The sequence below is a fragment of the Leeuwenhoekiella aestuarii genome (genome assembly GCF_004104055.1).
In the GTDB taxonomy this organism is placed as follows: Bacteria; Bacteroidota; Bacteroidia; order Flavobacteriales; family Flavobacteriaceae; genus Leeuwenhoekiella; species Leeuwenhoekiella aestuarii.
In genome coordinates this window covers 57672-115342 of sequence record NZ_QOVJ01000002.1, presented here as the reverse complement: position 1 = coordinate 115342, position 57671 = coordinate 57672, and the positions used below count along the sequence as shown (strand labels likewise).

Here is a 57671-nt window from a genome sequence, read left to right as displayed (position 1 = left end):
CACTTAAAAACCGACTGCCTAAAATTCCAATCAGCAAGCCACTCATCACGATCCCTATAGCTTTACCTCGTTTTTCTTCTGTAGCTAATTGAGCAGCCATAGGCACAAATAACTGTGGAACAACAGAGGCAAATCCCACACAAAAACTTGAAATCGTCAAAACCAATAAACTGGGAGCCAAAGCAGTAACAATCAACGCTGAAATAATTGCTAAAAAATCTACAAGAATGATTTTACGCCTTGAAAATTTATCTCCTAAAGGAATGATAAATAACAACCCAAAAGCATAACCCAACTGTGTCGCAAGTGGAATATTACTCACCTGCGCCTCGGTTACGTTAAAAGTATTTGCAATTAAGTTGAGTAACGGCTGGTTATAATAGTTATTTGCAACAACAAGACCTGCTCCTACTGCCATAAGATATAGCAAGGGTTTATTGAGTTGGGTAGCTTTCATTAAGGTTATTGAAAGGTTTTAATAAGCCGCCTTAAACAAGTTTACAAGGCGTTAAAAGAAAACAGCTTTATACTTTGAGTAAAGCTTCGAAGTTTTAAATCTCGATTATTGAGTTAATCAACATCTACCAAATATACGGTCTTTTGCTAACTGAAGAAGTATATGGAATTGATCTTCGATATTCGTATGCGTATTATCTAGGAGTATCGCATCTTCTGCCTGAACAAGGGGTGAATCTTTGCGGCTGGTATCTAGTTGATCTCGTTTTTGAACGTTTTCTAAAACAGCATCGTAGCTTACATCATCTCCCTTAGCTTTCAATTCTTCAAAACGTCTTCGGGCACGCTCGTCTGCAGTCGCAGTCATAAAAACCTTTAATTCTGCATCAGGAAAAACAACTGTACCTATATCGCGACCGTCCATCACAATACCTTTTTCTTTTCCCATTTCATGTTGCTTTTTTACCATAAGCTTACGCACTTCAGGAATCGCAGCAACCTGGCTTACAAAATTAGATACTTCCAGAGTTCTGATTTCTTTCTCTACATTCTCACCATTCAAATACATATCTGCAATCCCGGTTTTAGTATTCATTTGAAACTTAACGGAAACCATAAATAAATGTCTTACGAGTGCCTCCTTATCAAAATGACCTTCTCTTATAAAAAGTTTACGCATAGCATAAAGCGTAACTGCACGGTACATTGCTCCAGTGTCTACATAGACATAACCTAATTCTTTAGCTAACATTTTAGCTACTGTACTTTTTCCGGTAGAAGAATAACCGTCTATAGCAATGGTGATTTTTTTCAAAAGTTAAGAGTTGAATATTAAAACTAATCGGCTTGAATCTCATCTATCTTAAATCAATATTCAAACCGAAGAAACCTGAGCTTGCAGCACTGTTGTATCTGGCATAGCTATAACTCAGGCGCAATTTATTAAACTTAATAGAGAAACCGGCACTGAGGCCGGCAAAACTACGCTGATCTACAATACGTAGTTCTTCAGCTCTTCTTACGTTATAACCCAACCTTATATTGAAGCCTTTATCAGGAAATAACTCTGCTGCAAAAATCATATGTCGTAAAGCTTCATCAAAAAAATTTATGTTTTCTGAAGTTGTATCGCCACTTAAATCTGAAGTTTCCCGTGCCGGATTGGCAAAAGCTACATTCCAGCTTTGTAAATTTTCCAGAGTAAAATGCCACCGAATCGGAACGTGTTCTAACTTTTGAGATATCCCAAAATCAACTTCTAGCGGAAGCCTTTCATAGGTCACATCATATGCGGTAAACTGCGTTCCTATATTACGCACCACACCGCCAATATTGAGATCTAAACCTTCATTGACATATAAAACTCCGAGATCAACAGCTCCTCCCAGTGAGGTGTATTCTTCAAGCTTAGACGAAATCAATTTTGCATTTGCACCTATAAAAAAATCAGTTCGTGGAATATTATAAGCATACCCTACAGAAAAAGCCACTTCTCCTCCACTAAAGTCTGAGGTTGCATTACCCCGCTCATCAAAACCTTGAAAGGTACCATAATTAACATATGTTACTCCTGCATGAATCACTTGCGTACGGCGGTCGTATTCATACGCATAACTTACCGTACCATAATTTACATCTGCTAAATAATTGACATAATTTAAAGAGAGTTGGTTATCCATTTCCGTATTTATTGAAGCCGGATTAAACAAGCCTGAAGTGGGATCATAACTTTGATCGGTAAGCAATTTTCCTCCTAAGGCAGCTTGCTTAGGCGAAGAAACCAAATTTAAAAACTGGTACGTTGCACGACCACCTAACTGCCCAACAGCAGTAAGTCCCATATGTAAAGTAAGAAGCAGTAATAGCTTTTTTAACATAAGTTCGTTTGCAACAATACCCTTCTAAAGACTAACAAAGTTACACTATAGTCGAAATTAAAAAGGTATCCCAAGTACGCTCAAAGATAATTTACTTTATTTCGTCTCCACAAAAAAACCCGCTTGTATTAGAAAGCGGGCTTTGAATTATAGATCTTAAATACTAGAGTTCTTTAGCTCGTTTAACCTTCTGATTGGTCAAAGCCAGCTCTAGAACTTCACTCATATCATTTACATAGTGAAAAGTTAGCCCCTTTAAGTATTCATCATTGATCTCTTTGATATCACGCTCATTCTCAGCACACATAATAATCTCTTTAATATGGGCGCGTTTTGCAGCAAGAATTTTTTCTTTAATTCCTCCCACAGGAAGTACTTTTCCTCGAAGCGTGATCTCACCAGTCATTGCTATATTTTTCTTCACTTTACGTTGGGTGAACAACGAAACTAATGAAGTTAACATGGTGATACCCGCACTAGGACCATCTTTTGGAGTTGCTCCTTCTGGCACGTGAATATGCACATTGTATTTCTCAAATACCGATGGATCTAATTTCAGTTCTTCGGCATTAGATTTAATGTATTCCATGGCAAGTGTTGCACTCTCTTTCATCACTTTCCCTAAGTTCCCGGTAACCGTAAGGTTTCCTTTACCTTTAGAAAGTATCGATTCTATAAAAAGAATATCACCACCTACCTGCGTCCAGGCCAAACCGGTAACCACTCCGGCAACTTCGTTATTCTCATATTTGTTGCGCTGTAGTTTAGGAGAACCCAGCACATCAATAACCGTTGCATTATCAATCTTTACATTATACTCCTCTTCCATCGCAATATTTTTAGCTGCATAGCGCACCATTTTCGCGATTTGTTTTTCTAGTCCTCGCACACCAGACTCACGGGTATACCCCTCAACTATTTTCTCTAATTGTGGTTTAGCGATTTTAAGTTGGTCTGCAGTAACACCATGTTCTTTCAATTGCTTTGGAAGCAAGTGACGTTTACCTATCTCTACTTTTTCTTCTATAGTATACCCCGTTACATTAATGATCTCCATACGGTCACGCAATGCCGGCTGAATAGTACCTAAATTGTTTGCTGTAGCAATAAACATCACTTTAGAAAGATCAAAACCTAACTCTAAGAAGTTATCGTGAAACTCCGCATTTTGCTCAGGATCTAAAACCTCTAGCAAAGCCGAAGAAGGATCTCCCTGATTGCTATTGCTCAACTTGTCAATCTCATCCAACACAAAAACAGGATTACTAGTACCTGCTTTTTTTAAACTTTGAAGTATTCTACCCGGCATCGCACCTATATAGGTTTTACGGTGACCGCGTATCTCAGCTTCGTCACGTAAACCACCTAAACTCATACGTACATATTCGCGTCCTAAAGCTTCAGCTACAGACTTTCCTAAAGAAGTTTTACCTACTCCCGGAGGCCCATAAAGGCAGAGAATAGGCGACTTCATATCATTACGTAATTTAAGAACCGCTAGGTATTCTATAATACGTTTTTTAACATCGTCAAGACCATAATGGTCTCGATCTAGTATTTTCTTAGCGCGTTTCAGGTCAAATTTATCTTTACTGAATTTATTCCAAGGAAGGTCTAAAAACAGATCTAAGTAATTACGCTGAATGCTGTATTCTGCAACCTGTGGGTTCATACGCTGCATTTTGGCAAGCTCTTTTTTAAACTGCTTACCAACTTTCTCGTCCCACTTCTTCTTCTTTGCACGCTGGCGCATTTCTTCGATCTCATCTTCCTGAGAAACACCACCCAGTTCTTCCTGAATAGTTTTCATCTGCTGATGTAGGAAATACTCGCGCTGCTGCTGACTCATATCATTATGCACCCGGCTCTGAATATCATTTTTCAGCTCCAGTTTTTGCATTTCGGTATTCATGTGTCGCAAAGTTTGCAAAGCACGCTCCTGCAAATCATTGATTTCTAAAAGTCCTTGTTTTTCAGAAACCGTGAGATTCATATTAGAACTCACAAAATTGATCAAAAACGATTCGCTTTCTATGTTTTTTATAGCAAAACCAGCCTCACTTGGGATGTTAGGCGACTGTTTTATGATTTGTAAAGCCTGTTCTTTTATAGACTCTATGATCGCTTTAAATTCAGCAGAATTCTTCTCGGGGCGTGTTTCAGGAACTTCACGTACTGTTGCAACCAGATACGGTTTTTCAGTAATAACCTCAGCTACATTAAAACGTTTCTTTCCTTGAATGATAACGGTAACATTTCCGTCAGGCATTTTTAAAACTCGTAAAATACGAGCCACTACACCTGTAGTATTGATATCGTCTGCAGAAGGATTTTCTACAGTCTCATCTTTTTGAGAAACAACACCTATAATTTTTGAACCCTTATTTGCTTCGTTGATCAAGTCTATAGACATATCACGTCCTGCAGTAATTGGGATTACCACACCCGGAAATAAAACTGTATTCCTAAGCGGTAAAATAGGTAAGGTCTCTGGTAATTCTTCACGATTTATCTCATCTTCATCTTCAGGGGTCATCAACGGGATTAATTCAGCATCTCCTTCAAAGTCCTGCAATGACAGATTGTCAAGATTTGTAAATTTTGTTCTAGCCATATTATTTAACGCCACATTGTCATAATTTTTAAATATTCAGAACAATGCGATCTTTTTTATTTGGTTTAACCTCTTTATTAACGGGCTATTGAGCCTCTAGAGGTATTTTGTTTTAAATATAATTCAATTGTTATGCCACCTTAATTTTTTTAAAGGTTTGAAAAAAAATTCTAACAACTGTAACAAAACCTAACGAACTGTATCTTTATACTGAAGCATTAACCTATTGAATACTACTAACCATCATATTGACTTGCTCATCGAGCAATGTAGAAACGGAAATCAGCAAGCGCAACTTGCGGTTTATAAGCGCTATTACAAAGCCATGTACAATACTTCGCTACGTATTGTAAAGGATAACGCTGAAGCCGAAGATGTTATGCAAGAATCCTTTTTAAGTGCCTTTACGAAGCTTGAAAGTTATAGCGGTGAAGCTACATTTGGCAGTTGGCTTAAGCGTATTGTGGTAAACAATAGTATAAGCAGCTACAATAAACGTGTACGTCGCAAAGAAGATGATCTTGAAGACACAATGTACAGACTTGAAGATGAAAACCAAGGCATCACAGAGTGCGATACAGACAATCTTGAAATACAGCGTGTAATGCAAACTATGAATCATCTCAAAGAGAATTACAGAGTAGCTCTAACCTTAAACCTAATAGAAGGTTATGATTATGAAGAAATGAGTGAAATACTGGGAATAAGTTATGCCAATTGCAGAACGACTGTTTCCCGAGCGAAAGAAAGTTTAAGAAAAAAATTAAGTGATTTAATCACAGAATAAAAGAATTATGAAAACGAATTTAGAAAACTGGTTTGAAGAACAGCGAGACTGTTTTGACATTGCCGAGCCCGGAGATGGTCATGAACTGCGCTTTTTAGACAAACTCAAAGAACGTAAAAAAGAAGAAAAAGTTGTTACCACCCGTACTTTAGACTGGTGGAAACCTCTGGCAGCAGCAGCCGCAATTGTACTCATTGTATTTGCAGGTTATGCAACCGTAAAACCCACAGTTTCAAATGTAGGTCTTGCAGCCGTTTCTCCAGAAATGGCTAAAACACAAGACTTCTTTACAAAAGCAATTGAAGAAGAGCTTTACAATATTAATGAAGCTCGCACTCCACAAACCCAAAAACTGGTTGAAGATGCGCTTGTACAACTCGAAATTCTTGAAAAAGATTATAATAAACTTACCAATGATCTGGCTACCAGCGGGGAGGATAAACGTGTGATCTATGCGATGATTGCCAATTTTCAGGCACGTATAGATTTACTCAACACTGTTTTAAAAGAAATAGAATCAATCAAAAAAATTAAAACAAACGATTATGAAGATCAATTACTATAAAACCCTATTACTTTTCTTGGTAACCAGCGCGGTGACCTTTGCTAACGGAAACGATCCTGATCGTTTTAAAGGTCGCTATACTAAAGAAAAGAAAATTACTAAAGAATACAACGTTAATTCAGATGCGTTGCTTAAAATCAATAATAGCTACGGAAATGTAGACGTGATTTCTTGGGAACAGAACAAAGTCGTTATTGAGGTTATTGTAAAAACAAACGGTAATGACGAGGATAAAGTGATGGAAAAACTTAATGAAATCGAAGTGAAATTTGATGCCAGCGCTGATATGGTTTCTGCTCGTACAGAGATTGAAGAAGGCAGAAGCTCGTGGTGGAGCAGCTGGACTTCAAGCAACAATAACGTAAATATGGAAATTAACTATAAGATCAAAGTTCCGGTTACAAATAAGGTTGACTTGAGTAATGATTATGGTGGTATTTCGATAGATAAAATAAAAGGTGTTGCTAAAATATCTTGTGACTATGGACATCTGGATCTAGGCGAACTGTTAGCAGATAATAACGTATTGAGCTTTGATTATACCAATAACTCGAATATCACTTATATGAAAAGTGGTAAAATAAGCGCTGACTACAGTTCATTCACACTTGAAAAAGCAGAAAATGTAGTGCTTAATGCAGATTATACCAAGTCAAATTTTGGTACCGTCAAAAACCTCAAATTCAGTTGTGATTATGGTGGAGTATCATTAGACGCTGCAAATAATATAGAAGGAAGCTCTGATTATCTTAGCGTAAAACTGGGTAAAGTAAGCGGGAACCTTGATTTGAATATGGATTATGGTTCGCTACGTATTGATGAGCTTACCGCAAATGCTGGTAATGTACGTATCAATACAGAATATGCCGGAGTTAAAGTTGGTTACAACGCAGCCTATAAATTCAATTTTATAATCAAGCTTGATTACGCTAGTCTTAAGGGTGAGGAGGAGTTTGAGATCACAAAGCGTCAAATTGAATCATCAGATAAATACTATGAAGGCTATTACGGTAGTGCTTCTGCTAAAAATAACTTAAGCATCAATTCGGAATATGGTGGTGTGAGTTTCTATAAAGTCAATTAATCAAATATCAATCAAAAAATGAAAAAATTAGTACTAATAGTAGTTATCGCGTTAGTTTCAGGTTCTGTAAACGCACAATGGTGGGGAGGAAAAAAAATTGAAGGTAATGGTAATTTAACCACTAATGATCGTAACGTAGGAGATTATGATGAAATAGGTGTCGCCGGTTCTTTTACCGTTATTCTAGTTGCCGGAAATGAAGGTAAAATAAGTGTTGAAGCAGAAGAAAACCTTCAGGAATATATTATCACAGAAGTAAAAGGGAACAAGTTAAAGATTTATACTGAAGATGGCGTTAGCTTGAGAACCAGCAGAAATAAAGACATAACAGTTACTGTTCCTTTTAAAGATATTGAAAAAGTAAGCATGGCTGGTTCTGGTGATGTGATAGGGAAAGACCCTATTAATGCGCAGAAATTTTCTTGCGCTGTGGCAGGAAGCGGTGATATGGTTTTAGAGGTAAATGCTCAGGATGTTAGCGCATCAGTAGCAGGTTCTGGAGATCTTTCGATAAGCGGTAGTGCTCAAAAAACACATTTAAAAGTTGCCGGAAGCGGTGATCTTGAAGCTTCAAGATTGAGCAGTATTGATGTTGAAGCCAGTATTGCAGGTAGTGGCGACATCAGCCTTAATTGTGATACAGGGACACTTAAAGCTTCTGTAGCTGGTTCTGGTGATATAATTTACAGTGGCAAGCCTAATAAAGTAGATTCTAAAGTCGTAGGCTCTGGAAGCGTCAGAAATTAAAACTCGATTATAGAGTAAATTCATCAATCAAATCTGAAAAAGGCTGTCTTAATAGACAGCCTCTTTTTATTCTGTCTGTTTAGTTATACGCTTACGAGGAACAAATAATAACAAAATTACTCCGGCAATAAAAAATACGATGAAGAACAGAATAGCATATCTAATACTTCCAGTTAATTGAGCCACATAGCCATAACTCAACATCCCGATTACAATACCTATTTTTTCTGAAACATCATAGAAGCTAAAATAAGAAGCAGTGTCCTTCTCTCCTTCAGGAATTAATTTGGAATACGTTGAGCGTGATAATGACTGTATTCCTCCCATAACTAGCCCCACAAATGCAGCAGTAAAATAAAACTGAAATGGTGACGTAATCGTATACGCATAAACACAGATCGCGATCCAAATACAGTTGAGCACAATTAACGTCTGAATATTTCCATATTTCGCCGAAGCTTTTGAGGTTAACCAAGCTCCTAAAACAGCAACCAGTTGAATAAGCAAAATACTAACGATAAGTCCGGTTGTACTATCTGTAGTACCCCAATCTAATTCTTCAATACCAAAATAGGTTGCGACAAGCATTATGGTTTGCACTGCCATACTATACACAAAAAAAGCAGTGAGATACGTACGCATTGGTTTATCTTCTTTCAGCTTTTTCCAGATTTTACGCAGCTCTTTAAAACCATTAAACAGCACATTTTTAGTAAGCTTTTCTTTCTTATTTCCTTTTGGGAGATAGTAATAGGTATACTGGCTGAAGCCTATCCACCATAAACCAGTTAATACAAAAGATAATCGTGTAGGCAGACCTTCATCTTCAAAACCAAAGGTTTCATACATCAAGATCATTGCCAGACAAACAAGGAGTAAAATCACACTTCCCACATAACCTAAAGAATAGCCTTTGGCACTTATTTTATCTTGTTGGTCAGGAAAAGCGATATCCGGCAAATAGGAGTTGTAAAAAACCAGACTAGCCCAAAAACCGATCAATGCCAGAAAATAGCATAAGAGTCCGAACCAGAGATACTCCATATTAAACCAAAACAATCCTATGCAGGAAACTGCTCCCAAATAACAGAAAAACTTCATAAAGGTTTTCTTATTCCCTACATAATCAGCAATCCCGCTTAAAAAAGGGCTTAAAAAGGAAACTACTAAAAAAGCTGCAGCGGTCACATAACTTATGAGTGTATCATTATTGAAGTCAAAACCAAAAAAGTTCACGGTATCATCTAAGATCTTTCCGTTCTCATCTTTAACTAGCGTTAGCGCTCCATAAAAGATAGGAAATACTGCTGACGCAATAACCAGACTATAAACCGAATTAGCCCAGTCATAAAAGGCCCAGGCATTTAAAAGTTTCTTACTCCCTTTTGGTAAAGCTTCCATAAAAAAATAACTAGTTGAATCGGCTAAAATAAGAAAGCCGCTCCAATAGAGCGGCTTTTACTTTTTATTTTTGCGTTATCCTATTTAAAAGATGTAACTCCGAATTTTTTAGCTTCTGCAACTGCACGCGGTGCGATTTGATTTAATGCCTGTATACGTGTATCTGGAGATGGATGTGTACTTAAAATCTCTGGAGTACCTGAACTTCCCTGAGCTTTCATACGTTCCCAAAGTTTAGGAGCTTCATAAGGATCATACCCGGCAATTGCTGCTATGATAGTTCCTATCTCATCAGCCTGACTTTCGTGGCTTCTACTAAACGGTAAAATACCCCCTACAGTACTTGCTGTCCCATAATATTGATTGAACAATTGCCCTGCTCTAGAATCGCCAAGCGCAATACCGCCCGCTGCTCCTACAATAGCCTGACCTTGTTGTGCAGTCATACGCTGGGCTCCGTGATTCGCTAATGCGTGAGCCAACTCGTGACCTAAAATCATCGCCAGACCGGTCTCATCCTGTGCAATAGGTAATATCCCTGTATATACTACAATTTTACCTCCCGGCATACAAAAAGCGTTTACTGCGTCATCTTTTACTAAGCTATACTCCCATCGGTAATCATCAAGATAGTTGGGATACCCAAGAGCAGTCATATAACGTTCTGCTGCTTTTGCTATATTATTTCCTACGCGCTGGACCATAGCGGCTTCAGCTGTTCCTTTTACAACAGTATTTTCAGATAAAAACTGATTATATTGCTGAAAAGCCATTGGAAATATTTTATCATTACTATAGGCGTTGAGCGTTTGCTTACCAGTAAACGGACTGGTTTTACAGCTTACAACGAGCACTATAGTCATAAATGCGACCAGTATTTGTTTTAATTTCATTTTAGTTTATTAAAGATTAGCGAGTTGAAATTACAAATTATAACCTCTTGCATTTTAACATTTAGCTAAATTTTAGTACAACTTGTGAAAATTATCCTATCAAATGAACAACTGAAAAGCCCTTAGGTAATTTGAGATACTTATCTTTTTTATCCAGATTGTTTAAATCATAGGTGACATTATCTACTTTAATACTCGTGATAACAAAAGGTAAACCTATTAGGTTAAGTTTTATAATGTCGTATTCAGTCTCATAGGTGCCAGACTTGTGTTGTTGTATCGTCAAGTCATTTCTCTTCCCGGTCAATTTAAAACTCCGTAAACTATAACGCCCTTTCTTATAATCATAACCATCGTTCGCATCTTCATAAACCTGAGACTTTATAGTTTCTTCGGCGAAATAAACATCGAGTTTTAACTCTTCAATAACCTTCTCCCCTACAAATTGTTGCACTGGGTATCGTGGTATAATTGAACCTGCTTTTACAAACATCGGGATGGTATCAAAATCTGCATCTACCCATAGTTCACGACCACCCTCAAGAACTTCATTAGTCCAGTAATCATACCAGTTCCCACGTGCCAAATACATCCTGCGCCCTTTAGAATTAGGTTCTAGGATAGGACAAACTAATATATTGTTTCCAAAAATGAATTCGTCTGTACGGTAATGGGTATGCACATCTGCCTGATCGTAATACACTAAAGGTTTTAGCATAGGGACACCATCTGTGGCGTACTCGTAAAACATCGTGTATAAATATGGTAAAAGCGTGTAACGCATTTCGATGAACTTACGCGTGATATTTGTCACCTCATCATCAAAAGACCAAGGCTCCTGATCCCCGTGATGCCCGCTGGAATGCACTCTGCAAAACGGATGAAAAACTCCAAGCTGAATCCATCTCACAAACAACTCACCAGTAGGTTGTTCTGCAAAACCACCAATGTCTGTACCGGTAAAAGACATACCAGACAAACACATACGCTGCACTTGGTTATTAGCAATCCATAAATGCTCCCAGGTTGCAACATTATCACCAGTCCAAGATGAAGTATAGCGCTGCGCACCACTATATGCTGAACGTGTAATAACCAAAGGTCGTTTTGGGTAAACAAACTTTTTTACCCCTTCGTAAGTAGCTCGTGCCATCTGTGTACCATAGACATTGTGGGCTTTACGATGACTACACGGATGACCATCATAATCGTGTCGCACATCATCAGGAAATGTTTTTCCGGGAACCTCCATTACTGCAGGCTCGTTCATGTCATTCCAAACACCACGCACCCCTATTTCACCTACTAATTCTTTAAATAAGCCGGCCCACCATTCTCGAACTTCAGGATTAGTATAATCTGGAAAGGCGCATTCACCCGGCCAAACTTTACCTATCATATAAGGACCGTCTGCACGTTTACAGAAATAATCTTTTTCTAAAGCCTCTTTATAAACCCAATAATCCGGATCGATTTTAATTCCCGGATCTATAATAACTATGGTTTTAAAACCATCATCAAGTAACTCCTGCACCATGCGCTTTGGGTCTGGAAAATATTCTTTGTTCCAGGTAAAACACCTGAAACCTTCCATATAATCTATATCCAGATAGATGCCATCGCAAGGAATTTTAAGATCTCTAAATTTTCGAGCAATTCCTTTTACAGTACTTTCAGGATAATAACTCCATTTACACTGCTGAAAGCCGAGAGTCCACAGCGGAGGTAATTCTGGCTTACCGGTAAGATGTGTATAATTTTCTACTACTTCATTCATCCCAGGACCGTAGAGAAAATAATAATTCATTTCACCTCCAGGCGCCCAAAAACTGGTTACATCTAATCGCTCATGACAAAAATCAAAATTAGACTTGAAAGTATTGTCAAAGAAAATTCCGTAAGCGCGTTTATCTTTTAAACCGATATAAAAAGGAACCGTTTTATAAATCGGATCTGTGTCTTTACCAAATGCATACGAATCTGTAGCCCAATTAGAAACCTTTTTCCCTCTTAAATTGAGATGAACCGGCTTATCACCCAGACCGTAGAAAGCTTCTCCCGGATGTGAGCGTTTACTCATTTTGACTATGTTTCCACCTAAAGGAAAACTTTCTTCATAATGAAAACCTATCTCATCTTCATTGATCAGATTTCCTTCAATATCAAGAATTTTAGTCTGCAGACTTATCTTTTCTATTTTAATGATAAGTTTAGCTGTGGTGATTATGTAGAAATTTTTATTCTCCGTAAGCTCCAGATAGTTGTAACCTATGTGATTTTCAGGATCTATTGCATACGAAAAATCATCTTCTAGTATACCACGCGTACCATATCTAAACCGAATCACACTGTCGCGTAAAACCGTTAATTCTAGTATGATATTATTTTCTGTGGTAAAATATAGTGTATCTACTTCTTGCCGGACGTTTACAACGGCATTGGGAAACTGATTACCCTTTTGTTCTAACTCCGTATTAATAATCATAAGTAGTCTTTATAACGTGTTGGGATTACTAAATTAAGGGTTTCTAGGGGGAATCTAGTTCACTAAAGTAAAAGATATTAACTACAACGTTGCAATCAGCTCAATATATTTAAAGTGCAAAAACCATTACTGCAAGTGGTGCTAAATCTATTTTTATAGAGTTTTCTCTATTATTCCATGGTACAGCTTCTACTGCAACACTTTCTAAAATAAAATCACCGCTACCACCATATTTTTTAGCGTTACTGTTAAAAACTTCTCGGAGTTTGCCTCCTGCTTTATATAATTCTGCTGGCGCACCTATTCTGTAGTTTTCCCGGGGAACCGGAGTATAATTACAAACTACTAATACAGATTCTTTAGACTTGTACCCTTTTCTAATATATGTAAGCACACTGTTCTCGCCATCTGCCCACTCGATCCACTCAAAACCTTCATGACTGAATTGTTTTTCAAATAAAGCAGGATGTGTTTTGTATAATTTATTAAGATCGATAACACATTGCTGTAAGCCAATGTGAAAATCATATTCGAGCAAATGCCAATCTAAACTTTGCTGAAAATTCCATTCTGAACTTTGTGCAAATTCACCTCCTTGAAAAATCAATTTAGTCCCGGGATGGGTAAACATATAGCCAAACATCAAGCGTAGGTTAGCAAAACGCTGCCATTCAGTTCCCGGCATACGATCAAATAAAGATTTCTTACCATATACTACCTCATCGTGCGATAAGGGCAACATAAAGTTTTCTGAAAACGCATAAGTTAAGCTGAAGGTAATATCGTTCTGATGAAACTTTCTATAAACAGGTTCTTTTTTAAAATACTCAAGCGTATCATGCATCCACCCCATCATCCATTTCATACCAAAACCTAAACCTCCTAAAAATACTGGTTTTGAAACCCCTGCATAACTTGTAGATTCTTCTGCGATGGTTTGAACATCAGGAAAGTTTTTATAAACCGTCATATTCAGCTCTTCTAAGAACGAAATCGCGTCTAGATTTTCTCTTCCGCCAAATTCATTAGGCTCCCATTCCCCGTCTTCACGAGAATAATCAAGATACAACATAGATGCTACTGCGTCTACACGTAAACCATCAATATGATATTGATCTAACCAGAACAATGCATTACTGATTAAAAATGCCCGTACTTCATTACGACCATAATTAAAGATCAAAGATTTCCAATCTGGATGCCACCCTTTTCGCGGATCTGGATGCTCATATAAGTGTGAGCCATCAAAATTACCTAAACCATGAGCATCTTCAGGAAAATGCGAAGGAACCCAGTCGAGAATCACCCCAATACCTGCTTGATGAAATTTATCTACTAATAACATGAATTCTTCGGGATAACCAAATCTAGAAGTAGGTGCAAAATATCCTGTTAACTGATATCCCCAACTTGGATCGTAAGGGTATTCCATTATTGGCATAAATTCCACATGCGTGAACTCCATTTTCTTTACATAAGCCACCAGTTCATCAGCCATCTCGGTATAGCTCAGACTCCGATTCTCTTCACCTGTCTTGCGCCAAGAGCTCAAATGTACTTCATATACTGAAAATGGGGTGTCTAGCGAATTATATTTTGCCCGGGTAGTCATCCATTTTTTATCCTTCCATTTATAATTTGCATCATAAACTACTGAAGCTGTTTTAGGTGGATGCTCTGCGCGTCTTGCAAACGGATCGGCTTTTTCGGTCTTAATATCATTATTATTAGACTGAATCTTGTACTTATAGATTGTGCCTGGCTCAACACCCGGAATAAAACCTTCCCAAATACCGCTGCCATCCCAACGTACATTCAACTTATGGTCTCCTTCTATCCAAAAATTAAAGTCTCCCACAACAGAAACAGATTTTGCACTGGGCGCCCAGACCGCAAAATAAGTTCCCTTTTCACCGTTAACGGTCATAGGGTGTGAACCCAGTTTTTCATAGAGTCTGAAATGCTTACCGGCCTTAAATAGCGAGATGTCAAATTCTGAAAATAAACTGTAAACGTGTACGTTACTCATAGTGTTGTTGGTTAAGAATATTAGAGATTCCTTTTAATGGAATTATAGCCCATCGTGGTCGAGCGTTTAACTCATAACCCAACTCATATACAGCTTTCTCTAACAGGCAATATTGCAATAAAAATTCGATTTCTTTAATGTAGCCAATATTTAAATTGGCTGTTTGTACTTCATTGATGTAGGTTTTTAAAAACACTCCTACTATATGACTGTAAAGCACTTCTGCAACTTCAAAAAGCTCTTCTAACGCATAGCTATATTGTTCAAAATTGTTGAAAATTGTCGCGTAGATTGCATAATTGAAAGATCTGAAAATCCCTGCTATATCTTTTATAGGAGGTTGTTTTACCTTTCGGTCTCTGATGGTGCTTTCAGGCTCGCCCTCAAAATCTATAATATAAAAATCACGATCTTTTACCAGAACCTGACCTAAGTGGTAATCTCCGTGAATACGCAGACGTTCACTTTTAAGCAAAGCTTCATCAAAATCAAGCAGTTGCTTTCTGATTATTTTTTTTTTACTTAACAGTTCATTTGCCAAATCTAACTGCAATCCTTCTAACTTATGAAGGTTATTTTCTACTAGGTTGATGCGGTTTTCAAATTGATAAATCAATCTGTTTTTTAACCAAACCGAATAATCACTACTGAAAGCCTGTGGCGTAAATGCTGTATTCACCCGTTCTTGCCCTAATGCTATGTGCATCTGGGCTGTACGCAATGCCAACTGGGAGACATCTTCAAAAAATGCTACAGGACACCAGGCTAATAATGCGGGCGGAATATCTGTGATCGCAATTTGCTGTAGATATCTTGTAGGTCTTAAAGTTTCTAATTTGGGTTTTTGTCTAGAAAGTTCTTCAAAAGTAAGTTTAAGATTATGTACAAAATATTCCCAGGCATCTCCTTGATTAGGAACAAGCTCTTGCATCAACCCCAGTGTGATCACATTTTTATTACTGAATTTTAAGGTGATGCTTCCTAAGTATTTTGGAGTATTTTTAAAAATACCTTTCATCGTCAGGTACTTGCTTATCTCATAATCAGGATTCTCATCTACATATACTCTCCTGAAAATTTTCAGAATATAACTATCATTATAAACGATTGAAGTATTGCTTTGCTCTACTCCCATCAACTTACTGCTTTTGTACGATTGTGCGGTATTAGAACGACCACGACGATAAGCAACTTCTTTATATCTATACTTTTCGCCCTCTAATATTTTTTCAAAGATTTGCTTTCGGAAAGACTCTAACAGCAATGCATCTACCAGAAATCCTGATGTACCATTTAAGTTTAAATGTGCGATAAATTTATCGCCTATCAATGACTGATCTGTTACAAAAGCAATGGGTAAAAAATAGTTATGTACAAAAGCTTCTTTAAAATTAACTTCTAGAACAATACCATAAAAAAGATCGTGATCGTCTTCTATAGGAAAACAGTCTATGATCTCAATATACTTGAGCGCACTGGCTTTACCGCCATACCAACGCTGGTTAAGAATATAAGGCTCTAGAATATCATCACACAACTCTTTCCTAAACCGGTCTAACTCAGTTAGGGTATTCCAATCTGAGTCATATTTAAACGAAATGCGACCATCTATTTCTTGATCCTGAGCCATTTATTAGTTTCTTTAAAAGTTAGTTGTTCTTTTATATAGGTTTCTATTTAAAGATCTGAAAAATATGGAATGGCATAGCCGGGTGTAGTTCTACATAATTCCATTCATCATTCCAAGTATACGTACTGTCTGTAACCAGGTCTTTTAACATAAGCTCTGACCCAGGTGCAAGGTTCATAGATTCATAAGGCAATCTCAAGCTACCAGCTTGTTTATAATAAGGATCAAGGCTAACCACGATGAGCAGTTCACTGGTTCGGTCTTGATTCCATTTATAAAATGCCATCATACCGTCATTATGTAAATCACAGAATCTAATATTGTTAGTCTGTTGCAATGCGGCATGTTGTTTTCTGATCGCATTAATCTTAGTAATAAGGCGAATGAGCTTGTTATCTGTATTCCAGTCCCAGTGGCATATTTGATATTTTTCAGAATTCATATATTCCTCTTTCCCTGGAACTGGTTCACTTACCATAAATTCATACACAGGACCATAAAGCCCAATGTTTGAGCTCAACGTAGCGGCGAGCGCATAACGAATTATATGCTGTGCCTCATTAGCACCTTGTAAATGATACGGATTAATATCTGGCGTGTTTGGCCAAAAATTAGGTCTAAAATATTCCTTTTGATTGGTCTGGGTCAACTCGGTGATATACTCGGTCAATTCGTGCTTACTCGTACGCCACGTAAAATACGTATACGACTGACTGTAACCTTGTTTTGCGAGCTGCTGCATCACCTTAGGACGTGAGAATGCTTCTGCTAAAAACAGTACATCTGGATGTTTTTTCTTTATTTCGGAAATAAACCAGTTCCAGAAATAATAGGGTTTAGTATGTGGGTTATCAACTCTAAAAACTTTTACTCCAAAATCTATCCAGTGAAAGGCAATGCTCAATAACTCCTTCCATAGATCTTTAAAATCTTCAGACTCCCAATAGAAATTTACGATATCCTGATATTTCTTAGGTGGGTTTTCTGCATACTGCATTGTACCATCTGGACGCTTTTTAAACCAAGAAGGATGCTCCTTTAAATAGGGATGATCGGGCGCAGCCTGAAATGCTAAATCCATCGCCACTTCTATCCCTAAATTATTTGCATGACTTATAAGGTTTCTAAAATCTTCTTCAGAACCCAACTCTGGATGAATAGATTTATGCCCACCCAAATGTGAACCTATTCCCCACGGCACACCACTATCTCCTTCTTCTGCATTGGTAGCGTTGTTTCTTCCTTTACGATTTACCTCTCCAATAGGATGAATGGGCGGAAAATATAACGTATCAAACCCCATTGAGGCTACACGAGGCAACAAAGGCTCACAATCTTTAAAAGTACCGTGTTTACCCGGCTCCTGACTTGCAGAACGTGGAAAAAACTCATACCAAGTACTAAAACGTGCCTTTAAGCGGTCTACATATATTTTTAATGTAGCACTCTCGTTTGCAAATTTGCGAGTAGGATTATCTTTAAAAATGCGGTGTAAGTCTTCAGAAACTGCATAGCGACATGCCTCATCATAGCGTTGCTCATCAGCAAAAAGCTCTTTTACAATACGCACATAATTCTTTCCATCTTCATCTAGCTTTGCTTCTACTGCTTCAAGATATTGAATCCCATCAAGTAATTCACTTTTCACATATTGCGCATCTTTCAACTTTGCTTCAATACCGTGCTGCCAGTTTAAAGCATGATCAATCCAACCCCGAATTTTATATTCATAAAAACCTTGATTTTCAACTACAAAATTAGCTGAATACGCATCGTTAACTCTGTGCGCTAATCGTTCGGTTTTCCAGACTTTATCTTGTTCCCATTTATAGCAAACTTCAGCTTCTACAACATCATGCCCATCACCTAAAACATCTGCAGTAACGTGCACCAGTTCACCAATAACTCTCTTTATAAAAAAGTCCCCGCCTTGCAGTTGGGGCTCTACATTCTCAATTACTATACGTTCTCTAGTCAAGGTTAGTTAGTTTTATATTTTCAGTTGAATACCTTTAAAAATAGCAATAATTAATTAGAAGCCGATACATTATATGAATTTGACAAAGGCTTAACAAACATAACACGCGTTAGTCTTTTGTTAAATGTGCGACTAAAACAAACCAAAGGATAGCGCTTTGCGTAATTTTAAAAAAAACGATAATGAAAAAAATACTTCTACTAATCCTGTTAATAAGCTTTAACGCTTGTAAAGGAACAGCTCAAAATGACAAACAAGAAACTTTTCCGGTATCTAAAACAGATGCTGAATGGAAAGCAGAGTTAAGTCCTGAAGAATTTCAGGTTTTGCGTCGGGAAGCTACTGAAAGACCTTTTAGTAGTGCTCTTTTAGATAACAAACAAGAAGGTACTTATGTTTGTGCAGCTTGCCAAAACCCACTTTTTAAAAGCAATACCAAGTTTGACAGTGGTACAGGCTGGCCGTCTTTTTACGATTATATTGAAGGAAATGTTGCTTTTGGCTCAGATAACAAATTGGGCTACACCCGTAGTGAAGAACATTGCGCAAATTGTGGTGGTCATTTAGGTCATGTTTTTAACGATGGACCAAAACCTACTGGTAAGCGACATTGTATAAACGGTGTTGCGCTACGCTTTGTTCCTTCAAATTAGTAAGACTTAAACAATTAAATAGATTTTCTCAGAACACAGTACGGAAAGAGAATTTGAATTTACACTAGATTTCAGAAAAAGCTTATGCTGAGTCTAGCAAAAACCGGAAAAGAATCTTGAAACTCTGAAGATTTCCGCCTAAGCCTGTGCTGAGTGAGTCGAAGTGCGGAAATGATAAAAAATAATATGAAAGAATATCCAATACAAAAAACGGAAGCTCAATGGAAAGAAGAGTTGGGTCCAGAACGGTATCATATATTGCGTGGTAAAGGGACTGAAAGACCCCATACCGGTAAATACAATCTGCATTTTGAAACAGACGGCACCTATCATTGTGGTGCTTGTCATGCAAAACTCTTTGAAGCGAATAGCAAATTTGAAAGCGGTTGCGGATGGCCCAGTTTTGACGAATCTATAGACGGTGCTGTAGAATATGTGCGTGATACCACTTTTGGAATGATGCGAACTGAAATTTTATGTGCCAATTGCGGCAGTCACTTAGGTCACGTATTTGATGATGGACCTACAGAAACCGGCCAACGATATTGTGTGAACTCTGCCTCAATAGATTACGACAGTAATTAGATTGATTATCAGCACAAACCGAAAAAAGCAAATTCGTTAATAATTTATTAAAACTTATAGCTTTAGCATAGTTTTAAAAGTTTCGGAATGACTCTTGATTTACTTTTAGCAATAAACTCAAAAACAAAAAACGATGAAAAAATTATTTACAATACTTAGTATAGTTGCTTTAGGATTTACAGCTTGTGAAGGTGACCCGGGACCACAAGGTCCTCCTGGAGTTGATGGAGTTAACGTTGTAGGGCAAACTGTAGAATACAATGTGAATTTTGACTATGTTGCAGGTGATAATTTATGGACATCCCTACTTAATTATAGTGATCTTGAAGTTTTGGAAGGTGATGCAATTCTAGCATACTTGCAGGAAGAAGTTCCCGGAGATAGCGGAGACATTCTAGCCTGGAGTCAATTACCGCTAAATAAATTCACTGCTAATGGTACGTTACAATATAGTTTTAACCATACAATGACAGATGCTGAATTATTAATTGAAGGAAATTACAATTTAAGTAATATTTCAACCTTTTACACAGATAATCGCGTGGTAAGATTAGTGATTGTGCCATCTGATATCGTAGCAGAATTCAACGGTGACTTCTCTAACTATCATGAAGTTATTAGCGCATTAGAATTGAACGAGACTGATATTAAAACGCTTCAATAGGCTTTAAGAATTAAACTTATGAAAGGCTTACTCACGGAAATACGAAAATGCTCCGTTTGTAAGCCTTTTTTGCCTTTAGGAGCTAATCCTATTATTTCGGCTTCGCCTCAAAGTAAAATTGTTCTGGCCAGCCAGGCTCCGGGAAAAATCGCTCATAGAAAGTCAATCGCCTGGGATGACCCCAGTGGCAAACGTTTACGAGAGTGGCTTGATGTAGATGAAAAAACCTTTTACAATCCCGATAATTTTGCGATTCTGCCTTTAGGCTTTTGTTTCCCTGGTAAAAGCAAAACCGGCGACCTCCCTCCCAGACCAGAATGTGCACCGCTTTGGCATAAAAAAATTACAGATCGCTTTAAAAACGACCCACTCTATATATTAATCGGTAATCACTCACAAACCTATTATTTACGAGACAAACTCACGCTTACCAGTCGTATTCAGAATTTCACAGAATATCTGCCCCACTATTTTGTACTCCCCCACCCTTCACCGGTAAATCATTTTTGGATGAACAAAAACAAATGGTTTGAAACCGATGTGATTCCTGTTTTACAAAACGAGATTAAAAAGCGCTTAAAATAACCAACACTCTCAAAATCACAAGCGCAGCCGCGTTCGTTTTTTAGGGTTTTTATGCGTAAATTCGTGCCTTCAAATTTCACTGAAAACTATGAGTAAATACGATATTATTGTCTTAGGAAGTGGACCCGGTGGTTATGTAACAGCTATCAGAGCTTCACAATTAGGTTTTAAAACCGCTATTGTAGAAAAAGAAAGCCTTGGAGGCGTTTGTTTGAACTGGGGTTGTATTCCCACTAAAGCCCTTCTAAAAAGTGCACAGGTATTTGAATATCTTAAACATGCTGAAGATTACGGTCTTAAAGTTGATGGTGCAGATAAAGATTTTGATGCTGTTGTAAAGCGTAGTCGTGGTGTTGCAGAAGGAATGAGCAAAGGTGTTCAATTCTTAATGAAAAAGAATAAAATAGACGTTATTGAAGGCTTTGGTAAACTAAAACCTGGTAAAAAAATTGATGTTGACGGCACAGAATACAGTGCTGATAACATCATTATTGCAACCGGTGCGCGTTCTCGTGAGTTACCAAGCCTTAAGCAAGACGGAAAAAAAATAATAGGTTATCGGGAGGCGATGACTTTAAAAGAGCAACCTAAAAAGATGATTGTAGTAGGCTCTGGGGCGATAGGTTGTGAGTTTGGTAGTTTTTACAATTCAATGGGAACAGAAGTAACCATCGTTGAGTATTTGCCAAACATTGTTCCGGTTGAAGATGAAGAAGTTTCTAAACAATTTGAGCGTAGTCTTAAAAAGGCAGGGATCAAAGTTATGACCGGTTCTTCAGTAGAATCTGTTGACACATCTGGTGACGGCGTTGTTGCGACTGTTAAGACAAAAAAAGGAGAAGAAAAGCTAGAAGCTGATATCGTTCTTTCGGCAGTGGGTATTAAAACCAATATTGAAGGAATAGGTCTTGAAGATGTGGGTATCATTACTGATAAAGACAAAGTTATCGTAAATGACTGGTACCAAACCAACATGCCAGGATATTATGCCATTGGTGATATTACTCCTGGTCCGGCACTTGCCCACGTAGCATCAGCTGAAGGTATCATTTGTGTGGAGAAATTAGCAGGAATGCACGTCGAGAAACTAGACTACGGAAACATCCCGGGATGTACGTATGCTTCTCCTGAAATTGCTTCTGTAGGTATGACTGAAAAGCAAGCTAAAGAAGCTGGTTACGAATTGAAAATTGGTAAATTCCCTTTCTCTGCTTCTGGTAAAGCAAGTGCTTCTGGAAACAAAGACGGATTTGTAAAAGTTATTTTTGATGCAAAATACGGGGAATGGTTGGGTTGTCATATGATTGGTGCCGGCGTTACTGATATGATCGCTGAAGCGGTTTTAGGTCGTAAGCTTGAAACTACCGGTCACGAAGTATTAAAAGCTGTACACCCACACCCTACAATGAGTGAGGCTGTGATGGAAGCTGTAGCTGCTGCATATGATGAAGTAATTCACTTATAACATCGCTTGCATTTAAAATAAAAAAACCTGCAATTTATTGATTGCAGGTTTTTTTATTGCTAATATTTTTTTTGTCACACCGGGCGCAGTCGAAATGCTAAACCGGAATCAGATCACAGAAATAAAATTCGGTATCCCAAGCTTTTTCATCATCAGAAAAACAATTATCATCATTGCTTTCTGCCCGTTCATATCGACGATTAACTTTCTCTCCTATTTTAAACGCTATTGGCTTTGAGAAAAGAGGTCCATCAAAAACAAAAGTGTGAAATTCCCCATTTTCTCCACAAGGATCTACATTCTTGGGTAAATCTGCCACAAATTGATGATCTAGTATTCTACCCACAAAAGACTCGTCTAGGTATTTTCCGTTTACGCAAACCGTGATTGCTTTAAAACCCAGATCAATAAATTCAGTTATTAATTGTTTAGTGTCTTTTTTCCATAGCGGAAAAACTGCTTTAAGTCCTACGGGAGCTAGCTGCTCTTCACGATAAGCCTTAAGATCTTCCAAAAAAATATCACCAAAAATAGTATGGGTATTTCCGGCAGCTTTCAATTTTCGGGCAGCGTCTCCAAGAATTTTAGAAAATTCAGACATAGAAACATTTCCGTTCAATGCAATTTTTTCCAGTGGTAATCCTAAACGTTCCGCCTGAAAGTCTAAAAGTTCTTCCCTTAAACCATGCATAGAAACACGCGCAACATCAGTGTTAACAGTAGTAACTAGTTTTGTAATCTTGAATTCTCTTTCAGCCAGAACTTGATAAAGTGCTAATGCCGAATCTTTACCACTACTCCAATTAAAATAAGCTTGTTTCAAAAGATAATTTTAAAGAAATGATTTAATCGCTAGTTCGTAACTCTGCAGACCAAAACCTACGATGATTCCTTTAGCGTGTTTTGAAATGTAAGATTGATGACGAAATGATTCGCGAGCAAAGGTATTAGATATATGAACCTCAATGACCGGCACTGAAACCGCAGCGATAGCATCACCAATTCCTACTGAGGTATGCGTATAAGCTGCTGCGTTAAGTACAATCCCATCAAAAACACCGTCTGCATCCTGGATTTTGGTAATTAAATCCCCTTCGGAATTAGACTGAAAATAAGACAATTCAGTTTCCTTAAATTGAAACTGAAGCTTTGAAAAATAATCCCCAAAAGACTGACTACCATAAACGTCGGGTTCGCGTTTGCCGAGTAGGTTTAAATTGGGGCCGTTTATAATGAGTATTTTGAGTTCTTGTGCCATTTACATAAATTGAAATAGTTACTGATAATAAAGCAAAATAAATATCGTTTAAATCGGAATTATCAAGTAAAGGTAATTTAAAAAATTACTATAAAAAAAGCCCCGCGTTGCGAGGCTATTTCTAGAATTGGTTGGTAATTGAAGTAACTTTTAGAATACAAACCCTACACCTGCCTGAATTGCATAGTTGTAAGCACTTACATCGTCATAGATTTTTGTAAATCCTCTGGTATAACGTCCTTGAATGAATAAACCGTTATCAAACTGGTATTCTAAACCTGCAGCTGTACCGAATTCAAAATCGTTAGCACCATCTACAATATCAATATCTCCTGAAGCAGAAGTTGGACTATAATCAATTTCTTCACTTACTAGGAAGTTGAAAGATGGACCTGCTTGTAAGCTTAAACCATCTGCCAAGTAAATTTTAGCCATTAAAGGCACTTGGATGTAGTCTAACTGATACTCTATATTGTCATCAACATCTAGAAAGTTATCCTCATCAATTGCTGCGATAGTTGAACCTTGAGCAGAATAAATTACCTCTGGTTGAATAGAAAACATTTCAGAAATAGGAAGCTCCGCAACTAAACCTGCATAAAAACTGGTTCTTGAATCTTGATCTGCAGAATCATCTCCTGCGATATTAGCAAAATTCACCCCACCTTTAACTCCAAAATGAAACGTATCTTGAGCCTTAGCTGCTGTAGTACCCAATGCAATAAAACTTGCAATTAAAATTAGCTTTTTCATAAATAATTTGTTGTTTATAATTTTCGACAAAGCTATATTCTATAAGGCCTAAGAAGTATTAATAGAACTCTAAGATTTATTTAAAGAATTCACAATTGGCAAGGCATAACAACAAAAAGAGCAAACAATTTGACTGTCTGTGAATTAAGATTTTCGGGTATTTTTGAGAAACGATTTAAACTTCATTAATAACCTGAAAACTAAAATTTTGTGGTTTATTGTATAAAACATAAACTATTTTTTAAATGTTAAATTCTGTTAAAAAATAGTAAATACTTAAAAGCATGATTGCTATTTTCATCAACGTAAAGATGCTGATCACTAATTTTAAATGGTGAAGTGAAAAAAGAATTTCGGTTTAAAACAAAAAACACCTCTTTCAAGAGGTGTTTTTATATTGTAAGTTATACTTATCTCTTAATTGAAGATAAATCCTAATGAAGCGGCAAACACACCGTTTTTAGTTGCATTATCTCCTGTCTCACCATCATAAATATCTGTGAATCCCTGAGTATAACGCGCATTTAAATACATACCCCCGTTAAATTTGTAACCTACTCCTACTGCACCAGCAAAGTCAATATCATTAAAATTGTCTTCATTTAAACCTACAGTTGCATTAGGACCATCAATTTTACTATCAACTAGAAATCCCACTTGTGGACCTGCTTCTATATATAGACCTTGAACTAAATAGATCTTAGCCAAAACAGGAACATTAATATAATTCAGTTGAAATTCGGTATCCTGATCATTATCCCGCTGAATCAAATCAAAACCCTGACCTGAGTAAAAAACCTCCGGTTGGATTGCCAATTTTTCTGTTACCGGAATTTCAACAAGAGCACCTAAATTAAAAGAAGTTCTGGCACTATCATCATCAAATTCACCAAAACGATCTCCAGTTAAATTTGAAAAGTTAACACCACCTTTAATACCAAAAGCTAACTCGCTTTGGGCTTGCATGAGAGAAGTAGTTCCAAAAACAAGTATTGCTGCAAAAAATAATTTTTTCATGATTTTTATATTTAGATTTGAAACAAAACTACTTTTCAAGCAGATACACTCTTATTAATGCTTTTATAAATTATCTTTAAAGTATTCCCAAAAACAATGTATTCCATTTATGAATTGGCAAAAATCGTTAATAGATTATAAATTATTCTTAAAGCTTGAGCGCGGCCTTTCAGAAAATTCTGTAATCAATTATGGCCTTGATATTGCCAAACTCATCAATTGGATTGAAGAAAATTCGATAAAAGAAAGCCCAATTTCTATTCATAAAGAACGTCTTCAGGAATTTATTTATGCAAATGTCAAGACACTTAACGCAGCCTCACAAGCACGTTTAATTTCAGGATTGAAAGGATATTTTGACTATCTGGTATTTGAAGATTACCGCAAAGACAATCCAACCGATTTAATAGAATCTCCTAAAGTAGGAAGAAAACTTCCGGATACCTTATCTGAAAAAGAGATCGACCAAATCATAGAATCAATAGACCTCAGCTCACCCCAGGGAGAACGCAATCGTGCAATTATAGAAACACTATATGGGTGTGGCCTCCGCGTATCTGAGTTACTAAACTTAAAATTATCAGATCTGTTTTTTGATGAAGGTTACATTTTAGTTACGGGTAAAGGCGATAAACAGCGTTTTGTACCCATCGCTCCAATAACACAAAAGTTTATCACGATATATATAGAACAGGTACGAACTCACGAAGAACCAAAACCAGAATTTACCAATACCCTTTTTTTAAATAGGCGCGGCGCACAACTCACGAGAGCGATGATTTTTACTATCGTTCGTAACCATACTCAAAAAGCCGGTATAAAAAAGAAAATTAGTCCGCATACATTTAGACACTCTTTTGCCACACATTTATTACAAAATGGAGCTGACCTAAGAGCCATACAACAAATGCTGGGGCACGAAAGCATAACTACTACAGAAGTATACATGCATGTAGATCGCACTCATCTAGCCGAAGTAATGAACACCTTTCATCCCAGAAAATAAAAAGTAATTTATTTAAAATATAAATTAAAAAATCCCGAACTATTACAGTCCGGGATCCTTCAACTAACCAAAAAAAACTTACTTACTTAATTTTAGGAAACTTCGATTAAGCGTTTTGCCTGAACTTTAGCTTCCTCTTTCTTTGGGATTGAAATATTTAAAACCCCATTATCATAACTTGCATTAATCTTAGCGCTATTTACCGTTTCAGGTAAGCTAAATGCACGTTTAAACGTACTGTAACTAAATTCTCTACGGGTATACTTTCCTTTATCTTCAGATTTATCAGATTCTTTACGCTCTTGAGCAGAAATGGTTAAAACATCATTATCCAACTCTATATTGAAATCTGCCTTAGTCTTTCCTGGAGCTGCTACCGCAAGTTCAAAACTCTCATCATTCTCTATAATATTAACAGCTGGTATACTCACCCCTATGCTGTTAACATTTGTAGTTCCACCTAACCAGTCTGTTTTAAACATATCATCAAAAACTGATGGTAACCAATTGTCGTTTGTTCGCTTTACTAAACTCATATCTATAAATTTTATGTTATGTTTTCTGTTTACGGTTAGATATTAGCAAAACAGATACCAACACGTTTATCAAGCCATTATGTCATAAATTATTGTTTTTTAGGTGACTTTTTGTCAATTTTAAATAAAATAAAAAGCCCGACTGAAACAGCCGGGCTTTTAGGACTAACTAAAAATATTAAACTAAAACTATCTAGTACCTTCTATTTTTACCGGCACGTGATAGGTTTGACCAATTAAAGCTTGAGAATCAAGCTTTTTATAATTTAAGCGACCTTGTATAAACTTCTCTATAGAAGCATCCTTAGAGTCTACATTAAGTACAACTACCTCGTTGTTCTTATTAACCGTGAAAGAGACTTTTACTGAGATGGTTTCTTCAACTTCAAAGTTGGGATCAGATAAGAAATTACCCAATTCTCTGTTCATTGCCTTTTTAACAGCTTTGCTTGTAGTTTTTGCTGTTGGCTCGGTTGGTTCTGTTGTGTTTGCGTTTAACGCTGTACCGCAGATGATTGCAACTGCAAGTACCATTGTTTGAAAAGTTTTCATAATGTTTGATTTTTGAATGATGTACTAAAAAGACGCTCCAAAAAGCAAACAGTTACACCTCTAAAATAACTTTAACAGTATATTAACTGTTTTAAACCTTAAAAACCAAGCACTTACCCAACAAAACTAAATCAATTAAGCTAATGCTATCTTGCTATTTTTCAACTTATTACAAATGATAAAATCACATCAATAATTTTAGAAAATTAATTTTCTATTTTTTTTATCCAAATCGCAAACGATTGAAATAATTCCATTAAAAAAGCCTCAATCATAATGATTGAGGCTTTAAATTTCCGCTTTGCGGAAACACTATACTTTAAAATTAAGCAAGGACCTGCTGAACTTTATCTGCTGCTTCTTGAAACTGAATCGCACTTTGAACATCAAGACCACTATTATCTATTAATTCTTTTGCTATATCAGCATTTGTACCTTGAAGTCTTACAATGATAGGCACATTGATAGTACCCATATTTTTATAAGCATCTACGATACCTTGTGCAACGCGATCACAACGTACAATACCTCCAAATATATTTACTAAAATTGCTTTTACATTAGGATCTTTAAGAATAAGATTAAATGCCGTCTCTACACGCTCTGCATCTGCAGTACCACCTACATCTAAAAAGTTAGCTGGCTCACCACCTGCTTGCTTAATAAGGTCCATAGTTGCCATTGCAAGACCAGCACCATTTACCATACAACCTACATTACCATCAAGATCAACATAGTTAAGACCTACCTCTTTAGCCTCTACCTCTACTGGATTTTCTTCACGCTTATCACGCATTGCTGCATAATCTTTATGACGGTATAATGCATTGTCATCTAAAGATACTTTTGCATCAACAGCCATTATTTTATCATCACTCGTTTTTAAAACCGGATTGATCTCAAATAAAGAAGAATCTGAAGCTGAATATGCCTTATACAATGCTGCAACAAACTTGGTCATTTCTTTAAAAGCTGTACCACTCAACCCTAAGTTAAAAGCTATACGTCTTGCCTGAAATCCTAATAATCCTGTTGCAGGATCTATTTCTTCTGTAAAAATCAAATGTGGAGTTTTCTCAGCCACTTCTTCGATATCCATCCCACCTTCGGTAGAATACATAATCATATTTTTACCGGTACCTCTGTTTAATAAAACAGACATATAATATTCTTCCGGTTCACTATCTCCAGGGTAATAAACATCTTCAGCAACCAATACCTGATGTACTTTTTTACCTTCTGCAGAAGTCTGAGGAGTTACCAGATTCATCCCGATGATTTGTCCTGCGATTTCTTCTACTTCCTGAAGGTTTTTTGCCAACTTCACTCCACCACCTTTTCCTCTACCTCCAGCGTGTACCTGAGCTTTGATCACGTGCCAGCCTGTTCCGGTTTCTTCAGTAAGTTTTTTTGCAGCTTCTACTGCTTCAGCTGGAGTAGTTGCTACTTTACCGCGCTGTATACGCACTCCAAAACTGCTAAGTATTTCTTTTCCTTGATATTCGTGTAGATTCATAATCAGGCGTTTCTATTTATTTGAAATTTGCAGAGCAAAAATAAGTATTTAGCCCAAACTCTGCTAGTAATTTACTCGGGATTTACAGGCGCTTGTTTATTAGAGCTCATCCAGTTTATAGTCTGTAAAATCTAACGGATCAAAATTTTTAAAATGTCCGTTAAGTTGAATCAGCTCGCGAGTCCGGTTCATTTGCTCTACTACCGGCAAGGTCACGGTTAAGTGGTCTATTAAATATACATAGCGTGCAGATTCACTAGAAAGTTTTAATAAGTCTAATTCCTGCTTTAGGCTTAAACCTAATTTATGCGGAAAACTATACGAGTTGATTGCCTTACCTGTAGTCAAACCAGGATCTGCTCCTAAAAGCATATAAAATCGTTTTGCCAGATTGAAAAACAAATCACGCTGGGAGACCGTACCATCTTCAGTTGTTTCTAAAAAGGTAACTTCTGCCCCAGAATACAATTTATCATTATATACAGGATAAAATTCTTCGATCTTAAAAACCCGAAGTCCTCTGCATACTACATCACTAGCGCCTCCGGGATAACGCTTTTTAATACGTTCTAAGCGAACTTCTGTTCCATAAGAAAGCTTTCTGTTTATATAAACCGGTATACCGAATGTTATATCCTGCAATTCACAATCTGTTATTAATTGCTGGTATCTATTTTCAAAAATATGAAGTGCAAGACGCTCACCAGGAAATACCACAAGTTCAAGCGGAAACATCGCCAAATTTTGAGTCATAATCTATTTTTTCTTTCTGTTTACTTGGGCAACAGTATGCATTTTAAACCCCTGTGAAAATACAGAAATGTTTCTCAAAATCATTCATTTTTGAACTTCTCGAAGAATATGTCTTATTTTTTAACGCTATCCGGTGTATAAGTAGATATTCTATATTAGATTTGTACGCTTAAAGTTTAAAGATTATGACTAACCAAGACCTTATAGCAATAGCTAAAGAATACGGCAGCCCGGTATATGTTTATGACGCGGCTAAAATAGAATCACAATACAACCGCTTAACGTCTGCTTTTAAGAAGGTTAAGAATTTACGAGTGAACTATGCTGTAAAGGCCTTGTCTAATCTCGCTGTTTTACAGTTGATTAATAGTTTTGGTGCCGGGATGGATACCGTGAGTATTCAAGAAGTAAGACTTGCTCTTGCCGCCGGAATAGAGCCTGCAAGAATTATGTTTACTCCTAATGGAGTGTCTCTAAACGAACTTGAAGAGGTTGCAAAAATGGGGGTTCAGATCAATATTGACAATCTTTCAATCCTAGAGCAATTTGGCACAAAACATCCTAAAACTCCGGTTTGTGTGCGTATCAACCCACACGTGATGGCTGGTGGAAATACCAACATTTCTGTAGGGCATATCGATAGTAAATTTGGCATCAGCATACATCAGATACCCCATTTATTGCGAATTGTAAAAAATACAGGAATGAACATCAACGGTATTCACATGCATACCGGCAGTGATATCCTGGATATAGATGTGTTTTTACACGCAGCAGAAATTCTTTTTGATACCGCAAAAGACTTTAAAGATTTAGAGTTTTTAGACTTTGGTAGTGGTTTTAAAGTCCCCTATAAAGAAGGGGATATCGAGACTAATATTGAAGAGCTGGGCGATAAACTGAGTTCAAGATTTAATGAATTTGAAAAAAACTACGGAAAGGATTTAACACTGGTTTTTGAACCAGGAAAATTTTTAGTTAGTGAAGCCGGAAAATTCTTGGCAAATGTAAATGTGATCAAGCAAACGACATCTACAGTTTTTGCACAGATAGATAGCGGTTTTAATCACCTTATACGCCCCATGTTTTACGGTAGCCGCCACGAGATCACAAACATCAGCAACCCTAAAGGAAGAGAGCGTTTTTATTCTGTAGTAGGTTATATCTGTGAGACTGATACGTTTGCTACAAACCGTCGCATCGCAGAAATTGCAGAAGGAAACATCCTTGCTTTTAGTAATGCCGGCGCATATTGCTTTAGTATGGCTAGTAACTACAATTCCAGATTACGCCCAGCTGAAGTATTATTTATTGATGGCGAAGCACAACTAATTAGAGAGCGAGAAACCTTTGAAGATTTGCTTAAACATCAAATCCCATTAAAGCAAACTGTAAAAGCTTAGCCTATTACAAGTAATGGTAAAAAATCAAACCATTCTTATACGGATCGTAAAAAGCAAATTCTAGAGTACCCCACGGCTTTTCTTCAAGAGAGGTATGGTTGTGAAACACACCCATAAGCTGGTATTCTTTATAAAGGGCTTCAATTCCCTGTACTTGAATTCTAAGCATTGGTCTGTCTTTACTAATTTCCCACTCTGAAGCATCGTGCCATTGTAAATCTAAGGCGATATTGTTTCGGCGTATCCCGGCATATTTAGGATTGCGCTCTTCATCTATAAAAACCAATTTAAACTTGAGTTTTTTGATATAAAACTCTAATGCATTTAAAACATTTTTAACTGGTAAAATAGGTGTGATTTGGGCCAGATATGCTTCATTGGGCGAACTCATAATAACAGTAATTTTTCAGCATTAAACGTTTTGATTATTATTTTTAAAAATAATTAAAACAATACATAATGAACTACTTAAAAATAGGGTGTTGGCTAGAAAATAAGTAATTTCGTTTTTCAATTTATAAAAGAAATAGTAAGTGTATCGGTTTATACTTAGTGCTTTATTAACAGTTCTATTAACCGCTTCAATCGAGGCGCAGCAAATTGCTGTTCTTCAATATGAAGGTGGTGGTGACTGGTATGGCAATCCTACATCTCTGCCTAACCTTGTTAAGTTTTGCAATACTACAATACACACGGCATTAGATAATGATGTAGCAACAGTAACATCTACAGATCCTTCAATTATGCAATACCCTTTTGTTCACATGACAGGCCATGGCAATGTTTTTTTCTCAGATGAAGCGCTTCAAAATTTGAGAAATTATCTTAATAGTGGTGGTTTTTTGCATATTGACGACAATTATGGAATTGACAACTATTTAAGACCGCAGCTTAAAAAATTATATCCACAAGAAGAATTAATTGAATTACCAGCAGATCACCCTATTTTTTCCACGGCATTTGAATTTAAAGAAGGTTTACCTAAAATTCACGAACACGATGGTCTAAGGCCTCAGGCTTTCGGTTTATTCAAAGAAGATAGAATGGTAATTTTATACACATTAGAAAGTGACCTGGGTGATGGCTGGGAAAGTCAGGAAATTCATAGCGATCCTCCGGCTGTTAGAGAGAAAGCATTAAAAATGGGTGCAAATATTATAAAATACGCCTTTGAAAACTGAGCAATTATCCCATGAAAATACACAAACCGAAGCTCCCCTACTTCCGTTTGTTTTGGTTTGTGACGGGTTAAGCAGCCCGGCTAATGCAGGGAGTTTATTCCGGTTAGCAGATGCTTTAGGGATAGCTCATCTCTATTTTTGTAACAGTTCTATAAATTTTGAAAGCACACGTCTAAAACGTACTGCGCGTTCAAGCGAAAAGGCTATAAAATTTTCTGAAGATGAAGATATTGCAGCACTCCTTTCAACTCTTAGCACCGAAGGTTATACAATTTTAGGATTAGAATTGACAACAACTAGCCAGCCTTTAAGTGAATTTGCAGCACATAATTTTGAAAAAATAGCTTTAGTTTTAGGCAATGAACGCCACGGAATTTCTGATGCTATATTGAATTTAACTAACTACAGCATATACATACCTATGCGTGGTAAAAATAGCAGTATGAATGTTTCTCAAGCTGCAGCAATCGCAGCGTATCAGCTAATAAACAGCCCTAAATATGGAAAATAAATCTAAAATAATAGCTTACGGAATTTTAAGAGCCATTGGGATTATTGGGGGGATTATACTTGCTATTTGGTTTTTATATAAGATACAAGCGGTTATTATGTTCATTTGTATAGCTGCAGTAATCTCATTAATAGGAAGACCTATTGTAAACCTTTTAAAAGATAAATGCGGCTTCAGCTCTGTAGCCGCCGCCATCACAACCTTATTGATGGTTATCATCTTGATATCAGGGATTTTGGCGTTGTTTATACCTATTTTAATTGATCAGAGCGAACATATTAGTAAAATAAATTTTGAAGAAGTAAAACATAACATAAATCGCCTGAATATAGAATTTAGCCGTTCTATGGGGGTTGATCAGGTAACGCTAATTGAAGGGTTTAAGCAATCAGATTTTATTAAAAACTTTGACATCTCAGTAATACCAACATTTATAAACAGTATTCTGGGGAACTTCAGTTCACTAATAGTAGGCCTACTATCAGTGATTTTTATTTCATTTTTCTTTTTAAAAGACAGTCAGTTGCTTTTAGACAGCTTTTTGGTGTTTGCCAATCAAGGTGAAGAACGTCGTTTTAGACACGTATTTCACAAGACTAAACAATTGCTTTCCAGATACTTTTTAGGTATTTTATTACAGTTGATGATCCTGTTTTTCATCTATGCTATTCTTTTAGTGAGCTTTCAGATTCCTAATGCATTTGCAATTGCACTCTTTTGTGCAATGCTCAATGTTGTGCCTTATATAGGTCCGGTTGTTGGTGGCGTTGTGATGATGCTTTTAGTTATTAGCGGGTATTTTACAGCAGACTTTCAAACGGTTATTTTACCAAAAATGATCTATATTTTTATTGGGTATTGTATTGCACAACTCATTGACAACTTTGTTAACCAACCGCTTATTTTTGGTAATAGCGTTAAGTCACATCCCCTTGAAATCTTTTTAGTAATTATCATCGCAGGATTGATTTTTGGGATCTTTGGGATGGTGGTTGCCATACCGGCCTACACAGCGATAAAAGTGGTCGCTAAAGAGTTTTTATCAGAATATAAGATTGTACAAAAGCTTACCAAAAACCTGTATGAATAAACGCTTGCTAGATCCAGATGTTGTTGCGTTTATAAAGGAGCATTATAAGGAAGATGTTTCCAGAATCATCCTTAACAAATCACCCTTTGCTGATGTAAGTTCCCAAAAATTGGCGCAGCAAATAAGTGGATTACAAAAGGCCGAAAAGAAATTACCTACCTGGTTTACAACTCCCCATATTTATTTTCCACCAAAGTTAAATCTTGAGCAAACTTCTTCAGAGATAACCGCTGCATACAAAGCCGGTTTATTTAAAGGAAAAAACTGTATTGATCTAACAGGAGGTTTTGGGATAGATGATTATTATTTCAGTAAACGATTTGAGCACGTAACGCATTGCGAACTCAACACAGATTTAGCCAAAATTGCACAGCATAATTATAAATCTTTGGGTATAAAAAATGTAACTGTGATCTCAAAGAATAGCCTCTCCTATCTTAAAGATTCCACAGAAAAATATGACCTGATTTATACAGATCCTTCGCGCCGGCACGACAGCAAAGGAAAGGTTTTTATGCTCAAAGATTGCGAACCCAACATTCCTGAAAATTTAGATTTTTTACTAGATAAAGCTGACAAAATACTGATTAAGACCAGTCCATTATTAGATATTACTGCTGCGTTGAATGAACTGGATAACGTAGTTGCTATTCACAGTGTCGCCGTAAAAAATGAAGTGAAAGAGTTGTTGTGGATTATTGATAAAAAGCAGAATTCTGAACCTATAGACTATGTCGCTGTAAATTTAGATAGCACTTTTGATGAGCCTGTTGTGATCTCTAACAACAACCTCAATCTGGCAGAAGCGATTTATGGAGTGCCAAACTCTTACCTATATGAACCCAACGCAGCACTACTTAAATTAGGCGCTTTCAATTGGATCAGTGAACATTATGAGCTCGATAAGCTTTCTGCAAATGCACATTTATACACTTCAGAAAAACTTATCCCATTTCCGGGAAGAAGATTCCAGATTGATTCAGTAATTAACTATTCTAAGAAAGAAGTTTCAAAATTGTTTAAAAACACTCAGGCGAATATAACTACCCGTAACTTTAAAGAATCAGTTTCAATGCTTCGGAAAAAATTTAAGATCAAAGATGGTGGCAAAACCTACTTGTTTTTCACGACACTAGCCAATAATTCTACAGTTGTTATAAAGTGTAACAAAGTTTAGACTTCGTAGCTATTCTTAAATATCAAAAACGCATAATTTGCCCCCTTTACAGCTGCATCCATTTCAGTTTCTGAATAGTCTTGAGACTCAACCGCCGCGGTAAAAGACTTCCACCTATTAAGTACTTCAGGAGGATTTTTACCAAAAAAATGATGCTTTTGAACAGCATCTAAATTTGAACAAGATTCTAAGTTTTTTCTAATGAGCAAACCACCCATCATAGAACCTTCTACGACATACAACATCCCTAAAATTTCAGCAGGAGACAGTATTTTAGAAGCATCAAAAGTAATTTCTGGAGTTACTGCTGCTATCTGGCTCAAGTCTAACTCAAGATCTTTTACCTTCTTGTCATCTGCAAAATGCTGCAAGTTTGCCGGTATGTTTTTCTCATTATGTTTTAGGAGACTATTAAGTATAGCATAAGCCTTATAATTTTGCTTTAGCAAGGCTTTATACTGTGCTGTCGTAATGCTATGATCTAATATATATTTAGCCAGATTACCCTGCTCAGTCTCTTGATGGAGGTTTGCTGTCTGCTTCTTTAAGTGTTTTAAAATCATATCCAGATTTGAGGCGTTTTAAGTCTTCTTGTATTTTTAGCATTCCTTCACGATGAGACATATTCTCTCTTGAAAAATTTTCTAAGAAAACCTCAATGTCTTTAACAAGCTTTTTACTCTCCACTATTTTTTTACGTACCGGATGCATCATCGGTCCGTTTTTAGCAATAGCGTTGAGATACGGCTCCAGTTTTTTATGCAAAAGGCTGATGTTCTTTTTTAAAATATAGCCCGAGGCTCCATTTAAAATAGTATCGGCGGCAAGCTCTTCATCATTAATGGTACCCGTTATAAAAATAAACGTAACCGAAGGCACTAGTCGTTGAGCAGTTTCTAAGATCTCTAAACCAGAACTTGTGGGCAAATTATAGTCTGAAATTATCAGATCTGGTGGATTGCCCACAAGCTTATTTTTATAATCGCTATGGTTATTGCAAACAGTGATCTGAGCATTTTCTGCTACTTTAAAAACCTCCCGCCTTATCAAAGTGACATCGGTAGGATTATCCTCAACCATTAAAATCTTTAACGCTTCTGTAATCATCTTTACTTTTAAATAATCCAGTTATTAATTAGACTAGGTAAGGTTTCACACAGTTCAAGAAAAGTTTTTGGCTTTGTTATAAAACTGTTTGCTCCTAATAAATATGCTTTTTCTTTATCTTCATTAAGGTCTGATGAACTCATCATCACAACCGGAATCGTTTTATACTCTTTGTGTTTTCTAAATTGTCGTAGAACTTCAAGCCCATCAAGTTTAGGAACTTTTATATCTAACAATATCAACTTAGGAGACTGCTTCTTAAAACCATCACTCTCTATAAAATCAACAGCTGTTTCACCATCAGATATATGCCTTATTGCATAGTCAGATATTCGTCTTTCAAAAATACGAGTCATCAGCGCAATGTCTGTCGTGTTATCTTCTATTGATAAGATGTAATTTTCAGATTTCAATTATAAAACTTTTATCCCAAATTAAATAAAAAAGTACTTCCCTTACCAGCCTCACTTATGACTTTTATTTCGCCACTATGCTTTTTAACAATACGCTGACTGATGGTTAGCCCTATACCAGAACCGGCATACTCATCCCCTACTAGTCTATTGAATAATTTAAAAATGCGGCGCTCATGTTTTTGATCAAAACCAATACCATTATCTTTTACAAAAAAGTAATCCATTTGATCTATAACAGTATGACCAATTTCAATTAAAGGATCTCGCTCCTTTTCCGTATATTTTAAAGCATTCGTCAATAAGTTTTGCATAAGCTGTAAAACCATTTTTCGATCTCCGTAAGCTGGAGGCATAGATTCGTCAATGGTGATTTTTGTATTCGGAAAATCCTGCTCAATATGCAGAAAATCTACAGTTTCCTGCACCACTTGAGCCATTGAAAAGTCATCTTTTTTAACCGCTGCTTGCGACACTTTAGAAAATTCTAAAATATCATCAATAAGCTGATTCATTTTAACAGATGAATTGATGATTGTTTCTATAGAAGACTTGCCAAAATCATCTAATTGCTCAAAATAATCCTCTTTTAATATCTGTGCAAAACCATCAATCCCACGCAGGGGTGCTCTTAAATCGTGAGCAACACTGTAACTAAATGTCTCTAAGTCTTCATAAGCATTGCGCAATAATATATTGAGCTCTTTTACCTCTTCATATTTTTCAAGAATGATCTCAGATATGTTTTCTTTTAAGGCTTTTGCTGCTGCAATCTCGTAATCATACCAAGGATCTGACTTTCCTGATTGTTCTACAGACCATTTATCAAAAGATTTCCTTGGAGAAATACGTTGGTTTTCATCAACGGCAACAGGTTTTTCAGGATTACCTGCCCAAGTCACAGTCTCTATCTTTTCTGGTTTAAACCAAATAAGCGCATTCTTTTTTGCTGCGGAAAGAAATAAGCACAAAACACCTGACGCATAAAACTTCAATGAATCTGAGACCTTATGACGCTCACTCAAATTTGCCGTGACAATCAAATCTTCCTTACCTTGCTTTAGAAGCATTACCAGCCCACAAATCTCTTCTTCTGAAGGTGTTTTACCTACAGTAGCGATACGATCGTCAAGCATTACTGCTGCGCCTGTGGCCTCTGTAATATCTAGCATCGTGGCTTCTCCTTTAGTTAACCCCTTATGAATATTCCAGTCTTTACTGATTTTTTCCACCAGCTTACTTCTTAATACAGCTGCTCTATTTACTTTCTGAAGTAACACATTTGCTTTAGAAAGCACTAACTGACTCGAAAATACCTGAGTTAAAAACTTACAAGACTGACGCTGATAATAATTAACCAACTTAGGGCTATAATGATGACACGCTATAAGCCCCCATAAGTTACCCTTAGATATTATAGCAGCGGTAAGCGTAGCTCCCACGTTCATATTTTCTAAATACTCTATATGAATGGGTGACGATGCACGTGTTTCACTTATAGAAAGATCTATCGGATTGTCGCACTCATCCCCTGACAGTGCCTGTATAGATACAGGTTCACTCTTGACATCTGCAATTATGCGAACCCCTTGTCTCAAAAATAATTTACGCGCCTGTTGTGGGATATCTGAAGCAGGGTAGCGTAATCCTAACCAACTTTCTAAATGTCCTTCCCGAGCTTCTGAAACAACAATGCCGTCCCAGTTTTCATCAAAACGATAGATCATCACCCGGTCATAATCAAAAAAATCTTTGATGAGATCTGCGGTGATATCACACATCTTCTGCTCATCTGTTACCGAATTTAATTTAGCAACGACTTCAGATAATTGATCCTGATACTTAAATGGGTCCCTTGGGTTTTCAAAAGGCTCAATCTCTATAACAAGATTGCCTTCATTAATATGCGCGATTAATAAATAAGATACTCCATTAATGTGTAACTGCTCAGGACTCATCTTTTCTGAAGAATCGACAGTTTTTAAAATTTCAGCAGTAAGATTTGTAAGTAAATCTGTTATCTGAGATCCTAGAATTTCCTCAACATTTTTATTAAAAAGCTGGTCTATATTTTCACTACAATACGTTATTTTATAACTGGCAGGATCACAAGCCAGCAAATAACCATGGCTTTGTATCTTACCAAGAATGTGTATGGGTTCTTTATCACAATTAGTTAATGAAACCTCCTGAGGATATAAAGAAGAGGGGCCTTCAGACATACTAGCGCTTAATTTTAAAATAGAATGTACTGCCCTGACCAAATTGTGAATCTACCCAGATCGTACCTTCGTGTAATTTTACAATCTTTTTACAGTGCGCCAGGCCTACACCAGTACCTTCGTATTTTTCTTCCGTAGGAACACGACCAAAGATCTTAAAAATCGCTTCAAGATCATCTTCTTTGATGCCAATACCATTATCTGCAATTGCAAAGGTCTGATACTCTTCATCCCCAAAAGAAGAAATGCGTATACTAGGCTTCACACCTTTTTGACGGTATTTCAAAGCGTTACTTATCAAATTCTGAAACAATAAACGCAATTCAGTTTCATAAGCCATTAACACAGGCATTTTACCCACACTCACCGTAGCATTTGCTTCTCTGATACTTCTGTTTAAATCGTATTTTACAATCTCAATAAGTTCAGTGACATCTACTTTTGTCTTCTTGAGATCTTCGCCAATTCTACTATGCTCCAGCAAAGCTTTAATTTGCTCTGCCATTCTTCCTGAAGCTTCGTGAATGTAGCCCAGATATTCTTTTCCTTTCTCAGACATTTCATCACTGAATTTTTTAGAAAGAAAATCACTACTGAATCTAATTGTAGAAAGTGGCTCTTGTAAATCGTGGGAACATATAGAAACAAACTGTTCTAAATCGGTATTTATACGCTCCAGATCATCTTTTTGTTTCTGCAATTCCTGTTGAGCTATTTTGAGATCTGTAATTTCCATTAAGGTACAACGCCATTGATTGGTGTCCCCCGCAGCATTAAGCATCAATTCTGCATTAAAAAGAACATCTAACCGATCACCATTAATACATTCTAATTTTAATTCTTCATTAGAAATACTACCTGTTTTCTCTAGTTCATCAAGCAAAGCGATTGCTTTAACTTTTGTCTGCTTTGGATAAAATTCAAATATAGATTTACCCACTACTTCAGTTTTAGACTCAAAACCAAGTGTTTCTACAAACAGACCATTACATTCAGATATCAAACCAGTATGTGAATTAATCGTTACGTGCATAACCGGGTCATCTTCATAAAAAGCCTTAAACTTCTCTTCACTCTTACGTAGACGTGCCTGTGATTGTTCTACTTTATGAATATCTATAAAGGTTATAACAACACCCTCTATACTATCCTGACCGGTATGAAATGGCGATATGCGTTGCAGGAAATAACGCCCGGATTTACTCTTAATTCGTTTTTCAAAAACCTGACCGGTATTCATAACTTTTTTAGAGTTATCCACAATTGTCGTACGCTTACGAATCCCGAAGTTTGCAACAAAATTTTCTATAGAGCGCCCTATATCTTGTTTTACTAAGTGAAAATGCTCTCTAATTGCTGGCGTAAACTTTCTAATGATCAGATTCTTATCTAGAAAGACGGTACCAATACGCGTACTATCAAGCAGATTATCCATATCTGCGTTGAGCATGGCAAGATCTTCCATCTTTTCTATATGCTCTGCGTTTACAGTATGCAACTCTTCATTTACGCTTTGCAGCTCTTCATTAGTACTCTGCAATTCTTCATTAGAAGCTAATAACTCTTCATTAGATGCTTGCAGTTCTTCATTACTCGTTTCTGCTTCTTCAAGAGCATTGCTCAGTTCGTATTGGGTTTCTTTAAGTTCGTCTTCAAGATCTTTTATACGTTCCTGAGCAGATTTATGAATATCTGCACGCTCTATTATAACAGATTTATTTTCATTCTTATCAATCTCAATGAGCGTAATTATATAGTGAAAATCACCTTCTAAATTAATGCTCTTAACCGGTTTTACCAGAACATCAACCCGCTTTTTCAATTCATTATTCTCATCAAAAATCTCAACATCTTTATAAAGAATTTGAGACTTTCTGCGTCGTGCTTTGTTTACCGTGTTTTTAATCGCCTCAGAAAGCTCTTCTGAAAGCATATCTATAAGATTTGTAGTAAAACCTTCTTCAGGAAACTGAACATATTTTTTGAAAGCACCCAATGCCTCCAAAATATGAAAGTTCTCATCTATATAAACACTTGCAGCTCCATATTGCTGCATAATCGCTTTACTAATCTCTTCCTTCAAACGACTGGTATTACTTATACTTTGCACTGATCCTTTCTTTGTTCCTATTGTATTCCGTTTTAATGATTGACGTTCTGCTGTTGAGCTAAGTATTTCGGTTTTTAAACGCTCTGAATTTTCTATATTTCGATAAACGTTCCACTTTCTGTTTATTTCCTCAAATGAATTTTTATGAACCCCAAGAGACTCGCTTGATCCCAACGTAAGAATACCATCTTGTATAAGTGCGTAATGCAGTAAGTGTATAACTTTTGATTGCACTTCATTTTGAAGATAGATGAGTAGATTACGACACATAACCATATCCATATTCTTAAACGGAGGATCATTTGTTATGTCGTGATTAGAAAATATGATGCACTTTCTAATATTTTCTTTTACGATAAAGTTATCTCCGCTTTTTCTGAAATAAGTATTAATACGATCACTAGAGAGATCACTTAACACGTTTTCTGAATACAAACCTTTGCTGGCTATATCCAGATGATCCTGAGAGATGTCTGTAGCAAATATCTTAAGCGATATATCTTTACCCTGCTTTTTGATTTCATCAAGAAATAAAATACCCAAAGAATAAGGCTCTTCTCCGGTACTACAACCTACATCCCAAATTTTAATAATTGCGCCATCTTCCTTATCACTAACGATTTCTGGGATAATGTCATTTTCTAATATTTCCCAGACTTTAAAATCTCTAAAAAACTTGGTAACTCCTATTAAAAATTCGTTATAGAGGGTTTGTACTTCTTCAGTATTATTTTTTAAATAATTAAAATAAGCTTCTAGTGAGTCTAGTTTTAGTACGCGAACTCTCCTGCCAATTCTTCGTAGTAACGTGGGTCTTTTATATAAACTAAAATCTAATGCTGTATTGTTCTTTAAAACCGTTAAAATATCGGTTAAGAGTTTTTCATCATATTGAAACAACTCGGCATCAAAACCAATGCTACTCTGAGCCTCAAAATAGTTTGATAGTTCGTCACTTATACGTTCAACAGGTACAATAAAATCAGCAAGACCAGTTTTAATAGAATTACGAGGCATCCCATCAAATTTTGCCTGCTCAGGTTGCTGCACCATAACAACACCACCTTTTTCTTTGATAGCTCGTATTCCTCTAGAACCATCGCTACCTGTTCCGCTAAGAATAATACCAGCGCAATGCTCTTTAGCATGATTTGCTAAAGATTCAAAAAACATATCAATAGGGAGGTTTAAGGATTTGTCCTTAGGCTTTTCGAGCAACTTGAATTTCCCTTCTTCAATAACCAGATTGTGTGTAGGTGGAATCAGATAGATACAATTGGCCTTAATTTCTCCACCGTCTTTGATAACCTCAATTGGGATTTTTGTGTTTTTAGCCAGAAGCTCTGCCATCAAGCTTTTGTGATCAGGCGAAAGATGCTGAACCACAATATAACTATACAATGATGCTGTAGGTACATTATCAAAAAAGTCGTTAAGAGCTTGTAGACCTCCAGCACTTGCACCTATCCCTACAACAACGTGAGTAGCTTTTTTAAAAGTAGTATTTGTAGTCACAAAGTATATTTAATAGTTAGAGGGGGCTACCACCTACAAAGATTATTATTTAAAATAATAAGAGCTGAAGTAACTCATCAAAAATACTTTTTTCTATCAAGTTAATAAAAGGAAGTGTTAATATTTAAGACAATATTAAGACTTTTATTATTTATAATAATAATAATTACACTTCTAATAGTTAAGTCTCAAAATAAACTGAATTTCAACACCTTAAAACTGATAAACTGCGGCATTAATATTCATTCCTGCTCCTACCGAGGCGAAAACGACCAAGTCACCGGGTTTAATTTCTTGATTTTCTACTGATCCTTTCAATATAAGATCTAAAAGTGTAGGAACTGTCGCTACTGAAGAATTACCGATCCAGGATATAATCATTGGCATTACCCCTTTAGGTACTTCATCTATCTCGTAGAGCTTGTATAAACGCTCTATAATAGCATCATCCATTTTACCGTTAGCTTGATGTATAAGTACTTTATTTACCTGCATAATGTCTTTACCGGCTTTATCTAAGCAAGCCTTAATAGACAAGGGAACAGTTTCTAACGCATACTGATATAACCTGCGACCGTTCATTTTTAAATAAAGGTCATTTTTATTTTTTTCTGTAACGTTGTACGAGCAGCCCATAGTGAGCATTTCTGCATAACGGTACGTATCTGAACGGGTCTTATGAGTTAGTATACCTACTGGCGAAGAACTTTCTTTTCCTTCTAAAATAGTAGCTCCTGCTCCGTCAGCATAAATCATACTGTCTCTATCGTGAAGATCTATAACACGAGAGATTGTTTCAGCACCAATAACCAGGACCTTCTTAGCATCACCAGACTTTATAAAATAATCTGCCTGAATCATACCTTGCAACCAACCTGGACAACCAAATGGTACGTCATACGCTACACAATCTGGATTTTTAATCTTGAGTTTATGTTTTACTCGGGCTGCTAATGCAGGAACCATATCGCTGCGATTAGAACCAAATTTTACATCGCCAAAGTTATGCGCAACAATTATATAATCTAGAGTCTCAGGATCTATAGCTGCATCTTCAATAGCCTTTTTTGCAGCAAAAAACCCGATGTCTGACGCAACAAGATCATCAGCCACATAACGGCGCTCTTGTATAGTGGTAATTTCCTGAAATTTATCTACGATATATTCATTAGGTCGCTCTACCGGTTTTCCATTAGATTCAAAGAATTTGAAATCTAAAAAAGCTTCATTTTTTACCTTTTTCTTAGGTAAATAAATTCCGGTTCCGGTAATTACACTATATATTTTTGAACTCATATATGCTCCTGTTTAGCTTCAGCTAAGCGATTTATTGTTGTTAATTAAACTAATTTCTATACGAAAAGGGGTAAAATACAATCTTATTCTGATAAAATGATCAAACACTTTAGTAGAATACTAAATTCAAATATGAAATAAAATTTATAACTATTTGTTTTTCAAAATTTTAACACTTACAAAATACACAATAATAAAAGTTATTTTCCATTTAGAATGTGGTGATCACACTCCCGCAATTCTCCATGGCGTCCCCATAATACGGATTTTTAATTTCTTGAGATTCACTCAACCATACCGCTCCTCTAGAGTCATTAGCCATAGGGCATCGTTGCAAATATAATGTGGTATTCAAGTCTGGTATCGCTCTTACTAGAGCAACCATATTCTCGTTAAGTATAACAAATTCCTCACGCTTTTGGTTGAGTGTTTCTGCGTCAACAATCTGTTGAAGTTTCTGCGTAATTATAGAAAAATGAGAACGCTCCATAGTTTTAAGTTCTGAAGCGTCTAAATCTGAAAGTCCACTCAACAATTCTGAAGCAGCTGATGAAACTTGCTTGTTGTCAGAATTTACAAATGCATCTTTGAGTTTTAAATACTGTTTAATTTCATCTTTAATAGTTTTCTGAAAGTCTAGCGGTAGCTCCATATTCATAGATTCTACACCTTCTGATGTATTACCATCACTATTCATCATGGATTTTTTACCGCTTAATTGTGCTGCGGCATCTACAGTAAAAGTTCCATTTGTTACCAATTCTTCTCCGCGGGACAGTCCGCTATTTATTTGATAAAACTCACCTTGCTTTGATCCAAGGTCAACTTCTCGCATTTCAAAAACAGGCTGAGCCGGATTGGGTTTTACATAAACCAGCGAGCGTTTACCGGTCCACATAACCGCAGAAGCAGGAATAACGAGTTGATCTGAAAAGTTCTTTTGTGCACCTGCTACCGCAGCTTTTACAAACATCCCCGGTTTTAATAACTCTTCTTTATTTAATAAAGTTGCCCGTACGATCACTGTGCGCGTGTCACTATTTAAAATGGGATCTATAAATGATATCCTTCCTAAGAACTTCTTACCAGGATACGCATTGACTGCAATGTCTAGTTGTTGCCCATTTTGCAAACTGCTTATTTGATTTTCATAAGCATCAAATTCTGCCCAAACTGTACTTAAATTACTCACTTTAAAAATAGGTTTGCCATCCATGACATGAGCTCCCTCATTTACATCAATTTCAGATACAATCCCGGAAACATGTGAGTAAACAGGAAAACGTAAAATCGGTTCTCCACGTTGTTCTACTTGGTCTAGAATAGAGGAATGTATTTTCCAGTTCTTAAATTTATTGCGTACAGCCTCGTACAATCTGGGTTGAGATTCTTTCAATTTTGAAGCAGTTATTAATTCTTGCTGTGCAGCTATCAATGAAGGGGAATAAACGGTTGCCACTTGCTGCCCCGTACGTATGTGTTGCCCAACAGAAGTAACAGACAACGATTCTATCCGCCCGTCAAAATGCGCAGGTTGTGTCGCAGTCTCATCTGCATTGATAACGATTTTCCCCGAGAGATTAAGATCATCTGTGACTTCTGTCGCACCGGTACCTATAACTGTTGTTTGAATACCTGCTAAGGCCAGCGCATTATCAGTCATTCTAAATTGATTTGTAGACAATCTGCTTACATCTGCCTCTACCGGAATCAAATCCATCCCGCAAAGGGGACAATCTCCAGACTCCTCCCGCATAATTTGTGGATGCATAGCACACGTCCACAAACTAGGGTCTTCTGAGTGATCGTGAATAGCTGTATCAGCGGTTACTTGTTTTTTGCTTTCTCCAAAAATTAAATAACCAGCTCCCAGTCCTACAACCGCAGCAATAAATAAGTATAGAATTGATTTATTCATGTTTATAATTTTAGTTCTGCAAAAGCAGTAAACTGATCAATGCATTTTTAGAACAGACAAGTCTCAGAGCATTTAAATCTCGATTATCCAGTAAAACCATTATTTATTTTTCCATTTTCTAAGAGTTGGTGAACTTATATACCACAATACAAAACCGCTCAAAACCGTAATGAGACCAAGAATTGAAAATGCTCGAAGCATGCTGTTGTTAATATCGTCACGCCCCTCATAATCCATCGTATGGGTCATCCACAAAAAGTCAAACCAGCGCCAGTCTCTGTGTCTAACAGTTTGAAAAGCTCCATCTGTTACCGAAACATAAGCTTTTATAGCATTTTGCCCTTCATAACTCACCACATATGCCGGCACTAATTTTTTCCGATATTCGTGATGCGCATCAACAGTTTCTATTTTTTCTATTCCAGACACTTTTAACGTTGAAATCATATTTTTAGCTGCAATAGCTAGCGCTTCTTCTTTTGAAATACCGTTCTTAAACTTACCTGTTTTTGCGTTGTATAACTGGCTATTATTGATCCAGTAATACGGTTCATTATTAATTTCGCGCAGCGCAATACTTTTAATTTTTAAGGTGGAATCTAAAGCTGTCGGGCTTAATAAATTTTCAAAAGCTATAGGCCCAACTGATTTTCGCAAGTGATCTCCGTGAATTTCATCAAGATCTGTCCAGCTAAAATAGAGTCCACTCACCGTCCACAGTATAAACTGAAGACCTATAAACAAGCCGAGGTATCTGTGCGTTTTTCTAATTTTCTTTCTTACGCGTAGTTTCCCCATTGGTTAAAGTAAAAGCATCAGTAAAGCCATCACGATCATAATCGCGTTTTCTATAAATGTCGCTTCGGTCATAGGTAATTTCAAAGCGGTTCCCAAACACGCACACTGTATCGCCTTTTTATCAAGCAAAGTTCGGGTTACTCCTAGTGTCGTTATCCCTAAAATCACCAATGTGATTATCAGCACTGCAGTAAGTTGAACGCGCATTAAAAAACACAGTCCGAGAGCCAATTCTATAAAGGGATAAACCTTACCATAAACCGGTAATGCTTTAGCCAAAGGATCATACATACTGAAACTTTGTGGAAAACCTTTAAGATCTAAAAGCTTGAAAAAACTAAATACAATGTAAAAAAGCCCCATAAAATCAAGCATCATCTTGCGCCAATTCCAGTCATCTTTATGCAATAAAACCGCAGCGACACTTATAAAAGCAAAAATTAAAAAAAGGGGTTTGAGTTGTTCTAATTTCGATTTTTCTGATGCTGCAGTTGTGAAAACATTTTGTGGTTGCGCTTGCTGCGAAGCTTTTTGCTCACGTATGGTGTATTTAGCAGGCAATGCCTCCTGAAACGCTTCGGTTGCAATATGCGTGCTCATAGTGATCACCGCTTCTTCACGTTCCAGATTTACTTCAGCTTTTTCTACACCGGTTACCGCGTTAAGCTTCTGTTCAACTCCGGTTCTGCAACCGTTGCAGGTCATTCCTGTTACTTTATAAGTATGTGTCATTTTAATACATTTTAATATCAGGTTTTGCACCTATAGTTAACTCCCTAAACAAAAAACTTCACGATCAATCCACCGGCTAGCCAGATAAAGCAACTAAAAGCTGCATATTTTAATACATTCTCAAGTGTTTTACTTTTAGGTGCCATCTCTTTCATATGCATAATATCTTTCCGCTTAAAAAATCCCAGATAAATCAAATAACCTGAAATAGTTAAAAAAGCAAGGTTTAAAAAGAACGTATAATTGATTTTAAAATAGTCGGAATCCTGCACAGATACTTGCGAAGGATCTGGCAAAAAACTCAGGAAATCGAAAGCGTAATGCAGAATCAATGAAGCTCCTACCAATGCAGTAAATAACAGAAAAAGAATAAATAAAGACATCTTCCAACCGTAGTATTTGGCATTGATTCTAAGAATAGGAAAAACTACCAGATCACTAAAGATAAAAGCCATCACGCCGGCAAAACTCACGCCTTTGCCAAACAACAATGCCGCAAGCGGAATATTACCCATAGAACCGATAAAGGTGATAAAAGCAGCGACCGGACCCACAAGGATGTGCTCTAGAATTTCAAAAAATGTAAAATCTGCATTTCCATTCCCTGTACCTACGAACAAGGTTTGAAACCAGGCATCAGGTACAAAAGCGGCAACAATACCCGCGATGGTAAAACCGACGGTCACGTCTTTCCAGACCATCTTCCACTCCATCCCGTATTGCTTAGCAACTTTAGCCCAGCTTTCTTCAGATTTCATTTTTTGCTTCCATGACTGGTCACTTTCATCTGTATCCTCCTCGTTCTTGCCCAGATTCTTTCGGGCATTTTCAATAAGCTTTTTAGGATTGATCAATCGTATTAACATCCAACTGATTCCGATTAATAAAATTCCTCCTGCATATTCTCCCACTACAAATTGCCAACCTAAAAAGATTGAAATAATGATTCCCAGCTCGATCACAAGGTTTGTAGAGGCCAGTAAAAATGCTATACTAGAGACAAAGCTTGCTCCTTTTTTAAACAACGATTTTGTAGAGGCTAGAGCCGCAAAACTGCACGAACTGCTAATGAATCCAAAAAAAGATCCCAACAAAACCCCTTTAGACTCTTTCCCGCCCATTGTTTGTTGCATTTTCTTTTCGGTGACAAAAATCTGAATCATACTACTTATGACGTATCCCAGCGCAAATGCCCAGAGTGCCATCCAGAAAAATCCTGCAGTTGTAAAGGCCGCCTCGCCCCATTGTTTTAAAAAGTTACTCATAACCTCTCTTTTAGTTCGTCAACGTTTCGGTCACCGAGCCACAATTGAGCATTTTATCTCCAAAATACGGATTCCTAATTTCAGATTCATCAGAAAACCAGTCGGCTCCTTTTCCGTCAAAAGCCATAGGACAATGCTGTTTATAAAGGGTCCCGGTACTCAACGTTTCTTTAAAATATCTCGTTATGGCATTAGAAAACTGTGAAAAAGCCTTGCGTTGTGCCTCAAGACTTTCTGCAGTTGCGATGCCTTCCGCCATTGCTTTTAGCTTGGCTGTATCTTCACTAAAAATCATTGCCAGATTCGCTGCTTCTTGCTTGGCAACCTCGCCATCACTCGCTACTAAAGCGTTCTTAACTTTAGTATAAGCACCCCAAACAGCTGCCGCGGTATCATATTTAAAACTCAAAGCCGCATCGTCAATATTCAGTTCTGACGGCTCCGTTTTGCTTTTTTCAGTTGCCGAATGGGTTTCTTTGTCGTTCTTGTGCTCGTTCATTTCCATTGCCTGTTCGACTACCTTTTCGTCTTCGTTAGCTTCCACTTCAGATTTCTTGTCGTTTCCACAAGCATTTAACAGGACCGCCAATACGGTCAGACTCATAACTTTTACTGTATTTTTCATAATTAAAGGTTTGTTAGATAATTGATTAATGCAGCCTGCTCGTAATAGATTTGAACAGCCTGTATTTGATTGATTTGAATTGTTAATTGCATTTCTTGAATGTCTAGTACATCGTTAAAATCTATTGTACCCGTCTCATAGCTTCTAAGTAAAATGTCTTCAGCATCTTTTGCTTGTTCTAGACTTTTACTTTGAGCATCATAATTTATTCGAGCTGTATTTTTGTTTTTTACCGCTTCTGCAAAAAGACTTTTTAACCTATTTAAACGCTGATTGCGTTGCGCCTGAAGCTCTTCGTGCTTTAGCATATTTTGCTTACTCACCGATTTATATTTTGTATTGAAAATAGGCACTGAAAGAGAAACCATAGGCATCACAATATCTTTCCCATTATCTAAAATATTCATATCAGCTCGCTCAGAAACCGGGAGATAATCTAAACCAACCCCTAGTTTTGGAGCAGCTTCACGCTGGTTGAGTGTTTCTGCCTGTGTGATGCTCTCGTAAAGTTTATCATACCTGAGCAACTCAGGATTTTGATCAAGTGTACTCCAAGCTACTTCAACATCATGTAGCGGAATTACCAAACTATCTGCTATTAAAACCGGTGCATCATCATCTGTATTCAAAACAGCATTAAACTGAATTTTTGCCGCATTAAGCTCTTCATCTAAAACAGCTTGTTGAGCTTTTAGATCATTCTGCCTAATCTGAAGTTTCAACACATCAACTGCTGAAGCTTTATCAATAGAAACTGCATTCAGTGCCAGCTCTTCATAACTTTTAAGCAATTGAATATTTTGCTCCACAACTAGCATTTGCGCCTGTGTAGCATATAGGCTGTAATAATTTTGAGCGACCTCAAGACCCAGTTTTCGCTTTGCGATTAAATAATCCATATAATTTGCATCAGCAATTGCATGTTGATAATCAGATCGCGCAGTAAGGGTACCAAACCAAGGCAACATTTGTTTCACCGAAAAGCGAGCCCGCTGAGCGCCCACACGCGTTTCAGGTGTACGCACAAAATAGCCCACGTTGAAATCAGTATCCGGCAACGTGTTTGATTCATTTACCTTTTCCTGAGCGATCTCATAACGCAATTCATAGGCTCTAAGGTCTGCATTGTTCACAGTCGCCTGCTCTATATAACTATTTAAATCCTGACTCATACTTTGTTGAAAAACCAACAGCAAGCCAAGACTCAACAGCCAATAAGAACTCGTATGTATTTTATTAATTTTCATCTATCCTAAACTTCTAGTCTGCTTTTAGGTTCATCGTTTTCTTCAACTCCAATTCCTTTTTCCAACTGTATAAAACCGGCACTATGAAATAAGAAGTGATATCGATGAGCATCCCTCCAAAAACAGGGATCGCCATCGGAATCATAATATCGCTACCTCTCCCGGTCGATGTCAATATAGGTAACAAGGCGAGTACTGTAGTCACTGTCGTCATCAGACAAGGACGAATTCGTTTGCCCGCCGCAAGCAATGTAGCTTTTCTAATTGCTAGTTTATTCTTAGGGGTTTTCTGATTAAAGGTCTGGGTTAAGTAAGTCGCCATAACCACGCCATCGTCTGTAGCGATCCCAAAAAGGGCGATAAAACCAACCCAAACAGCTACACTTAGATTTACTGTTTTCATATTAAACAGATCGCGCACATTCTCTCCAAGAAAACTGAAGTTTAAAAACCATTCCTGACCATAGAGCCAGATCATAATAAAGCCGCCTGCAAACGCAACTGCTATTCCTGTAAAAACCATCAGTGAGGTGGTGACTGACTTGAATTGAAAGTATAAAATCAGAAAAATGATCAGCAATGCCAGTGGAACAACCACAGATAAAGTCTTCTCTGCACGAAGCTGATTTTCATACGTCCCGGTAAATTGATAACTAATTCCTTGCGGAACCACTAATGCTCCGAGTTCTATTTTCTGTTGAAGTAAATCTTGAGCATGTTCTACAACATCAACTTCGGCATAACTATCTTTCTTGTCAAAAAGTACGTAACCCACCAGAAATGTATCTTCACTTTTGATAACCTGCGGTCCTTGCTCATAACGAATATCTACCAACTCCCCTAACGGAACCGGACTTCCATTTGCCACAGGAACATAAATCGACTTTATATCGTCTGGATTTGCTCGCAATTCCCGCGGATAACGCACCCGCACATTATAACGCTCCCGGCCTTCTACCGTTTGTGTAATGGGTATTCCGCCCACCGCAACCTCCAGTACTTGCTGAACATCCTGTATAGAAATACCATACCGCACCAGACGCTCGCGATCAATATCAATCAATAAATAAGGCTTACCTACAATACGGTCTGCAAAAACAGCCTCTTCTTTTACGCCTTCAGTTTGTTTTAAAATACGCTCGAGTTCAAGCCCAAAAGCTTCAATTTGTTTAAGGTCTGAACCTTTTACTTTTATTCCCATTGGAGCACGCATTCCGGTTTGTAGCATTACAAGACGCGTTTCAATAGGCTGAAGTTTAGGAGCCGATGTAACACCGGGAAGTTTAGAAACGCTTGCGATCTCATTCCAAATATCATCTGAGGATTGAATGGAAGGACGCCAATTTCGATAATATTCACCGGCTGAATCTTCTACCAATTTTTCAGCAGAAACCGGAAAAGGGATTACCAGTTCAGGCTTAGAATTTTCATTGACCTCTAAGTTTGGGTTTCGTGTTTTACCACCATCCTTTAATATAAAATAGCCATTTTCATCTACTTGATAACGTTGCCGTTTTCCGGAAGCATTCCGTAGAAACTCTGACTTATACTGAATGATGTTTTCGTACATCGACAAGGGTGCAGGATCCAGTGCAGACTCTGTTCGTCCCGCTTTCCCCACCACAGTCTCCACCTCAGGAATGCTGGCAACCGCCATATCTAATTGTTGTAAAACACGCTTATTTTCTTCAACACCTGCGTGTGGCAACGATGTGGGCATCAATAAAAATGTACCTTCATTTAGAGCAGGCATAAACTCTTTACCTGTATTAAAAAGTATTGCAGCGCCGCAGATCAGGAGAAATATAGGTATACTTAAAAACAAGGTCCTGTTTACCAATGCCCAGCGTAAAATGCGCTCATAAAAATGACGCAATATCCAGAATGCTCCAAAAAACACTGCGCATAAAAACGTAACAAAAAGCAAGTTTACAAGAATGCTTCGGTTAAAACCCAAGGGTCGCCAATAGCTCGCTAGTAAAAAAACGATCCCAATTACTACGAGTATTCCTTCCGCTTGCGGAAAGCCATTAAATGGTAATTTTTCCGCTTTGCGTAACAAGTAAAGAACGCCAAAACCCACCAAGATCAAACCCAACCAAAATCCGTATACACAAGCAAGAATTCCTAAAAGGATGAATAGCATTTGAAAAACACGAGCAACAGATTCTTTAACCGATTTTTTACGGAAAATAATTGCTGCAAAAGGCGGAATCATGAATAAAGCGATCAACAATGATGCTCCCAACGCTGCAGTTTTTGTAAAAGCCAACGGACGGAATAGTTTACCTTCTGCCCCCACCAATGTGAATACCGGAATAAAACTTATGATCGTCGTAAGCACGGCCGTTACAATGGCTCCGGACACTTCTGCAGTTGCATTATAAACCAATGCGTTCAAAGGAATGTTTTTATGCGCTTTTTTTGCCTCATCAAAATGCCGGATCATATTTTCGGTGAGAATAACACCTACGTCAACAATAGTACCAATCGCTATGGCAATACCGGAAAGGGCTACTATATTGGCATCTACAGCAAACAATTTCATAGCGATAAAAACCATTAGCACTGCAACCGGTAATAGACCCGAAATAAGCACCGAAGCTCTCAAATTAAAAACCATCACGATAATCACAAGTATGGTAATGAGAATTTCCATTGTGAGGGCTTCATCAAGGGTACCTAAAGTTTCTGCTATCAATTGTGTACGGTCGTAAAACGGGACTATAGTCAATTGAGATTTTCTTCCGTCTGCTAAAGTTTTAACGGGTAGACCTCCACTGATCTCTTTAATTTTTTCTTTTACATTGTTAATGACTTCCATAGGGTTTGCACCATAACGTGCAACCACAACACCTCCTACAACCTCAGCGCCTTCTTTATCTAAAATCCCACGGCGTGGTGCAGGTCCCAGTTTCACCTTTGCAAGGTCTTTAACCCGAATTGCAGTATAATCCTCAGCAGTAACTACTGCATTCTCGATATCTGAAATAGACTTTACATAACCTAAACCGCGCACCAGATATTCGGTTTTGTTGATCTCTAAAGTCTGAGCACCAATATCCTGATTGCTTTCTTTGACTGCTTTTACCAGCTCATCAAGTCCTATATCATATTGACGAGCTAACTCCGGATTTACATCTATCTGATATTCCTGCACATAACCGCCTATAGAAGCAACTTCAGAAACGCCGCCTGCAGCAGCCAAACCGTACTTCACATAATAATCCTGAATACTGCGCAACTCTTGCAGATCCCAACCGCCCGTAACCTTTCCTTCGGGATCACGACCTTCTAAGGTGTACCAATAGATCTGCCCGAGTCCGGTAGCATCTGGACCTAGAGTAGGATTTACTCCTTGAGGCAAGAGATTAGCGGGAAGTGAATTCAGTTTTTCAAGGATACGACTACGGCTCCAGTAGAATTCTACATCCTCTTCAAAAATGATATAGATACTAGAAAAGCCAAACATAGACGAACTGCGTATGGTCTTGACTCCGGGAATCCCCAATAAGGCAGAAGTAAGCGGATAACTGATCTGATCTTCTATATCCTGAGGAGAACGACCTTCCCACTTTGTGAAAACGATTTGCTGATTCTCCCCAATATCTGGAATCGCGTCAACAGCAACCGGATCACGCGGAATCAATCCTGTATCCCAATTAAAAGGAGCAATAGCAACCCCCCAGACCACACATAAAGTCAGTATGAGAAAAGCTATTAGCTTATTTTCGATAAAAAATTTAATGCTTTTATTAAGCATAATAAAAGAGGTATTGAATTATATACTTTGATCTTTCAGCATAAAACTGAAGCACAAAAGAGTTCTTCCGCAATCGCGAAAAAAAAATCATAAAGCAACTGAATGCTATAAATTCAATACGATATCAAATCAAAAAAACCTGATCTAAGGTCTGTATATCCCTTATGATCAGCGGAGGAGCATAATCCTCAAAAGAAGTATTTTCGACCGTTTCAGGCTCAAATAGCGCATTGTAACTGAAGAAAAAAGAAGTGATAAATACGTGCTGTTCAAAGTTTAAATTATGAAAAGTAGGTTTAAGATCATCGTGACCATTTGCAGTAAGCTGCTTGTTTTGACAACAGGATTTTTTAAGCAGTTGTGTTTCACATGAGTTTGATCTTTGTAGCGCTTCCATCCCACAAGATGTGGATTCTTTTACTAAAGAATAATCTACAAGCATACCTCCACAATAGTGCATATTTACCGTAAATGACATCGTAGTCATAAGAACCACAAATACCATCAGGACTGCTACTAGTTGTTGAGAATATTTTTTCATATTACTGCAAAGATACGTAAAATGTGGTTTTTAATAATACTGTTAAAATTCAGTTAGGCAGATAGAAGTCCGTTTTTAACGCTGGTTGTTAGGCGTAACGGACTAAATGGTTTAGATATAAAGTCTGAAACCCCCATTAGAAAAGTGTGTGTAATAATATTTTCTTCTTCGATAGAAGAAATCACAATTACCGGCAAAGTGGGGTGCTCTGTTTTGATCCATTTAATAATATTAATCCCAGAAACGTAAGGCAAAATCAAATCGATTAAAACCAAATCAAAATGATCTGTTTGTAATTTATTCATCGCTGCAGTGCCATCAAAGCAAGCTACAACTGTGTATCCTTCTTTACTAAGGCTATATTCTAATGCTTCAGCAACCTGCCTGTTATCTTCTATGACAAGAATACGTTTTTCCATATACTAAATACAATTGAGAATGTGAAAAATAAATCGTTAGGGCAGGATAAGTTCTCACGTATTACAAAGTAAAACAATTATTTAGAACAAATACCTATCTTAAGGTTAATTCTATTACCATAAAAGCTTTTTACTTCATAAATTGAGTACCTTATTTCTGAATCTACTTTAAGATAGAAAACCTTAGCGTTATGACCCCAGATAACAACACGATGCATACAATAAATCCTAACTTAATTTACAAACTAAAACAAGGCTTAGTCGAGTTTTCTGGTTATGCCCTACTCTTACTTATTGGGATTTTATTTTGTAGGATACTAGAACTTATCCTATTTCAAACCAGTCAAAGTTTACCCTTCAGTTTCATTGAATTATTATCTAAAGGTTTTTTTACAGATCTACTCTTCTGGTTATACCTATTGATTCCCACTGCTTTGCTATTTCTCTTTTTTAGCGTGATCAGTATAAAAGCTGCAAAAGTCATATTCAATGTGCTTTTTGTCCTCTTCTTTTTAGTTAATCTCCAATTTATCTATTATTATAAAACCTCGTTGGTACTTTTAGGTTCTGACCTTTTTGGGTATTCTATAAATGACATCAAACAAACTATAGGAGCCTCTGGAGTTTTAGCCTTTGGAACGGTAGTCTTATTCCTCGTTTTTATTGCTTTTATCATTCTAGGCCTAATATTTTTAAAACCGAGGCTGAAACTGAATTTTGCTTTTTCGTCGGTTTTAATGTTGATTGGACTCCCTGTGTTTTTACTAGGAGGCCTACCTGATCTCAAGCCAAAATATGAACAGGACTTTGCCAATAACCTCATCACAAACAAATCACAGCATTTTTATAATGCTGCGATTGATTACGTAACGCAAACTACCTACAAACCAGACATCTACGCGGACAACTATTTAAGTCAATTAGAACGTCGTGTCGCCCAGCAAGGTAAATTTAATTATAAATACCCTGATTATCCCTTTTTACATGATGCTGAAAACAGCGACGTCTTGAGTCCTTTTTTTGAAAATCGAGGAAAAAAACCAAATCTGGTTTTTATAGTTGTTGAAGGTCTCGGGCGGGCATTTACCAATGAAGAAGCTTATCTGGGTAATTTTACCCCTTTCTTAGACAGCCTTTCTAAACAAAGCCTGTATTTTAAAAACTTTTTGAGTAATGGTGGTCGTACGTTTGCTGTTTTACCTTCTTTGCTTGGTTCTGAGCCTTTTGCTCAAAATGGGTTTTTAGCTCTTCAGGAAAATATGCCAGAGCAACTATCTATGCTGAATATGCTGCAAAGAAACGGCTATACCAGCGCATTTTATTACGGTGGTGATGCCACTTTTGACAATATGAGTGGATATCTCAAGTTGAATAAAACCACAACTATTTTTGACGAAAAAAGCTTCTCCGGCAGCTACAGTAAGCTTCCGGAATCAGGAGGTTTCTCCTGGGGTTATGGAGATGCTGATTTGTATGATTATTATCTCAATAAAAGTATAGATGATACGCTTGCAGCGCCTCGATTAGATATTTTATTGACCGTCACCACACACAGTCCGTTTAAACTAAAAGATCAAAACAGATACAACAGCTTATTTGAAGATCGCTTGAAAGTCTTAAATCTCACGCAACAAGAAACCGCTCAAAGACAAAACTTCAAAGAAGAATTTGCGACAGTCCTGTATGCCGATGAATCCCTTAAAAACTTATTTAAAAATTACAGTAAGCGTAAAGACTTTGATAACACCATCTTTTTCATAACAGGAGATCACCGTATTCCGGAAATACCATTGAGTACAAAAATAGATCGGTATCACGTGCCGCTTATCGTTTACTCTCCTATGCTTAAAAAAGCTAAGACCATAAATGCAATTTCTTCTCACTTTGATGTTGCCCCTAGCGTTTTGCGGTATCTGAACAACTCTTACGGAATACCTTTACCTCAACAAACGAGCTTTTTAAGTAAAGGGCTGGATACGGTCGCTAGCTTTAGAAATACACATCAAATTCCGCTGATGCAAACCAAAACAGATTTGATAGATTTTGTATCAGAAACGTATCATTTAAATGGAAATCAACTCTATCAACTCTACCCTAATTTATACGAAGAGCCCATTACAGACGATACTAAAAAGGAAGAGTTACTTACTGCTTTTGCTGAATTTAAAAGACGTAATCAGCAAATTGCTGAAGGAAAACCTCTAATACCAGATAGTTTGGTTACTAAATATGCTAAATAATCTGTTTCAGGGCAAGCATTAAACTTCAAAATGATCTTAAGAAGATAAGGTCTCAGAACATTTAAATCTCGATTATTGGGTAGATCAAGGTGTTAGTTGATCTTATCATTGGCTTCTTCCAGAATCTGAGTAAGCAATGGCTTATAAAAATTGAAGAAAAAGCCGCCACGATCTGAAGGTTCTTTGGCGTTGTAGAAAAAGCTTTTGAG

General features: G+C 37.1%; 51 protein-coding genes (2 of these 51 cut by a window edge). 16 read left to right on the top strand and 35 right to left on the bottom strand.

Annotation, left to right across the window (positions count from 1 at the left end; all coding sequences use genetic code 11):
* The 4 genes from DSM03_RS06520 to lon form a co-directional block, all read right to left on the bottom strand.
* Positions 1–457, bottom strand: partial view of an MFS transporter gene (locus DSM03_RS06520; RefSeq protein ID WP_128761227.1) — the 5' end (the start) only. 713 nt of this gene lie to the left of the window's left edge; 457 of the gene's 1170 nt are visible here — the first part of the coding sequence; its start codon is at positions 455–457; the stop codon falls past the left edge of the window.
* Between the two features lie 117 nt (positions 458–574).
* Positions 575–1270 carry a (d)CMP kinase gene (gene cmk, locus DSM03_RS06515; RefSeq protein ID WP_128761228.1) on the bottom strand — a complete coding sequence of 232 codons (696 nt, stop codon included), beginning with the start codon at positions 1268–1270 and terminating at the stop codon, positions 575–577.
* 43 nt (positions 1271–1313) lie between these two features.
* Positions 1314–2333 carry a type IX secretion system protein PorQ gene (gene porQ / locus DSM03_RS06510; RefSeq protein WP_128761229.1) on the bottom strand — a complete coding sequence of 340 codons (1020 nt, stop codon included), beginning with the start codon at positions 2331–2333 and terminating at the stop codon, positions 1314–1316.
* A 163-nt stretch (positions 2334–2496) separates the two neighbouring features.
* Positions 2497–4947: an endopeptidase La gene (lon, locus tag DSM03_RS06505; RefSeq protein WP_128761230.1), complete on the bottom strand. Its 2451-nt coding sequence runs from the start codon at positions 4945–4947 to the stop codon at positions 2497–2499.
* A gap of 226 nt (positions 4948–5173) precedes the next feature.
* Between lon and DSM03_RS06500 the strand changes: the two genes are divergently transcribed.
* Genes DSM03_RS06500 through DSM03_RS06485 form a run of 4 tightly spaced genes read left to right on the top strand, consistent with a single transcriptional unit; the run spans position 5174 to position 8130 of the window.
* Positions 5174–5734: an RNA polymerase sigma factor gene (locus DSM03_RS06500; protein WP_128761231.1), complete on the top strand. Its 561-nt coding sequence runs from the start codon at positions 5174–5176 to the stop codon at positions 5732–5734.
* Between the two features lie 7 nt (positions 5735–5741).
* Positions 5742–6299: a DUF4179 domain-containing protein gene (locus DSM03_RS06495; protein ID WP_128761232.1), complete on the top strand. Its 558-nt coding sequence runs from the start codon at positions 5742–5744 to the stop codon at positions 6297–6299.
* Positions 6280–7383: a hypothetical protein gene (locus DSM03_RS06490; RefSeq protein WP_128761233.1), complete on the top strand. Its 1104-nt coding sequence runs from the start codon at positions 6280–6282 to the stop codon at positions 7381–7383. Before DSM03_RS06495 ends, DSM03_RS06490 begins: the two co-directional genes overlap by 20 nt.
* Positions 7384–7401: 18 nt before the next feature.
* Positions 7402–8130 carry a head GIN domain-containing protein gene (locus DSM03_RS06485; RefSeq protein ID WP_128761234.1) on the top strand — a complete coding sequence of 243 codons (729 nt, stop codon included), beginning with the start codon at positions 7402–7404 and terminating at the stop codon, positions 8128–8130.
* Positions 8131–8196: 66 nt separating this feature from the next.
* Here DSM03_RS06485 and DSM03_RS06480 read toward each other — a convergent pair whose 3' ends face one another.
* The 6 genes from DSM03_RS06480 to DSM03_RS06455 form a co-directional block, all read right to left on the bottom strand.
* Complete coding sequence (locus DSM03_RS06480) at positions 8197–9531, bottom strand: MFS transporter (protein ID WP_128761235.1); 1335 nt, start codon at positions 9529–9531, stop codon at positions 8197–8199.
* An 80-nt stretch (positions 9532–9611) separates the two neighbouring features.
* The gene (locus DSM03_RS06475) at positions 9612–10424 is read right to left on the bottom strand and encodes a M48 family metallopeptidase (protein WP_128761236.1); all 813 of its coding nucleotides are present in this window, start codon (positions 10422–10424) and stop codon (positions 9612–9614) included.
* A 91-nt stretch (positions 10425–10515) separates the two neighbouring features.
* Positions 10516–12909 carry a glycoside hydrolase family 31 protein gene (locus DSM03_RS06470; RefSeq protein ID WP_128761237.1) on the bottom strand — a complete coding sequence of 798 codons (2394 nt, stop codon included), beginning with the start codon at positions 12907–12909 and terminating at the stop codon, positions 10516–10518.
* Between the two features lie 109 nt (positions 12910–13018).
* Entirely contained in the window at positions 13019–14938 is a 1920-nt protein-coding gene (gene glgB, locus DSM03_RS06465) for a 1,4-alpha-glucan branching protein GlgB (RefSeq protein WP_128761238.1), read from the bottom strand.
* Positions 14931–16568: a phosphotransferase gene (locus tag DSM03_RS06460; protein ID WP_128761239.1), complete on the bottom strand. Its 1638-nt coding sequence runs from the start codon at positions 16566–16568 to the stop codon at positions 14931–14933. The genes glgB and DSM03_RS06460 overlap by 8 nt, the downstream gene beginning before the upstream one ends.
* 43 nt (positions 16569–16611) lie before the next feature.
* Positions 16612–18546, bottom strand: coding sequence for an alpha-1,4-glucan--maltose-1-phosphate maltosyltransferase (locus tag DSM03_RS06455; protein WP_128761240.1), 1935 nt, complete (start codon positions 18544–18546; stop codon positions 16612–16614).
* Between the two features lie 182 nt (positions 18547–18728).
* Here DSM03_RS06455 and msrB (DSM03_RS06450) point away from each other — a divergent pair, with 182 nt between their 5' ends.
* The 5 genes from msrB (DSM03_RS06450) (at position 18729) to lpdA (ending at position 22498) form a co-directional block, all read left to right on the top strand.
* Entirely contained in the window at positions 18729–19199 is a 471-nt protein-coding gene (gene msrB, locus DSM03_RS06450) for a peptide-methionine (R)-S-oxide reductase MsrB (RefSeq protein ID WP_128761241.1), read from the top strand.
* A gap of 186 nt (positions 19200–19385) precedes the next feature.
* Entirely contained in the window at positions 19386–19784 is a 399-nt protein-coding gene (gene msrB, locus DSM03_RS06445) for a peptide-methionine (R)-S-oxide reductase MsrB (protein ID WP_128761242.1), read from the top strand.
* A 133-nt stretch (positions 19785–19917) separates the two neighbouring features.
* The gene (locus DSM03_RS06440) at positions 19918–20448 is read left to right on the top strand and encodes a collagen-like protein (protein WP_128761243.1); all 531 of its coding nucleotides are present in this window, start codon (positions 19918–19920) and stop codon (positions 20446–20448) included.
* An 18-nt stretch (positions 20449–20466) separates the two neighbouring features.
* Complete coding sequence (locus DSM03_RS06435; RefSeq protein ID WP_128761244.1) at positions 20467–21033, top strand: uracil-DNA glycosylase family protein; 567 nt, start codon at positions 20467–20469, stop codon at positions 21031–21033.
* Positions 21034–21121: 88 nt separating this feature from the next.
* A complete protein-coding gene (gene lpdA / locus DSM03_RS06430; RefSeq protein WP_128761245.1) occupies positions 21122–22498 on the top strand; it encodes a dihydrolipoyl dehydrogenase in 1377 nt (458 codons plus the stop codon).
* A gap of 97 nt (positions 22499–22595) precedes the next feature.
* On the opposite strand, the gene DSM03_RS06425 is transcribed toward lpdA, so the two are convergent.
* The 4 genes from DSM03_RS06425 to DSM03_RS06410 form a co-directional block, all read right to left on the bottom strand.
* Positions 22596–23321: a Dph6-related ATP pyrophosphatase gene (locus tag DSM03_RS06425; RefSeq protein WP_128761246.1), complete on the bottom strand. Its 726-nt coding sequence runs from the start codon at positions 23319–23321 to the stop codon at positions 22596–22598.
* 9 nt (positions 23322–23330) lie between these two features.
* Positions 23331–23756 (bottom strand): type II 3-dehydroquinate dehydratase, encoded by a 426-nt coding sequence (gene aroQ / locus DSM03_RS06420; RefSeq protein ID WP_128761247.1) that lies wholly within the window; start codon positions 23754–23756, stop codon positions 23331–23333.
* 150 nt (positions 23757–23906) lie between these two features.
* On the bottom strand, positions 23907–24509 hold the full coding sequence (locus DSM03_RS06415; RefSeq protein WP_128761248.1) for a porin family protein: 603 nt from the start codon (positions 24507–24509) through the stop codon (positions 23907–23909).
* Positions 24510–24926: 417 nt separating this feature from the next.
* Positions 24927–25526: a porin family protein gene (locus DSM03_RS06410; protein WP_128761249.1), complete on the bottom strand. Its 600-nt coding sequence runs from the start codon at positions 25524–25526 to the stop codon at positions 24927–24929.
* A 109-nt stretch (positions 25527–25635) separates the two neighbouring features.
* On the opposite strand from DSM03_RS06410, the gene DSM03_RS06405 reads away from it, so the two are divergent.
* Positions 25636–26532, top strand: a complete 897-nt coding sequence (locus DSM03_RS06405; protein ID WP_128761250.1) for a site-specific tyrosine recombinase — start codon at positions 25636–25638, stop codon at positions 26530–26532.
* Positions 26533–26624: 92 nt separating this feature from the next.
* On the opposite strand, the gene DSM03_RS06400 is transcribed toward DSM03_RS06405, so the two are convergent.
* From DSM03_RS06400 to DSM03_RS06385, 4 genes are all read right to left on the bottom strand, one after another.
* Positions 26625–27068: an Hsp20/alpha crystallin family protein gene (locus tag DSM03_RS06400; RefSeq protein ID WP_128761251.1), complete on the bottom strand. Its 444-nt coding sequence runs from the start codon at positions 27066–27068 to the stop codon at positions 26625–26627.
* A gap of 189 nt (positions 27069–27257) precedes the next feature.
* A complete protein-coding gene (locus tag DSM03_RS06395) occupies positions 27258–27620 on the bottom strand; it encodes a hypothetical protein (RefSeq protein WP_128761252.1) in 363 nt (120 codons plus the stop codon).
* Positions 27621–27945: 325 nt separating this feature from the next.
* Positions 27946–29136 carry an ADP-forming succinate--CoA ligase subunit beta gene (sucC, locus tag DSM03_RS06390; protein ID WP_128761253.1) on the bottom strand — a complete coding sequence of 397 codons (1191 nt, stop codon included), beginning with the start codon at positions 29134–29136 and terminating at the stop codon, positions 27946–27948.
* A gap of 99 nt (positions 29137–29235) precedes the next feature.
* Positions 29236–29889: an LON peptidase substrate-binding domain-containing protein gene (locus DSM03_RS06385; protein WP_236638825.1), complete on the bottom strand. Its 654-nt coding sequence runs from the start codon at positions 29887–29889 to the stop codon at positions 29236–29238.
* A gap of 185 nt (positions 29890–30074) precedes the next feature.
* On the opposite strand from DSM03_RS06385, the gene lysA reads away from it, so the two are divergent.
* Complete coding sequence (gene lysA, locus DSM03_RS06380) at positions 30075–31292, top strand: diaminopimelate decarboxylase (protein WP_128761255.1); 1218 nt, start codon at positions 30075–30077, stop codon at positions 31290–31292.
* A 4-nt stretch (positions 31293–31296) separates the two neighbouring features.
* On the opposite strand, the gene DSM03_RS06375 is transcribed toward lysA, so the two are convergent.
* The gene (locus DSM03_RS06375) at positions 31297–31683 is read right to left on the bottom strand and encodes a VOC family protein (protein WP_128761256.1); all 387 of its coding nucleotides are present in this window, start codon (positions 31681–31683) and stop codon (positions 31297–31299) included.
* A 142-nt stretch (positions 31684–31825) separates the two neighbouring features.
* On the opposite strand from DSM03_RS06375, the gene DSM03_RS06370 reads away from it, so the two are divergent.
* From DSM03_RS06370 to DSM03_RS06355, 4 genes are read left to right on the top strand one after another with little or no spacing between them, the layout of a single operon-like run.
* On the top strand, positions 31826–32473 hold the full coding sequence (locus tag DSM03_RS06370; protein WP_128761257.1) for a DUF4159 domain-containing protein: 648 nt from the start codon (positions 31826–31828) through the stop codon (positions 32471–32473).
* Entirely contained in the window at positions 32463–32984 is a 522-nt protein-coding gene (locus DSM03_RS06365) for a TrmH family RNA methyltransferase (RefSeq protein ID WP_128761258.1), read from the top strand. Before DSM03_RS06370 ends, DSM03_RS06365 begins: the two co-directional genes overlap by 11 nt.
* On the top strand, positions 32974–34074 hold the full coding sequence (locus DSM03_RS06360; protein WP_128761259.1) for an AI-2E family transporter: 1101 nt from the start codon (positions 32974–32976) through the stop codon (positions 34072–34074). The genes DSM03_RS06365 and DSM03_RS06360 overlap by 11 nt, the downstream gene beginning before the upstream one ends.
* Positions 34067–35251, top strand: coding sequence for a THUMP-like domain-containing protein (locus DSM03_RS06355; protein ID WP_128761260.1), 1185 nt, complete (start codon positions 34067–34069; stop codon positions 35249–35251). The genes DSM03_RS06360 and DSM03_RS06355 overlap by 8 nt, the downstream gene beginning before the upstream one ends.
* On the opposite strand, the gene DSM03_RS06350 is transcribed toward DSM03_RS06355, so the two are convergent.
* The 15 genes from DSM03_RS06350 to DSM03_RS06280 form a co-directional block, all read right to left on the bottom strand.
* Entirely contained in the window at positions 35248–35814 is a 567-nt protein-coding gene (locus DSM03_RS06350) for a biliverdin-producing heme oxygenase (RefSeq protein WP_128761261.1), read from the bottom strand. The two genes, DSM03_RS06355 and DSM03_RS06350, sit on opposite strands and share 4 nt — an antisense overlap.
* A complete protein-coding gene (locus tag DSM03_RS06345) occupies positions 35762–36358 on the bottom strand; it encodes a response regulator (protein ID WP_128761262.1) in 597 nt (198 codons plus the stop codon). Before DSM03_RS06345 ends, DSM03_RS06350 begins: the two co-directional genes overlap by 53 nt.
* Positions 36359–36366: 8 nt before the next feature.
* Positions 36367–36771, bottom strand: coding sequence for a response regulator (locus DSM03_RS06340; protein WP_236638826.1), 405 nt, complete (start codon positions 36769–36771; stop codon positions 36367–36369).
* 11 nt (positions 36772–36782) lie between these two features.
* The gene (locus DSM03_RS06335; protein ID WP_128761263.1) at positions 36783–38993 is read right to left on the bottom strand and encodes an ATP-binding protein; all 2211 of its coding nucleotides are present in this window, start codon (positions 38991–38993) and stop codon (positions 36783–36785) included.
* Position 38994: 1 nt separating this feature from the next.
* A complete protein-coding gene (locus DSM03_RS06330) occupies positions 38995–42618 on the bottom strand; it encodes a chemotaxis protein CheB (protein WP_128761264.1) in 3624 nt (1207 codons plus the stop codon).
* A 213-nt stretch (positions 42619–42831) separates the two neighbouring features.
* Positions 42832–43914 (bottom strand): 3-oxoacyl-ACP synthase III family protein, encoded by a 1083-nt coding sequence (locus DSM03_RS06325; RefSeq protein ID WP_128761265.1) that lies wholly within the window; start codon positions 43912–43914, stop codon positions 42832–42834.
* Positions 43915–44125: 211 nt separating this feature from the next.
* On the bottom strand, positions 44126–45832 hold the full coding sequence (locus DSM03_RS06320; RefSeq protein WP_128761266.1) for an efflux RND transporter periplasmic adaptor subunit: 1707 nt from the start codon (positions 45830–45832) through the stop codon (positions 44126–44128).
* A 99-nt stretch (positions 45833–45931) separates the two neighbouring features.
* Positions 45932–46630 carry a hypothetical protein gene (locus DSM03_RS06315; protein WP_128761267.1) on the bottom strand — a complete coding sequence of 233 codons (699 nt, stop codon included), beginning with the start codon at positions 46628–46630 and terminating at the stop codon, positions 45932–45934.
* Between the two features lie 3 nt (positions 46631–46633).
* Positions 46634–47362: a heavy metal translocating P-type ATPase gene (locus DSM03_RS06310; RefSeq protein WP_128761268.1), complete on the bottom strand. Its 729-nt coding sequence runs from the start codon at positions 47360–47362 to the stop codon at positions 46634–46636.
* 44 nt (positions 47363–47406) lie between these two features.
* The gene (locus tag DSM03_RS06305; RefSeq protein WP_128761269.1) at positions 47407–48627 is read right to left on the bottom strand and encodes a permease; all 1221 of its coding nucleotides are present in this window, start codon (positions 48625–48627) and stop codon (positions 47407–47409) included.
* A gap of 10 nt (positions 48628–48637) precedes the next feature.
* Positions 48638–49252 (bottom strand): DUF3347 domain-containing protein, encoded by a 615-nt coding sequence (locus DSM03_RS06300; RefSeq protein ID WP_128761270.1) that lies wholly within the window; start codon positions 49250–49252, stop codon positions 48638–48640.
* Between the two features lie 2 nt (positions 49253–49254).
* On the bottom strand, positions 49255–50499 hold the full coding sequence (locus tag DSM03_RS06295) for a TolC family protein (protein ID WP_128761271.1): 1245 nt from the start codon (positions 50497–50499) through the stop codon (positions 49255–49257).
* A gap of 13 nt (positions 50500–50512) precedes the next feature.
* Positions 50513–54262, bottom strand: coding sequence for an efflux RND transporter permease subunit (locus DSM03_RS06290; RefSeq protein WP_128761272.1), 3750 nt, complete (start codon positions 54260–54262; stop codon positions 50513–50515).
* Between the two features lie 124 nt (positions 54263–54386).
* Positions 54387–54803: an HYC_CC_PP family protein gene (locus DSM03_RS06285; protein ID WP_128761273.1), complete on the bottom strand. Its 417-nt coding sequence runs from the start codon at positions 54801–54803 to the stop codon at positions 54387–54389.
* 53 nt (positions 54804–54856) lie between these two features.
* Positions 54857–55222: a response regulator transcription factor gene (locus DSM03_RS06280; protein ID WP_128761274.1), complete on the bottom strand. Its 366-nt coding sequence runs from the start codon at positions 55220–55222 to the stop codon at positions 54857–54859.
* Between the two features lie 191 nt (positions 55223–55413).
* On the opposite strand from DSM03_RS06280, the gene DSM03_RS06275 reads away from it, so the two are divergent.
* On the top strand, positions 55414–57462 hold the full coding sequence (locus tag DSM03_RS06275; protein WP_128761275.1) for an LTA synthase family protein: 2049 nt from the start codon (positions 55414–55416) through the stop codon (positions 57460–57462).
* A gap of 92 nt (positions 57463–57554) precedes the next feature.
* Here DSM03_RS06275 and DSM03_RS06270 read toward each other — a convergent pair whose 3' ends face one another.
* On the bottom strand, positions 57555–57671 hold the 3' end of the coding sequence (locus tag DSM03_RS06270; RefSeq protein ID WP_128761276.1) for a hypothetical protein. The gene runs 1041 nt beyond the window's last position; the window shows 117 of its 1158 coding nt (coding positions 1042–1158); its start codon lies off the right edge, out of view — the gene reads right to left on this strand; its stop codon occupies positions 57555–57557.

What these genes read in the sequence shown, in the direction of transcription:
- porQ (WP_128761229.1), bottom strand. Translation starts at nt 2,333, where the DNA reads ATGTTAAAAAAGCTATTACTGCTTCTTACTTTACATATGGGACTTACT.
- lon (WP_128761230.1), bottom strand. Translation starts at nt 4,947, where the DNA reads ATGGCTAGAACAAAATTTACAAATCTTGACAATCTGTCATTGCAGGAC.
- DSM03_RS06495 (WP_128761232.1), top strand. Translation starts at nt 5,742, where the DNA reads ATGAAAACGAATTTAGAAAACTGGTTTGAAGAACAGCGAGACTGTTTT.
- DSM03_RS06490 (WP_128761233.1), top strand. Translation starts at nt 6,280, where the DNA reads ATGAAGATCAATTACTATAAAACCCTATTACTTTTCTTGGTAACCAGC.
- DSM03_RS06485 (WP_128761234.1), top strand. Translation starts at nt 7,402, where the DNA reads ATGAAAAAATTAGTACTAATAGTAGTTATCGCGTTAGTTTCAGGTTCT.
- DSM03_RS06480 (WP_128761235.1), bottom strand. Translation starts at nt 9,531, where the DNA reads ATGGAAGCTTTACCAAAAGGGAGTAAGAAACTTTTAAATGCCTGGGCC.
- DSM03_RS06475 (WP_128761236.1), bottom strand. Translation starts at nt 10,424, where the DNA reads ATGAAATTAAAACAAATACTGGTCGCATTTATGACTATAGTGCTCGTT.
- DSM03_RS06470 (WP_128761237.1), bottom strand. Translation starts at nt 12,909, where the DNA reads ATGATTATTAATACGGAGTTAGAACAAAAGGGTAATCAGTTTCCCAAT.
- glgB (WP_128761238.1), bottom strand. Translation starts at nt 14,938, where the DNA reads ATGAGTAACGTACACGTTTACAGTTTATTTTCAGAATTTGACATCTCG.
- DSM03_RS06460 (WP_128761239.1), bottom strand. Translation starts at nt 16,568, where the DNA reads ATGGCTCAGGATCAAGAAATAGATGGTCGCATTTCGTTTAAATATGAC.
- msrB (WP_128761241.1), top strand. Translation starts at nt 18,729, where the DNA reads ATGAAAAAAATACTTCTACTAATCCTGTTAATAAGCTTTAACGCTTGT.
- msrB (WP_128761242.1), top strand. Translation starts at nt 19,386, where the DNA reads ATGAAAGAATATCCAATACAAAAAACGGAAGCTCAATGGAAAGAAGAG.
- DSM03_RS06440 (WP_128761243.1), top strand. Translation starts at nt 19,918, where the DNA reads ATGAAAAAATTATTTACAATACTTAGTATAGTTGCTTTAGGATTTACA.
- DSM03_RS06435 (WP_128761244.1), top strand. Translation starts at nt 20,467, where the DNA reads ATGAAAGGCTTACTCACGGAAATACGAAAATGCTCCGTTTGTAAGCCT.
- lpdA (WP_128761245.1), top strand. Translation starts at nt 21,122, where the DNA reads ATGAGTAAATACGATATTATTGTCTTAGGAAGTGGACCCGGTGGTTAT.
- aroQ (WP_128761247.1), bottom strand. Translation starts at nt 23,756, where the DNA reads ATGGCACAAGAACTCAAAATACTCATTATAAACGGCCCCAATTTAAAC.
- DSM03_RS06415 (WP_128761248.1), bottom strand. Translation starts at nt 24,509, where the DNA reads ATGAAAAAGCTAATTTTAATTGCAAGTTTTATTGCATTGGGTACTACA.
- DSM03_RS06410 (WP_128761249.1), bottom strand. Translation starts at nt 25,526, where the DNA reads ATGAAAAAATTATTTTTTGCAGCAATACTTGTTTTTGGAACTACTTCT.
- DSM03_RS06405 (WP_128761250.1), top strand. Translation starts at nt 25,636, where the DNA reads ATGAATTGGCAAAAATCGTTAATAGATTATAAATTATTCTTAAAGCTT.
- DSM03_RS06400 (WP_128761251.1), bottom strand. Translation starts at nt 27,068, where the DNA reads ATGAGTTTAGTAAAGCGAACAAACGACAATTGGTTACCATCAGTTTTT.
- DSM03_RS06395 (WP_128761252.1), bottom strand. Translation starts at nt 27,620, where the DNA reads ATGAAAACTTTTCAAACAATGGTACTTGCAGTTGCAATCATCTGCGGT.
- sucC (WP_128761253.1), bottom strand. Translation starts at nt 29,136, where the DNA reads ATGAATCTACACGAATATCAAGGAAAAGAAATACTTAGCAGTTTTGGA.
- DSM03_RS06385 (WP_236638825.1), bottom strand. Translation starts at nt 29,889, where the DNA reads ATGACTCAAAATTTGGCGATGTTTCCGCTTGAACTTGTGGTATTTCCT.
- lysA (WP_128761255.1), top strand. Translation starts at nt 30,075, where the DNA reads ATGACTAACCAAGACCTTATAGCAATAGCTAAAGAATACGGCAGCCCG.
- DSM03_RS06375 (WP_128761256.1), bottom strand. Translation starts at nt 31,683, where the DNA reads ATGAGTTCGCCCAATGAAGCATATCTGGCCCAAATCACACCTATTTTA.
- DSM03_RS06360 (WP_128761259.1), top strand. Translation starts at nt 32,974, where the DNA reads ATGGAAAATAAATCTAAAATAATAGCTTACGGAATTTTAAGAGCCATT.
- DSM03_RS06355 (WP_128761260.1), top strand. Translation starts at nt 34,067, where the DNA reads ATGAATAAACGCTTGCTAGATCCAGATGTTGTTGCGTTTATAAAGGAG.
- DSM03_RS06350 (WP_128761261.1), bottom strand. Translation starts at nt 35,814, where the DNA reads ATGATTTTAAAACACTTAAAGAAGCAGACAGCAAACCTCCATCAAGAG.
- DSM03_RS06345 (WP_128761262.1), bottom strand. Translation starts at nt 36,358, where the DNA reads ATGATTACAGAAGCGTTAAAGATTTTAATGGTTGAGGATAATCCTACC.
- DSM03_RS06335 (WP_128761263.1), bottom strand. Translation starts at nt 38,993, where the DNA reads ATGTCTGAAGGCCCCTCTTCTTTATATCCTCAGGAGGTTTCATTAACT.
- DSM03_RS06325 (WP_128761265.1), bottom strand. Translation starts at nt 43,914, where the DNA reads ATGAGTTCAAAAATATATAGTGTAATTACCGGAACCGGAATTTATTTA.
- DSM03_RS06320 (WP_128761266.1), bottom strand. Translation starts at nt 45,832, where the DNA reads ATGAATAAATCAATTCTATACTTATTTATTGCTGCGGTTGTAGGACTG.
- DSM03_RS06315 (WP_128761267.1), bottom strand. Translation starts at nt 46,630, where the DNA reads ATGGGGAAACTACGCGTAAGAAAGAAAATTAGAAAAACGCACAGATAC.
- DSM03_RS06310 (WP_128761268.1), bottom strand. Translation starts at nt 47,362, where the DNA reads ATGACACATACTTATAAAGTAACAGGAATGACCTGCAACGGTTGCAGA.
- DSM03_RS06305 (WP_128761269.1), bottom strand. Translation starts at nt 48,627, where the DNA reads ATGAGTAACTTTTTAAAACAATGGGGCGAGGCGGCCTTTACAACTGCA.
- DSM03_RS06300 (WP_128761270.1), bottom strand. Translation starts at nt 49,252, where the DNA reads ATGAAAAATACAGTAAAAGTTATGAGTCTGACCGTATTGGCGGTCCTG.
- DSM03_RS06295 (WP_128761271.1), bottom strand. Translation starts at nt 50,499, where the DNA reads ATGAAAATTAATAAAATACATACGAGTTCTTATTGGCTGTTGAGTCTT.
- DSM03_RS06290 (WP_128761272.1), bottom strand. Translation starts at nt 54,262, where the DNA reads ATGCTTAATAAAAGCATTAAATTTTTTATCGAAAATAAGCTAATAGCT.
- DSM03_RS06285 (WP_128761273.1), bottom strand. Translation starts at nt 54,803, where the DNA reads ATGAAAAAATATTCTCAACAACTAGTAGCAGTCCTGATGGTATTTGTG.
- DSM03_RS06280 (WP_128761274.1), bottom strand. Translation starts at nt 55,222, where the DNA reads ATGGAAAAACGTATTCTTGTCATAGAAGATAACAGGCAGGTTGCTGAA.
- DSM03_RS06275 (WP_128761275.1), top strand. Translation starts at nt 55,414, where the DNA reads ATGACCCCAGATAACAACACGATGCATACAATAAATCCTAACTTAATT.